Source organism: Geomonas anaerohicana, from assembly GCF_016458305.1.
Classification (GTDB): domain Bacteria; phylum Desulfobacterota; class Desulfuromonadia; order Geobacterales; family Geobacteraceae; genus Geomonas; species Geomonas anaerohicana.
The window spans coordinates 1-53,190 of the sequence record NZ_JAEMHL010000018.1 but is presented as its reverse complement, the minus strand read 5'-3'; the positions used below and the strand labels follow the sequence as shown (position 1 = coordinate 53,190).

Below are 53,190 nucleotides of genomic sequence, written 5' to 3'. Positions count from 1 at the left end.
TGGCAGGCCGCGGTGGAGCAGGTGCCCATCGGGTTCGGCGGAACCGAGGTCTGGTTCACGAAGCCGGCCGCGATCTTTCTGGAGTAGCCGACGCCGTCGGCAAGCTCGATGGTCTTGTTGCGGTGACCCATCGCGTAGCTGCTGACCTGGCTGCCATGGCAGGCAACGCAGGAGTTGACCGCCGAGGTGGCGTGCCCTGCGTGGTTACCCGGCACAGCGCCGGTGTTGGGGTCTTTCTTCACAGTACCGGAATCCAGCGGCGGCATCGTATGACAGAAAGAACAGTCATAGTTGTACTGCGGGGCGGCCTGTGCCTGCCCCGCGGACAACTGCATCAGTGTCAGCACAAGAAGTGCCAGCACCAGAAAACAGTGTCCTCCATACTTTGATAACATTTTCTCCTCCTCTTGGTGTCCTGTTAGCGTCATTGTATTAAAAGCTGAATCTTCCACGGATTCAGAAACGGTACGGCCTTGCTGCTACAGCGCTTGGCCACCCCTACCTTTCCGTACTCCACCGCGCCGACGGGCTCATGTGGCAGGCAATGTTGAAGCAGCTGCCGGTCTTGTTGGCGCCCGGCACGCTGGTCAGACTCGCGCCGGTGTAGATGGTGAAGGAGTTCGCGAAGCGCAGGCTGTTGTCCACCAGCACGGTCACGTTCTCGATGTGCTCCTTAACCGGTGTCACCATCTTGTGGTACGGCGTGAGCCCGGTCACCCCGCCGTTGTGGCAGGCGGTGCAGTTGGTCCACCCTTCCTCGGGCTTGGCGAAGGGCGAGATGTGCGCCGCCACCAGGTGCGCGCCGCCGCCGCCGGAGTAGTCCTCGAAGCGGGCGTTGGCCCAGTTGGCGTAGCTGCCGAACCCCGTAGCCGTGTTCTTCGGTGCCGGCGGGTAGCCGTGGCAGGAGTCGCAACCGCCGCCGATCGGCTTGAAGGCGCCGCCGCTGCTGGTGTGGGTGTGGCAGTCCAGGCAGCCCGAGGTGAAGTGGCTCCCCTCCGGGACGCCGGCGCGGTAGTGGTTGGTCTTGGTGTGGCAGACCTGGCACAGGCCGCGGTTGGTGGTGGTCTCCACCAGGGTGTTGACGCGGTCGGTGTAGTAGATGTTGAAGCCCCTGATCTCGCTTCTGATCATGGAGAGGTTGCCGGTGCCGTGGGTGTCGTGGCACTCGCGGCAGGCAACGGCGCTGCCGTCTTTCGCGCGGTGCGTGCTGATGTTCAGGAAGCGCGCCGAGACGATGGTCGGGTTGCTGTGGCAGGAGGCGCACAGCAGGTTGTCGTTGTTCATGAGCAGGCGCTTGCTGTCACCCAGCGTGCCGGTGATGTGGGTCGCGTTGCGATCGTGGCACACCGTACACTGGTTGCTCACCGTGAAGCGGCCGTGCCCCTGGGTGCCGAAGTACGCCTTGTACGGCGCCTGGGTCCCGTTGGGGAGCGTCGCCGGGCTCTGCGCGTGGCACACCGTGCACTCGATGCGGCTGGTGGTCTTCCAGTCGACCAGCTGGCCGGCGTGGCAACCCATGCACAGCGAGCCGTCACCGCTCTTCAGGTCCGGCGAGCCGTTGTTGTGGGTGGCGGTGGTCCCGACGTGGCAGGCCTGGCAGGCGTTGTACTCGCTCCCCAGGTAGGCGCCCGGACCGTAGACCGAGGTGATGTGGGTCGCGTGCTGGTTGGTCGCCATCGGGCTCGAGGTGGAGGCGGAGCCGCCGTGGCAGGTGATGCACAGGTTGCGCGCCTTGTAGGCGATGACTGAATCGGCCACCGCCTGGCTGATCAGCCCCGCGTCCCGCAGCATCGGCACCGCCAGCGTGGTCACCGAGTCGTCGATCACGCCGTTGTCCAGGATGTCGATGGAGTCCATGGCCAGCTGTTTTGAGTAGCGCGGGTTGTGGCCGAAGGAGCCCAGCTCGCGCACCAGGAAGGCGTAGTTGAAGGCGGCGCCCATGACGTTGGCGCCCTGCTGCCCGGAGCCCCAGTTGCGCTGGTTGAAGTGCGGCGGCTGCGCGGTGTAGATGAAGCCCTTGGCGGCCAGCTGGGCACGGAGCACTTCCAGCAGGCTCATGAAAGAATCGCGCGCCAGCTGGCGCTGCTCTTCCGGCATGTTGGCGCCGTGGCAGGTGGTGCACAGGGTGCTCACGCCGCTTCTGAAGGAGTGGCCGTAGGTGCCGTTTCTGTGGCAGGAGACGCAGGGGCCCTTGGCGTTGGTATTGCCAAGGTTGCTGTGGGTGGCGCCCAGGTCATAGCTGCGGCCCGGGAACTCATACCCCCCCTTGGCGTACATGGCGGCCGCGGCAGTCGCATAGTGCGGCGGGATGAAGGCCATGTTGGTGAAGTCGGCGTTGGCCTGCAGTTGCGCCGTGATCACCTGGCCGGTGTTGTTGCCGCTGTGGCAGGTCATGCACAGGTTGGACTCGCCCACCGCCGGGTTCACGTAGGTCGGCTCGTTGGCGAACGGCTTGGACGGCTGCACCGTGCGCAGCGCGCCGGTGACGATGTCGATGTGGCAGGCGCGGCAGGTGACCATCTCCTTGGTCTTGTCCGAGGCGACACCCCAGGCCGTGGTGACCTTGCCGGTGGAGTAGTTCACGAAGCCGGTGGTGGTGTGGCACTGCACGCAGCCGCTCATGGTCTTGAAGTCGTAGGTCGAGTATGCCGGTGCGCTCCCCTTGGCGTGCCCGGAGGTGTACCACGCCTGGCGGATGGCCTGGTTGGTGACCGTCGAGAAGTGGCAGTCGGTGCAGGCCGAACGCGAGGTGACGTAGGTCGCCGGGTAGGCGCCGGTGGTCATGTTGCCGTAGTGCAGCGTCTCCAGGTCGCCCTGCACCGCCGCGAAGCTGGAGTGCGGGTTGTGGCAGGAGATACAGATGACGTTGGGGCCGATGTCGACGGTGTGGTTGGGGACGATGCCCAGGCCGTTGTCGTGGCAGCTCTGGCAGACGCCCGGGTCGGCCTCCGGCAGGTGCGGGCCACCCTTATGACAGGAGGTACAGGTGACGCCCTTGGTCTTGTGCATGGAACGGTCATAGCCGGCGAAGATGGAATCGGTGTGGCAGGCGGCGCAGAAGTAGCCGCCGACCGGGCCGGCGCTGGCATTGAGGTTCACGAAGGTGTTGGAATCCACCGTGGTCGGGTTTACCGGGGTCGGCATGGCGCCGGTGGTGTGACAGGACACGCAGGAGACGCCGAGGTACTTGTGGTTCGAGGAGGACCAGGAGATGAAGGCCTGCGGGGTCGGATAGATGCCGGTGGGGCCGTGGCAGCCGTTGCAGTCGGTCCTCATCGACGAGATCAGCGAGTCGACGACCTTGACCTGGGTGGTCGAGCTGGCGACGGACACGCCGTTCAGGTACTGGGTAAGCCGGAACACGTAGGTGCCCAGCGCCATCGGCACGAACTCGGGGTTCAGGGTGCCGGCGCCGGTCAGGGTGACCGCCGGGCCGCTGTCCTGGGTCCAGGTGAAGGTGCCGCCCCCCTGCAGGGTGCCCCTCAGGGTCACCTTGGTGACGATCATGGCGGTCTGGTTCTCGCCTGCGTTGGCCCCGATCGCCGAGAAGACGGCCTGAACGGTCCTGGGGGAGGTCACGTTGGTCACCGTGATGGTGGCCGGGGTGGAGCAGGGGTAAGTGACCGGGCTGCCCGAAACGGTGACCGTACCGCCGGTGACGCCGGTCAATACTGCGCCGGCGTTGGGGCTGGCGGTGAGGGTGGCGTTGCCGCCGTAGGCGATCGCGGTGCTGGCCGGGGAGACGGTGCCGGGGCCGTAAGCCGCACCGGTGACCGTGTACTTCTGGATGGTGAAGCCGGCCACCAGGGACTGTATCGAACCGTCCGACTTCTGGACCGTGGTGTAGTAGTGGGAGGTGTAGTTACCGATCACCTGGGCTACGCCGCTCTTGGTCACGCTGGAGATCTTGTAGCCGGGGTTGGCGGTGACCCTCACCGGGACCGGGGCGGCCGTGGTGAAGTTGCTGTAAACGACGGTACCGGCCACAGTCTGGACTGCATTGTTGCGGACCTGGAGCGTGCCGCCGGCACTGTTCAGCTTGGTCTGCAGCTGGAACGATGTTGCCGCCCATGAGAGCGCCCCCGATATGACGGCCGTAGCAGCCAGAACAGCCAGTGTTTTTCTCAGCATAGCCTTCCCCTGTCCCTGGTCCTCACGTGCGGTAATAGACGATTTAGAGGTACGAAATAGTCCTACGGGCGGGGCAATTCGCAAGAAATGTGCCTTTCCTAACGAGGGGTGTCCCCGGGATGCGGTACTCCTCGTGGTGGAAATGGTGACAAAACAGACACCTTTTGGATATTTTTCAGTTAAAAAAAATTTTTCAAACAGCTCTACTGGTAGGCAAACAAATGCGCGCACCGGAAAGATCTCCGTCATGCCGCGGAGTCCAAACGTTAGAACCCAGCGAAAACACCGGTCATGCCACTACTAGGGTTTAGGTCAATGTTTAACGTTTTGGCAACGACACCATTAATCATTCAGGCACCCCTCACTTGCCCTGGCCAGCCCGTTTTTCTTACAACTTGCTAATGAGCACCGACAGCAACAATGGTCAAAGTGCAACGTCGGCAGCAAGCAAAATGTTACCTGCGGAAGCATGCTCAGTGGGGGCTTGACGGGAAAGGCGCAACGTTGGAGTTTTAGAATGAGATTGACTGAGGTGGGGATTTACGGTAAAAGATTAGCCTCGGTAACAGATCAGCCGGAGTAACTCAGTTGGTAGAGTAGCTGATTCGTAATCAGCAAGTCGGCGGTTCGAGTCCGCTCTTCGGCTCCAACAATAAAGGGTCGCAGACCATGTCTGCGACCCTTTTGTCATTTCGGCACTGGTTATCCCGAAGGAGAGGACTGGCTCCGCCAGGTGCCTGTCCCCTTAGGGGCTTGCGTCAGGGGGCTGTGGGGAATGGAGCGTTCCGCTAGAGGGACAGGCACCGAACGGAGCCAGTCCCTTCTGCTACCGCCCCTCTGATCCAATTGAAAAGGCCCGCCATGATGGCGGGCCTTCTTTGTTGCGTCTACTTTGATACCCTTTTCAAGGGTGGTTGCCAGTGCCCGTAAGCACCGGGAGGTTCCAGCTTCAACTTGTGAGATTCCGAATCGGTGGAGTTTCTTTGATGCTGATTACCTCCTTTTTTCCGAGATCCCTCTTTGCTAGCTAGCTGAGTCAAACATAGCACCGGTGAGCGCAAAGAAACAGTCTGTCCAAAAATTTTTTTTCCGGATATACTGCTTGAGTTGCCTCCCTCCTGAGTTTGAATTCGCTAACGGTCATCCCTCTGACAATCCGCTGAACATCTCCCGCCTACTGATACAGTGCCGCTGTCTGCCGCCCCGCGTCCAAAGCACCAGGGACGGAGCTCGTTACCTGTACGCCGCCGTTGACACGCATCGCCTGGAACCGGGTCACGTTGCTCCCGTCCCGCATGGCTGCCACAGAATTGCCGGTCTTCACGTTCCAGTCGATGGTGAGGGTGTCGAGGTAGGTATCACCATGGTAGCGGTTGAAGGTGTAGCGCAGCATGTCGCCGCTCTTTTGCGCGTGTACCTTGAAGGTGTCGCCGTTTTCGCTGTACTGGAAATCCTTCTCTCCCTGGGCGACAGGGTTACGCCCACTCCAGAACTCGATGGTATTGAAGACTACGAAGTCGACCAGCGCCGATACCTGGTAGACCGGAACGATGATGAACGCCCAGGTCACCAGGCTGCGCAGGAACTTGTCACTTACCTGGCCGTTCACCTGGTAGACCTTCTTGGTGAGCGCCATCTTGCCGTAGCAACCTTGTAGAGAAACCATGGCCATCACCATGGCAAGCAGTGCCGCTGTCATCCTTTTCATAATTGAGTCCTCCTTGAATCTCAAACGTCATCGGAATTTGGCATCCCGCTCTCTCAATATATCAAAAAGCTCATAGTTCTTGTTGATTAACTTCTCACTGTCCTTAGTGCAGGCGCCTGTGACAGAATCAAAAAAGAAGAGGCCCGCTGCTGATACGCAGGGCCTCTTCTTCTTACTCGATCCCCTCGTTACAGGGGTCATCCCGACGCTTTCGACGTCGGAGCTGGTACAGCTGTTTGGTAATTAGAATCCTCTTCAGTGGAAGTTACCTCGATGCTGCTACCTCCTTTTCCGAGACATTCTGTTACAGCTAGCTAGCTGAGAGTAATATATCACCTGATCAAGATTTTTACAGAGAGCTGCAACATTTTTTTATGGCTCATGCAGGTCACGATAACTGTGCCGGTGCTGGACTTCGAGGGGACGGGTGCTAAAATCCGTGGGTGCTTTAACCTGGCCTAATCATTGCCGACAGCGACGGCGCCCAGATGGCGCAAACGTCCTACCGGCGCTGGGGGGAGAACCATGAAAACGACTGCTGTGACTGTCATCCTGGTCCTTTTGCTTCTGCTCGGCTTCGGTGTGTACTACTTCCTCGACACTTCCGGGCCCGCCCTCGCCCTTTCCCGGCAAAGCGGCCCCATCTCCTCCAAGCTGGACGTGGCGCTGAGGCTGCGGGACCGTTCGGGGCTGAAATCGCTGAGCGTCAACCTGGTGCAGGGGCAGAAGAGCTTTCCCATCCTCGCCAGGGAATACCCCCCGGGCACGAAAGAGGCCGCGGAGACCTTCCGCCTCCCCGCCCAACCCGGGCTCAAAGAGGGACCGGTCCGGCTCGACGTGAAGACGGCGGACCGCTCCATCTACGGTTTCGGCTCGGGCAACCGCACCGAGCAATCCTTCAACTTCGAGTACCAGAACAAGCCCCCGGCGGTCGCCATCCTCAGCACCGCCCACAACGTCTCCCGCGGCGGCGCAGGCTTGGTGGTCTACACGGTGAACCGGGAGGTCGCTAAAACCGGCGTCGTCTTCGCCGACCGCTTCTATCCCGCCTACCGCCAGCCGGGCGGCTTCTACGCCTGCCTGTTCGCCTTCCCCAGCGATCTGCCTGAGCAGCGCTTCATCCCCAAGGTGCTGGCCGTGGACCGGGCGGGCAACGAGCGGCTCACCGGCATCTACTACCACGTGCTGGAAAAATCCTTTCCCAGGGACCGGATCGAATTGACGGACTCGTTCCTGGAGAAGGTCGCCGGTGAATTCAAGGACCGCTATCCGAAAGCCGCCACCCCGCTGGAGCTCTATCTCAAGGTGAACGGCGAAGGGCGCCAGGCCGACCGAAAGACCTTGTACGAGGTGGGGCTCAAGACCTCCCCTACCCCGCTATGGCAGGGGGAGTTCATGCGTCTCCCCAACTCCGCGCCGCGCGGCACCTTCAGCCAACTGCGCAGCTACTTCTACAAGGGGAAACAGGTGGATGAGCAGTACCACCTGGGCATCGACCTGGCCTCGCTGGCGCACTCCAAGGTTCCCGCCGCCAATGCCGGGCGCGTGGTCTGGGCCGAAGACCTCGGCATCTACGGCCAATGTGTCATCATCGACCACGGCATGGGGCTGCAGACGCTATACGGCCATCTAAGCCGGATCGCGGTTAAGGAGGGGGACCAGGTTAAAAAGGGTGACATCATCGGCGACACCGGCGATACCGGCCTTGCCGGCGGCGACCATCTCCATTTCGGCGTCGTGGTCTCGGGGCAGGAGGTGAACCCGATCGAGTGGTGGGATCCGTCCTGGATCAGGAACAACGTGACGAGCAAACTGGAAGAGGCAAGGCAGGCGGCAGGCACGAAGTAGCAGCGAGGAGGCATCCCGGGAGGAGACCGAGGATGCGTTTGCCCACGAAGCGCTGCATCTGAACTCACGTCCCCCCCTTTGCGAAGGGGGACTTTACCAACCCAGATCACTCGTAGGCAAGGGAACGATGTTGCGGAGGTGAGGTGATGCAGCAACTGGTACTGATTCGACATGGCGAGAGCGTCTGGAACCAGGAAAACCTCTTCACCGGCTGGACCGACGTGGAGCTTTCCCCGCGGGGCGAGGAGGAGAGCCGGAACGCGGGGCGGCTCTTGAAGGAGAAGGGATACGTGTTCGACGTCGCCTTCACCTCGATGCTGCGCCGGGCCATCGGGACGCTCTGGATCATCCTGCGCGAGATGGACCTGATGTGGATTGCGGAACACAAGGACTGGCGCCTGAACGAGAGACACTACGGGGCCTTGCAGGGGCTGAACAAGGCGCAGACGGCGGAGCAGTACGGGGAGGAGCAGGTGAAGCTGTGGCGCCGCAGCTATCATGTGCGCCCGCCTGCGCTCGGCGACGGCGACCAGCGCTACCCCGGTCGCGACCCGCGCTACGCCACGCTCCCGCCGCACCTCATCCCCCGGACCGAGTGCCTGCAGGACACGGTGGAGCGGGTGCTCCCCTGCTGGCAACAGGTGATCGCCCCGGCCCTGCGGGAGTGCCGCCGCCCGCTCATCGTGGCCCACGGCAACAGCCTGCGGGCCCTGATCAAGTACCTGGACCGGGTCTCAGACTCGGACATCATCAACCTGGAGATCCCCACCGGCACGCCGCTGGTGTACGAACTGGACGACGACCTGAAGCCGATTCGACACTACTACGCCACTGAAGCCGGCAGCCCCGCCTAGCGCAACACGTCCCCTTCAAGACCGTTAGTGCCCTCTGTTCCGTCCCCATCCTCCCCACCCCCCTCGGGGGGCTGCTTGGCAGGCGGCTGGTCCCCGGGAGCGGTGACGCCCGGTGACACCGGCTGCGCCGGCACGACCGGCGGGATCGCATCGCCGCCGTGCTTGGAGCAGTAGGTGGTCGGTTCCGTTCCCGCGATGAAATCCTCTTCCTTGGTGGTCGGGCACTGCGGTGTGGCGAGTTGGCCGGTGCTGGGATCGATGTTGACGGTGACCACACCTTCGGGCCTGGTGAAGTCTACGGCGGGCTTCCCTTGGCTGGCGACGCGCATGAAGCGCTCCCAGATCGGCGCCGACACGGCACCACCGGTGAAGCCTCTCCCCCCCGGCTTGGGCTTGTCGTAGCCGACCCACACCCCGGTGATCAGTTGCGGAGTGTAGCCGACGAACCAGGCGTCGCGGTAGTCATCGGTGGTGCCGGTCTTGCCGGCAGCGGGACGCTGGCGGGCGAAGTTCTTCAGCCCCTTCGCGGTCCCATAGGTCAGCACGTCCTTCATCATGGAGGTGGTGACGAACGCGGTGGCCGGAGAGAGCACCGGGGCCACCTGCGCCGGATTCTCGTTCCAGTTCTTGCGGTTGCGGTCGTAGACCCGGATGATGGTGCGCCCCTCGCTGCGCATGCCGCCGTTGGCCAGCGGCGAGTAGGCGGAGACCAGGTCGTTCAGGGTCACCTCGTCGGTGCCGAGGGCGAGCGAGAGGTCGTTGGGCGTGCGCAGGGTAAGGCCCAGGCGCCCGGCAAAGGTGACGAAGTTGTTCACCCCGAGCGATTCGAGCAGTTTGACCGTGATCACGTTGTTGGAGTGGGCCAGCGCCTGCCTGAGCGACAGTTCCCCGAAACTCTTCTTCTCGTAGTTGTGCGGCCGCCAGGTCTGGCCGTTCCCCTTGTTGTAAGCCACCGGGGTGTCGTCCAGCAGACTCGCCGGGGTGTAGCCCTGCTCCAGCGCGGCCGCGAAAATGAGCGGCTTGATGGAGGAACCGGGCTGACGCTTGGCCGAGAAGGCGCGGTTGAAGCCCCCCTTGCCGTTGTCCACGCCACCCACCGCGGCCAGGACGTCGCCGGTCTTCAGGTCCATGCAGATGAGCGCCCCCTGCAGGTTCGGGTTCACCTTCTTCACGCCGTCGCGCAGCACCTGCTCCGCCTGCTTCTGCAGGTTCACGTCCATGGCGGAGATAACGTCCAGCCCGCCCTGCTCCACGATGTGCGCCCCGTAACGATCCACGAGCTGTTTGCGCACCAGGTCGAGGTACCCCTGCGCCTGTCCCGGCTTGATCACCGTGGCCGGGTGCGCCTCGATGGCCCTCTTCTGCTGGGGCGTGATCATGTTGACCGCGACCATGCGGGAAAGGACGACGCTGCGGCGCGCGCTTACCTTGGCCAGGTCACCCAGCGGGTTGTAGCGCCCCGGGTTCTTGGGCACACCGGCCAGCAGGGAACACTCCGCCTCGGTCAGCTCCTCCGGGTTCTTGTCGAAGTACTGGCGCGCCGCCTGCGCAATGCCCCAGGCGCCGTTGCCGAAGTAGATCTCGTTGAAGTACATCTCCAGGATCTGGTCCTTGGTGTACTTCTTCTCGAAGTCCATGGCGAGCTGCACTTCCTTCACCTTGCGGTCGAGCGACTTCTCGCCGGTGAGGAACTTGTTCTTGATCAGCTGCTGGGTGATGGTCGAGCCCCCCTCGGCGAGCCTCCCCTTGACCACGTCCTTCACCAGGGCCCGCGCGATGCCGCGCACGTCGATGCCGCCGTGCTCGTAAAAGCGGGCGTCCTCGGTGGCGACCAGGGCCTTGCGCAGAAAGAGCGGGATCCGGTCGATGGAGACCCAGTAGCGCTGGTTGGGGAGGATGCGCCCGACGTAACGCTGCTGTCCGTCGAAGACCCGGATCGAGGTGTAGCCGGTCGGGAGTTCGGGGTAGGTGGCGATGGAGGCGTGGGCGGAAACGGCGCAGGTGAGCGCCAGCAGGATGACGAGGAGAACCGGGGAGACCAGCTTCTTGAGTGATGCGTACCGACGGGAAAGCAAGGTTGCTACTCCTTTTGTTGACGGCGGCGATGCGAAAAAACCTCTCTCGCCCTCCGGGAGAGGGGCGGGGTGAGGACGCTGCAATGGGCAAGTACTCTCTTCGTGGCGTCGCCCTCACCCGGCCTTCGGCCACCCTCTCCCGGGGGGAGAGGGGACACACCGGCTGGCTTCAGCCGCGGCGGCCTACCTGATTCCTTCCAGATACCGCGTCACCTGCGCCGCCAGCGGCGGTGCATCCAACAGCACCGAGAGCTCCCGGTTCCGCGTCAGCGCGGCATGGGAAAGGTTGTGGCTCCCGATCATCACGTACCGGTCGTCGATGACCACGGCCTTGGCGTGGGTGGTGCGCCTGCCGCGCGGGAAGATGACCCGCACCCCCTTGCGCGTCAGGAACCCGGCCGCGGCGCGGTTGTCGCGCCCTACCGAATCGTCGCCTTCGAGGATGACCGTTACCTCCACCCCGCGCCCCCTGGCCTGCGCCAGGTCCAGGGCGAGGCCGGCGGGGACGTTGCCCCGGCGCTCGGTGACCTTGAAAAGGTAAAAGGCGCAGATGATGCGCCTTTTCGCCCCGCGGATGCGCTCCTTGAGCTCCCCGCTATAGGCCGCGTCGGCAAGAAGCGTCGCCTGGGCCGGGGCACTAAGGGCAGGCAGGGGACGGGCCGCCAGCAAAACGACCGCCAGCGCCAGGACCGCCCCGCGTGCCGGCCCGGTTATCACGTGAAGATGTCCATCACCTTGGAGAAGAAGTTCTTGCGCATCGGGTTCACGTCCTCGCCGCTGATGCGCGCCAGTTCCTCAAGGAGATCACGCTGCTGCTTGTTCAGGTTGATCGGCGTCTCGACCTTGGCGATGACCAGGTGGTCGCCGCGCCCGTAGCCCTGCAGCGCAGGAACCCCCTTGCCGCGCATCCTGAAGATGGCGCCGGACTGGGTCCCCTCCGGGATCTTCATGTTGACCCTGCCGTCCAGGGTCGGCACCTCGATCTCGCACCCCAGGGCCGCCTGGGTGAAGCTGATCGGGATCTCGCACAGTACGTCGTTGTCCTCGCGCCGGAAGAGGGAGTGCTCGCGCACGGTGAGCGCCACGTACAGGTCGCCGTTGCCGCCCCCCTTGATCCCCTGTCCCCCTTCGCCGGAGAGCTTCAACCGGATGCCGGTCTCGACGCCGGCGGGAACCTTGACCGAGATGGTCTTCTTGTCCCGCACCGTGCCGGTGCCGCGGCAGCTCGGGCAGGGATGCTCCACCACGCGCCCCTCGCCGTTGCAGTGCGAACAGGTCTTGGAAACGCTGAAGAACCCCTGCTGGAAACGCATCTGTCCGGCGCCCTGGCAGGTGGGGCAGGTCTTGGGCTGGGTGCCGGTCTTGGCGCCGGAACCGCCGCACGCCTCGCAGCGCTTGGCATAGGGGATGTCGATCTTCTTCTCGACCCCGAAGGCAGCCTCCTCGAAGCTGATCTCCAGGTTGTACTGCAGGTCGTCGCCCCGCTTGCCGCGCGAGGTCTTCTGGCGCCCGCCGAACACTTCGCCGAAGATGTCGCCGAAGATGTCGCCGAAGGGGGAGCCGCCGAAACCGCCGAAGGGGGAACCGTTGAAGCCGCCGCCCCCCACACCGGCGTGGCCGAACTGGTCGTAGCGGGCACGCTTCTCGGGGTCGGAAAGCACCTCGTAGGCTTCGGACACCTCCTTGAACTTGTCCTCGGCGCTCTTGTCGCCGGGGTTCTTGTCCGGGTGGTACTTGATGGCCAGACGCCGGTACGCCTTCTTGATCTCGGTCTCGGAGGCGTTCTTGTTCACCTCGAGCAGTTCGTAGTAATCCTGTTTGTCACCGTTTGCCAATGTAAGCCCTCGTAACACAAAGAGCAGCGTCCCATCTAATGAGACGCTGCCCGTTGCGGTTGTCATTTTCTACATGCAGCGCCATCTTCCACTAAAGCGGCACCGCTTTGCAACCTTTTACTTACTTCTTGTCGTCCTTCACTTCCTCGAAGTCGGCGTCGACCACCTTCTCGCCCTTGGCCGCCCCGCCGGCTTCCGGCTCGGCGTGCTGCTCGGCACCCTCGGCGCCGGCGGCCTGTGCCTTGGCGTAGACCGCCTCGGCCAGCTTGTGCGACGCCTGCATCAGGGTCTCGCTCGCCTTCTTGATCTCGTCGGCATCGGTCCCTTCCAGGGCCTTCTTCAAACCGGCGATCCCTTCCTCGATCTTCTGCTTCTCGGCAGCGTCGATCTTGTCGCCGAACTCGCCCAGGGACTTCTCGGTGGAGTAGATCAGGTTGTCGCCCTGGTTCTTCGCCTCGATCAGCTCGCGCTTTTTCTTGTCCTCGGCGGCATGCGCCTCGGCGTCGCGCACCATCTTCTCGACTTCCTCCTTGGAGAGGCCGGAGGAGGCGGTGATGCGGATGGACTGCTCCTTGCCTGTGCCCAGGTCCTTCGCGGAGACGTGGACGATGCCGTTGGCGTCGATGTCGAAGGTGACCTCGATCTGCGGCACCCCGCGCGGTGCGGCCGGGATCCCGGAGAGCTCGAAGTTGCCCAGGGTCTTGTTGTCGGAGGCCATCTCGCGCTCGCCCTGCAGGACGTGGATGGAAACCGCCGGCTGGTTGTCGGCCGCGGTGGAGAATACCTGCGATTTACGGCACGGGATGGTGGAGTTCTTGTCGATCAGCTTGGTCATCACGCCGCCCAGGGTCTCGATGCCCAGGGAGAGCGGGGTGACGTCGAGGAGCAGCACGTCTTTGACGTCGCCGCGCAGAACGCCGCCCTGGATGGCTGCGCCGATGGCGACCACCTCGTCCGGGTTGACGCCGCGGTTGGGGACCTTGCCGAAGATGTCCTGCACCTTCTTCTGCACGATCGGCATGCGGGTCATGCCGCCCACCAGGATGACCTCGTCGATGTCGGAAGCGGAGAGGCCTGCGTCACGGAGTGCGGTACGGCAGGGGCCTTCCAGCTTGGCGATCAGGTCGGCGCAGATGGACTCGAGCTTGGCGCGGGACAGCTTCATGGTCAGGTGCTTCGGACCGGACGCGTCGGCGGTGATGAACGGCAGGTTGATGTCGGTCTCAAGCGAGGTGGAGAGCTCGCATTTCGCCTTCTCGCCCGCCTCTTTCAGCCTCTGCAGCGCCATCTTGTCGCCCCTGAGGTCGATGCCCTGGTCCTTTTTGAACTCGTCGGCGATGTAGTCGATGATCTTCTGGTCGAAGTCCTCGCCGCCCAGGAAGGTGTCGCCGTTGGTGGACTTCACCTCGAAGACCCCTTCGCCCAGTTCCAGGATGGAGACGTCGAAGGTGCCGCCGCCCAGGTCGAACACGGCAATCTTCTCGTCCTTCTTCTTGTCCAGGCCGTAGGCAAGCGCCGCCGCGGTCGGCTCGTTGATGATGCGCAGGACGTTGAGGCCCGCGATCTTGCCGGCGTCCTTGGTGGCCTGGCGCTGGGAGTCGTCGAAATACGCCGGAACGGTGATGACCGCGTCGGTGACGGTCTCACCGAGGTAGTCCTCGGCGGTCTTCTTCATCTTCATCAGCACCATCGCCGAAATCTCCGGCGGGGAATATTTCTGACCGCGCACCTCGACCCACGCGTCGGCGTTATCGGCCTTCACGATCTTGAACGGGGAGATGGCGATGTCCTTCTTGACCGCCTCGGTATCGTACTTGCGCCCGATCAGGCGCTTGATGGCGTACAGGGTGTTCTCGGGGTTGGTGACCGCCTGGCGCTTGGCCTGCTGGCCCACCAGCCGCTCGCCGTTCTCGGCGAATGCGATCATGGAAGGGGTGGTGCGGCTTCCCTCTGCGTTCGCTATGACAACCGGCTCCCCACCTTCCATCACTGCCACGCAGGAGTTGGTGGTCCCGAGGTCTATTCCTATTACTCTACTCATGTGATTGCCTCCTCATATGGTAACTGTCACTCTGCAACCTAGTCATGCCCCCGGTAAAAAACAAGGGGCGGGGGGAAAAAAACTTCAGGGGCTAGGGACTGGGGGCTAGGGGCTGGCAAAACCAACGTCTTTACTAGCCCCTAGCCCCTCATCCCTAGTCCCTGCTTTTACGGCTTAACGGCCACCGTGACCATGGCGGGGCGGAGCAGCCGGTCGTTCAGCATGTATCCCTTCTGGAACACGTTCACGATGGTGTTGGGCTCCTGCTCCTCGCTGGGCACCTGGGTCATCGCCTGGTGAAACGCGGGATCGAACGGGGTTCCGGCCGGGGTCTCCACCGGGGTGACGCCGAACTTCTTCAGGGTGGAAAGGAGCATGGTCAGGGTGAGTTTCACCCCCTCGATGATGGGATCGTCCGCGCTGGCGTGATCGATGGCGCGCTCCAGGTTGTCAACCGAGGGGAGCAGTTCCATGATGATCTGCTCGTTACCGTACTTCAGGATCTCTTCCTTCTCCTTCTGCACCCGCTTGCGGTAGTTCTCCAGGTCGGCGCGCTCGCGCAGGTACTTGTCCCAGTTGCCCGCGGACTCCAGCCCTTTGGCGGCCAGCGCCTCTTCCAGTTCCTTGATCCGATCCGCATCCGACAGCGGCTGCGCCAGTTCTACATGGTCCTGCGCCGCCTCCGCCTTGTCGTGCTGGTGCGCATCGTGTTTTTTCTTGTCCATCCCTTTATCGTCTCCTTTTCTCGCGCTACTCGGTGTCGAGCAGGCGGCTGATCAATTTCGCTGTGTAATCTACAATCGGTATCACCCGGCCGTAGCCCATCCGGGTGGGGCCGATTACCCCGAGCACCCCGACCGTGTCCTTCCCGGTGAGGTAGGTGGAGGTGACCAGGCTCATCCCCTCCATCTTGAGCAGGGGCGACTCGGACCCGATGAAGATCTGCACCCCTTCGGCCTGCATGGAGCGGTCCAGCAGGTCCAGAAGGAGGCTCTTCTTCTCGAAGGCCCGGAATATCTCACGCATCTTGGCGGCGTCGGCGAACTCCGGCTGTTCCAGGATGTTCGCCTGCCCTTCCAAAAAGATCTCGGTGCTGTCGGTCCTGATGGTCTGCTCCGAAAGCGCGATCGCCTTCGCCATCAGCGAATCGTAGCGCACCTTCTCGCTCTGCATCTCGGCCAGGAGCCGCTCGCGCACCTGGGCCAGGGTGAGTCCCTGCAGCATCCCGTTCAGGTAATTGGCCATGCGAACCAGGTCTTCCTGCGGGATCTCCTCCTCGGTTTCCAGGAGCCGGTTCTGCACTGTGCCATTCTGCGACACCAGGATGGCCAGGATGCGGTGGCTGGACAGCTTGACGAATTCCATCTGGTGGAAGACGTTGGCCGCCATGCGCGGCGCCATGACCACCCCCATGTAGCTCGAGGTGGTGGAGAGGAGTCGGCTCGCCTCCTTGAGCATCTCGGCCGGGTCCTTGCCCGCCATGCGGCAGCGCCTGCGGATTTCGTCCCGTTTGCCCGCAGTGAGGTTCTGCTTCGCCTCCAGGATCGAGTTGACGTAGAGGCGGTAGGCCTTGTCGGTGGGGATGCGGCCGGCGGAGGTGTGCGGCGAGGCAAGCAGCCCCATCTCCTCCAGGTCGGACATGACGTTGCGCACCGTGGCCGGCGAAAGCGCCAGCTCGTGGCTGCGCGTGATGGTCCGGCTCCCGACCGGCTCGGCGGTCGCTATGTAATCCTCTATGACCGCTTCGAGGATGCGTTTTCCACGTTCAGAAAGTTGCTCTTCCATAACCTTGGCCCTCAAAAGCTTTTAGCACTCAAAAAGTTCGAGTGCTAAACGAGCTTCAAGTTAGCAACGCACCTGTGCTTTGTCAAGGGGTTCTCTGGCGGGATAATGGCGGATTTACAGAAAGCGGGAAAAGATGCTGTTGGCGATGATTACCGAGCTGTCGGCGAGACGGATGCGCCCCCCGTTGGCGACCAGCAGACCGGCCTGCAGCAGCCGCTCAACCTCCGTCAACTGGCCTGCCAGCGCATCCGCGCCGAAGCGTTCCTCGAGGGGTGCGAGTTCCAGGCCGGTCAGCACCCGAAGCCCGAGGAAAAAGCTCTCGGCCACGGCATCATCGAGGGACAACACCACCTCGTCCCGCTCGGGAAGCAGGCCGGCATTGATGGCGGCGCGATAGCCGTCCAGGTCGGCGGCGTTGTTCCAGCGGCGGCCGAGGCCGTCGGGGTTCCAGAAGGAATGGGCGCCGGAGCCGAAACCGAGGTAGCTTAGCCGGCTCCAGTAGGATTGGTTGTGGCGGGAAAAGCGGCCGGGGAGGCCGAAGTTGGAAATCTCGTAGTGTACGTAACCGGCGCCGGTGAGCACCTCCGTCGTCGCCTCGAACATGCGCGCCGCTTCCTCCTCCCCCGGCAGGACCAGCTCACCGTCCTGGTACAGCCGCTCGAAGGGGGTTCCCTCCTCGATGGAGAGCGCGTAGGCGGAGACGTGCTCCGGAGCGAGCGCGATCCCCTGCCCCAGCGCGGCGCGCCAGCCGTCCAGGCTCTGCCCGGGCAGGGAGTGCATCAGGTCGATGCTGATGTTGTCGAAGCCGGCTCGGCGCGCCTGCTCGAAGGCAGTAAGCGCCTGGGGCACGGTATGCACCCGCCCCAGCGTTTTGAGCAGGCGCTCCTCGAAAGACTGGATCCCCAATGACAGGCGGTTCACCCCCGCCGCCCGGTAACCCGCAAGCCGCTCCGGAGTCAGCGTCCCCGGGTTCGCCTCCAGGGTCACCTCCGCCCCCTCTTCCAGACCGAAACGGAGTGCCGCCTGGTCGACCAGGCGCCCCACCAGCTCCGGCGCCATGAGCGAAGGCGTCCCGCCCCCCAGGTACAGCGTCGGCGCCTGCACCGGCTCGGCGAGGGCCTGCCCGCGCAGCTCCATCTCGCGCAGCAACAGCTCCACGTAGCCGTCCAGCTCGTCGCCGGACCAGGCGGTGGAGTTGAAGTCGCAGTACAGGCATTTCTTGAGGCAGAAGGGAAAATGTATATATAGACCGGCTTGCATGCTCTCGCGCTCCTTTACGCGCCAGATACCGTTCTAGCAGAACCGTTCTCCTCTTGTCACGCAAAAGCGCTGCAACTGCATGAAGACGCTTGAAATCCAGGATTAGGAATATTACACTCCGGGCGCACTCAAACCGAAAACCTCAAATCCCTCACGCAAAGCCGCCAAGGCGCAAAGGGAAAAACCAGGAGGGGACATGCAGAAGAGCATCAAGGCCGCCGCGGTGCAATTCAATATAGCGCTCGGCGACATCGACAAGAACCTGGCATACGTAACGGACAAGCTGCGCCAGCTCGCCAAGGATGGCGTAGAGCTCGCGGTCCTGCCGGAGATGTGGAGCTGCGCGTTCGACTACCGTCAGCTGAACCAGCTGGCCCTGCGCACCCCGGCCCTGGTGCAGCAGATAGTGGCGCTTTCCGGCGAACTCGGCATGGTTATCATCGGCAGCCTCCCGGAGCCGCACGGCGACAAGGTGTACAACACCTCGTACGTAGCCGACCGCGGCAAACTGGCCGGAAGCTACCGCAAAATGCACCTCTTCGGCCTGATGAACGAGGACCGACACCTGGACCGTGGCGATTCGGTCTGCCTGCTCGACACCAGCGTCGGCAAGATCGGCGTCATCATCTGCTACGACCTGCGCTTCCCGGAGCTGACCCGTAGGCTCGCGGTGGACGGAGCCGAGATCATCGTCATCACCGGCGAGTGGCCCAAGCCGCGCGAGGAACACTGGCGCACCCTGATCCGCGCCCGCGCCATCGAGAACCAGCTCTTCGTGGTCGCCACCAACACCTGCGGCATGATCGGCAAGCTCGACTTCTTCGGCTCGTCGCTGATCGTCAATCCGAAGGGAGAACTGCTGGCCGAGGGTGGCTACGAGAACTGCGAGCCCACCGCCATCCTCGACCCCGCCGAGATCACCTCCTGGCGCGCAAGCATCAACTGCTTCCAGGACCGGCGGCCGGAGTGCTATTAAACCACAAGACTCAACGCAAAGGCGCCAAGGCGCGAAGCCGCAAAGAAAAGCGGGACAAGGGCATAAGGCCGTTACAATTTTTACCCTTGGCGTCTTTGCGGCTCTGCGCCTTTGCGTTAATGGTTTAGGGTCCCTGCCTCATGGGCCGCGGCACGTGTTTCCTGTTGACTTCCCCAAGGGTTCAGCATATTTTTCCAGTTTGATTTCCATCTAACCGCGGAGGGTTGCTACGTGGGCATGCTTGCATCGACCGGCCTGGTCGTAAAACTGGTACTTTTGCTGTTGCTCTATTTCTCGGTGGTATCCTGGGGCATCATCTTCTACAAGCTGCTGCAGGTGTACCGCGCCAACAGCGCCTCCGAGCGCTTCCTCGAATTCTTCTGGAAAGCGAAGCGCTTCGACGCCATCAACTCGCAACTGGACCGCTTCGAGCACTCCCCCCTTACCGTCCTGTTCCAGGAGGGATACGGGGAACTGAGGAAACTGCAGGAAAAGGTCGAGGAAAAGGCTGATCCCAACATCGTCAGCACCGACCTGGGCGGCGTCGAGAACATCGCCCGCGCCCTGCGCCGTGCCACCACCATCGAGATCACCCGGTTGGAAAAGTACCTCACCTTCCTGGCCACCACCGGCGCCACCGCTCCGTTCGTCGGCCTCTTCGGCACCGTCTGGGGCATCATGACCGCGTTCGAGAAGATCGGCCAGAGCGGCTCCGCATCCCTGGCCGTAGTCGCCCCGGGCATCGCCGAGGCGCTCATCGCCACCGCGATCGGCCTGGTCGCCGCCATCCCGGCCGTCATGGGCTACAACCACTTCCAGCACAAGATCAAGGTGCTCATCTCGGAGATGGACAGCTTCTCCACCGAATTCCTCAACATCGTACAGCGCAACTTCGCGGGGAGATAAGCCATGGAGTTCGGCAACAGGGATAACGGCGATCGCGGCACCATGTCGCAGATAAACGTCACGCCTCTGGTCGACGTCATGCTGGTGCTCTTGATCATCTTCATGGTCACCGCGCCGATGATGCAGCAGGGGGTCCAGGTCAACCTCCCCAAGGCGGACACCAAGGCACTGGCGCCCAAGGAGGACACCCTTGTGGTCTCCGTGGAGCAGTCCGGCAAGACCTTCATCAACTCGACCGAGATACCGGCCGACCAACTCAAAGACAAACTGACCACCATGCTGGCCGGCCGCGAAAAGCGCGAGGTGTTCCTCAAGGCTGACCAGGCGGTGCCCTACGGCGACGTGGTCCGGGTCATGGCCCAGATCAAGGGAGCCGGCGTGGAGCGCCTGGGCATGGTGACGGAGTCCCCGCAACGCCGATGAAAACCGCGTTCACGCGCAACTACCCGGGGCCGGGGGGGATGCTGGCGCTCTCCCTCGTCTGCCACCTGATCGTGTTCCTGATCATCGCGAACTGGCACTTCCTCCCTGAGTTCCATCGGGACGAAAACCCGGTCACCTACGTTGACATGGTGACGCTACCGGTCGCTGCGCCGCAAAGCGGCATGCCGCAAGCGCCGGCGCCGGCCGAGGCCAAGGCTCCTGCCGCTCCGGCACCCGCCCCCCCGGCGCCTGCCAAGCCGGCCATGGCCCTGCCGACCAAGCCCGCAGCCAAGACGCCGCCTCCGAAATCCCAGGCCAAAACCGAACAGCAGCAAAAGGAGGCCGAAGACAAGGCCTTCAACGAACGGATGGCCAAGCTGCAGCAAAAGGCGGAAGACCGGCGCCAGGCCGCCGTGCTGGATGCCCTCAAGAAGAAGGGAAGCACCCGCACCGGCATGCCCGGCGCCACCGGAAACCAGGCCGGGAGCGACTACTCCTCGTACCTGCAGTCCCGGCTCAGGGACGCCCTCAAACAGGTGATCGCCACCCAGACCAAGGCGCCGCAGGTGATCGCTACCATCACCGTGTCTCCGGACGGCAGCATCGACTACCGCGTGGAAAAGGGGTCGGGGGATCCTTTCTTCGACGAGGCCGTGCAAAGGGCGGTTGCCCTGGCGGGGAAGACTCTGGTGCCGCCGCCCAACCACACACAGTACAAACGCGTGTTCCGCTTCATGCCTGAAGGGGTGAAATAGATGATGAGAATCCTTCTGATACTGCTGTTACTGGTTCTGGGGCCGCAGGGCTTCGCCGCCGAGAGCTACCTCGACGTCACCGCCCCGACCTCCGGCAAGATGAAGCTGGCCGTCGGCCCGACCACGGCCCTCTCCGGCGCCGTTCCCGGCGACGTGGCGCGTGAACTCCCCGAGCTGTTCGGCTTCGACCTCGGCATCGCCGGCCCCTTCGAGATCGCTCCCAGCGAGGGAGCGGGCGCCCTGCTGTTAAAGAGCGCCTACGGCGTGCAGGGGGACACCGCCATCCTCGAGTGCCGCCTGGTGGACCAGGTGCTGAACAAGGAGATCATCGCCAAGCGCTACAGCGGCCGCATCAAAGACCTGCGCCGCATGGGGCACGCCTTCTCCGACGAGGTGCTGCGCGTACTGACCGGCGAGAAGGGCCCCTTCACCGGCAAGATTGCCTACGTATCCAAGGCCTCCGGCAACAAGGAGATCTACATCATGGATTACGACGGGCACAACCCGCAGCGGCTCACCAACAACGGCTCGATCAACCTCTACCCCGACTTCGCCCCCTCCGGCAAGGAGCTCATCTACACCTCCTACAAGAAGGGGAACCCGGACCTGTACCGCCGCGAGCTGTTCACCGGCCAGGAAGCGCGCCTCTCCTCCAGGAGCGGCCTGAACGCCATGGGCGTCTTCTCCCAGGACGGCAACAAGATCGCCCTGGTGCTCTCCAAGGACGGCAACTCGGAGATCTACCAGATGAGCCGTGACGGAAAGGACCTGGTGCGGCTCACCAACAACCACGCCATCGACGTCTCCCCCGCCTGGTCCCCGGACGGCTCAAGGATCGCCTTCGTCTCCGACCGGCTGGGCAAGCCGCAGCTCTTCGTGATGGATGCCAACGGCGGCAACGTCAGACGCCTCACCACCAACGGCGCCTACAACGTCACCCCGCGCTGGTCTCCCAAGGGGGATCGCATCGTCTACTCTCGCAAAGAGGGGGCGTTCCAGATCCACGCCATCAGCCCGGACGGCTCCGGCGACACCCAACTCACCAGCGTGGGGAGCAACGAGCATCCCCGCTACTCCCCCGACGGCCGTTTCATCGTCTTCAGCTCGACCCGCGACGGCGGCGAGGGGCTGTACCTGATGCGCGCTGACGGCAGCGGGCAGACCAGGATCTCGCCGGATCGGGCGCAGAACACCCATCCGACCTGGTCGGTGAACTGGTAAACCGCAAAGCATTACCGTTGCCTAACCCTAAAAAGGTGGGTATACTTTCAGTCGTTTTTTTGCTGGGGGCGCCGGCAGCAGTGGTGCCCATATTCCAAAGATGAAAAGGAGTGGGGAATGCGCAAGAATATCGCCGGATGCCTCGTTGTTCTTTGCATGGGAGCTTTGGTAGCGGGAGGCTGCGCCAAAAAGGATCTGGTCAAACCCGAGGAGAAAGCTCCGTCGGTAACGGCCCCCGCCCCCGAAACAGCTAAACCGGCCCAGGAAACGACCACGCCCAAGGCGCCGGTCACAGAACAGACCCCGGTACGCGAGCCGGTGGTGGCGCAGGAGCCGGTGCGAGAGGCACCCAAGACCGGGACGGGCGACCTGCAGGGGCAGTTGCAGAAGATCTACTTCAACTTCGATTCGTCCGACCTCTCCGAGGACTCACGCAACGTCCTCACCAGGAACGCCGAGTACCTGAGCAAGCAGCCGTCGCTAAAGATCCGCATCGAGGGGAACTGCGACGAGCGCGGTTCGGACGATTACAACATGGCGCTGGGTGAGAGAAGGGCCAAGGCCGCCAAGGATTACCTGGTGAACCTGGGCATCTCCTCCGAGCGCATCAGCATCTTAAGCTACGGCGAAGAGAAACCGGTCGATCCGGGCCACGACGAGGCGGCCTGGGCCAAGAACAGAAGGGACGAATTCGTCGTCGTGAAGTGACGCTTGCTACGCAGCCCAAAGGAGCCTACGGGCTCCTTTTTTTATCGACCGGCCTTAAAGGGGGTTTTGTCATGAGGTTTACGAGGGGGGCGCTGGGAGCGCTGGTTTTGCTCACTTTTTTCGGCTGTGCCAGCCAGAGCGACCTGGAGTCGGTGCGCCGCGACAACGATGAGATCAAGAACCGTCTCTTCACGCTGGACCGGGGCCTGAACGAGGTCCGCGGCGAGGTGAAGGAAGGGGTAGAGAAATCGCTGGCCGGTTACCGGCAGAGCCTGGAGTCGCTGCAGGCGGACATGGCCGGCTACCAGAAGGAGATGGCGTCCATCCGCAAGGGTGGCGCGGACCTGCAGGCGACCCTGGAGAGCGCCAGGGTGGACATGCAGCTTCTGACCGGCAAGGTGGACGACGTCCGCATCCTGGCACAGAAACCGGCCGACGACATTGCCCTTTTGAAGGAAGACCTGAACAAGCGGCTGGCCGCGCTCGAGGCGCGCATGACCAAGCTGGAGAAGGGGATCGAGGAGCAGCAGGCCAAGGCGCAAGCGGCGCTCAAGTCCCCCGAGCAGCTCTACCAGCAGGGCCAGGACGCCCTGAAGGCAGGACAGGGGGCGAAGGCCCGCGAGTTCTTCGCCAGTTTCCTGGTGCAGTACCCCAAGCACAACCTGGCTGCCAACGCCCAGTACTGGATCGGCGAGAGCTACTACCAGGAGAAGAACTACGAGCAGGCGGTGCTGGAGTTCCAGGAAGTCATCAAGAACTACCCGGACAAGGAGAAGGCGCCGGCAGCCATGCTGAAGCAGGGCATGGCCTTCAGGGAACTGGGAGACAACAAGAGCGCCGCCTACATCCTGAAGAAGCTGGTGGATGAGCACCCTAAAACGGAAGAGGCGAAGATCGCCAGAGACAAGTTCAAGATCAAGTAGCGAAAGCTAAGCACTGATATTACCGAAAGGCCCTCCTGCCAGAGCGGGAGGGCCTTCCCGTTTGCGGCTGCGGCGGCAACGGAAAAAGGAGAGCACCATGTTCCTCGCCAGAGACAAGAACAACGACCTGTACCTTTTCGACAAGCTCCCGGTTAAGGGTAACGAATGCTGGTGGGCTGAGACGGGGGTGGACGGGACCTACCTCAAGCTGGACAAGTCACTCTACCCCGAGATTACCTGGGAGAGCGATCCCGTCCCGGCCGATTTGATCTTGAAATAGGTGTGCATGCGGCGGGATGCCGCTGGGGACGTAGGGGCGAATGATCATTCGCCCGCCTTACCTACATGGGACGGAAATCAGGCTTGATGTTCTCCGGGGTGTACGTCTGGGCCACGGCCCACCCCTTGCCCGGCACCAGTCTCGGTTCCAGGCGGCAGGCGATGTAGCCGATCAGGTTGACCGGTTCGGGGAGGTCCGAGGCGATGGTGACCACCCGAAAGCCGACGAACTCGCCCTCCTCCGGGTAGCCCGGCGCCCCCTTCAGGGTGCAGCTCCAAAGTTGCAGTGCCCGTTCCGGGGTGGCAAGGCTGATCAGGAAGGTGCGCTCGCCGTCGCGGTTCAGCCCCCCCGACTCCTGGACCAGTGCCGGCACCAGCCCGCCGATGAGCGGCGTGTAGCCGATGGAGCAGGCGTGGGCAAAGGCGGCGGCGCTGTCGGGGAACTGCAGTTCCTCTTTGTTTTTCCTGAACCAGTTGAACATGGCGTCACCTGTACCCGCCCAAGGCGGCCCCATAAGGGGACAGGCACCTTGCGGAGCCAGTCCCCCTCTCGATAGCAGCGTAGAGGTAAGAAAAAAGGCGGGATGACCCCGCCTTTTTTGCGTCCGGATGTTTGGCGAAACCTAGGCCTTCTTCTCCGCTTCCACGGTGGCGGCAGTGGCCGCGGCGGCCGGCACCGGCTCGGCGGCAGCGGTCGTCCCCTCGACCTTGGCCTTGAGCTCTTCCGCTTCGCGCACCTTCTCCTCCTCGGCCTTCTTCTTGGCCTCGGCCAGCTTCGCCAGGTGCTCCTTCTCTTCTTCGGTCCTGCTGTCGGCCTCGATGGTCTGCTTGAAGTCATCGGTGGCTTTCTTGAACTCTGCCAACCCCTTCCCCAGCGACTTCGCCAGGTCCGGCAGCTTCTGCGGGCCGATGACGATGAGCGCTATGACCAATATGATGACCAGTTCAGGCATCCCGATTCCGAACATACTATCTACCTCGCTTGGTGTGCGTTCAAACACGCGTTTGTCATACAAAAATTGTAAAAAATAATAGAGGTTTTACCGTCGGGTGTCAAGCTTGCAAAGGTAGGACCTTAATTGGTTTGACATGATCCCGAACATTGTCTACTATCGGTCCTGTTTACCATATATTTCAAATGAGAAAGACAGATTTTGGTGGTGACAAACATGACGCAGGATTCTTTAAAAGCCGATATTAAAGCGCTGCTCAAGGAGCGCAAAGCAGTGCTCCTGGCGCACAACTACATGCGCGACGAAGTTCAGGAGATCGCTGACATAACCGGGGACTCGCTGGCTCTTTCCATTGAAGCAGCCAAGACTGACGCCGAAGTGATCGTCTTCTGCGGCGTCCATTTCATGGCCGAATCGGCCTCTATCCTGGCGCCGGAAAAGACCGTGCTGCTTCCCCGTCTCGACGCCGGTTGTCCCATGGCCGACATGGTCTCGGCCGAGGAGTTGAAGCAGCTGAAGGCGAAGCTTCCCGGCGTGCCTGTGGTGACCTACGTGAACTCCTCCGCCGCGGTCAAGGCCGAGAGCGACATCTGCTGCACCTCGGCCAACGCCCTCAAGGTGGTCCAGTCCATGAGCGAGCAGGAGATCATCTTCGCCCCGGACAAGAACCTGGGGAGCTACGTGGCCCGCTTCACCGACAAGAAGTTCCATCTCTGGGAAGGGTACTGCCCGACCCACGAGCGGTTGCGTCCCGAAGTGGTCAAGGAACTGAAAGAGCAGAACCCGGGAGCTCCCTTCGTCTGCCACCCGGAGTGCAACCCGGCCGTGGTGGCGCTGGCCGACCACGTCTGCTCCACCACCGGCATGTACGACTACTGCAGGAAAAGCGACGCCAAGCGCTTCATCATCGGCACCGAGGCGGGCATCCTCTGGAGGCTCAAGCGCGAGAACCCGGACAAGGAGTTCATCCTCGCCTCCCCGGCCCTCATCTGTCCCAACATGAAGCTCACTTCCCTGGAAGACGTGCACGAGGCGCTCTCCAGCATGACCCCGGTGGTCAAGGTCCCGGAAGAGGTCCGCATCCCGGCCAAGCGCGCCCTGGACCGGATGCTCGCCATTCCGCGGGATTAAAAGCAGGGGCTGGGGACTGGGGACTAGGGGCTGGTAGAACCTTTCTTTCCCAAGGAGCACCGTAATGATCCGATCGTTCAAAGGCATGAAACCCAAGATCGCCCCGTCCGCCTTCGTAGCGGAAGGGGCCGTCGTCATCGGCGACGTGACCATCGGCAAGGAAGCGAGCATCTGGTACAACTGCGTGGTGCGCGGCGACGTGAACTCGATCAGCATCGGGGATAGGACCAACATCCAGGACCTCTCCATGCTGCACGTGACCCACAAAAAGCACGCCGAAGATCCCGGTGCTCCGCTCGTCATCGGCAATGACGTCACCGTGGGACACAGCGTCACCCTGCACGGCTGCACCATCGAGGACGGCGCCTTCATCGGCATGCAGGCCATGATCATGGACAAGGCGGTGGTCGGCAAGGGGGCCCTGGTCGGCGCCCGCGCCCTGGTCACCGAAGGGACCGTGATCCCCCCCGGCACCCTCTGGGTCGGGGCACCCGCCAAGTACAAGCGGGACCTGACCGAAAACGAGATCGCCTGGCTGGGACGCTCGGCCGGGAACTACGTCCGCTACTCCAGGGAGTTCCTGGAAGACGAGGCCACCTTGGCGCAGGACCTCAGCAACGTCCCGTAGCATCGCCCCTGGCGGCCGCAACACCTGTCGGGCCGGCTCATCGAGCCGGCCTTTTTCATTTGCCGCCAACGGCGCCAAGGCGCTATATGGCGGAACAAACCTCGGTCATTTGACCGGCTTCAGCAAAATACTCTCATCCTCTCCACGCCACGCCCCCGCCAAAACGCCCACTGTAGGCGTCTACAGAAAATTTCCCCATTTTTCCCCTGGTCGCACAGTATTTGCACAATCTAATCGGCCATTTATCCGGCACCAGGGGGACAGGCACCTAGCGGAGCCAGTCCCCTACACGGTCGGCACATAGCCGCGCCCGCGCCCACGCGCGGAGAACTTCTGCGTTCATTCCACTGCGAGGTCTGAAATGACGAAAATGAACCGATGTCTGCTGTACCTGCTCTCCTTGCTCATGCTGCTATCCCTCACCCCTCCGGTGCAGGCGGCGCCCGGCGCCCCCGGCGCCCCCGACACCAGCCCGCCGGGGGGACAACACCATCCCAAACAGCGCGATGACGCCGTCATCGTCAAGTTCAAGCCGGGCGTGACAGCCAAAGGGAAGGAGAAGCTGCACCAACGCCACGGCACCTCGGCCGCCAAGGACTTCCCCCGCCTGAACATGCAGGTGGTCAAGCTGAAAAAGGGGATGACCGTGGAGGAAACCCTGGCAACGCTCAAGGGCGATCCGGACCTCGAGTACGCCGAGCCAGACTACGTCATCCAGCCGAGCGCGCTGCCCAACGACGCTTACTGGCGCAGCGGCATGCTGTGGGGGCTGCAGAGAATCAACGCCCCGGCCGCCTGGGACATCACTACCGGCTCCAGCGACACCGTGGTTGCCGTCCTCGACACCGGCATCGACTACAACCATCCTGACCTGGCCGCCAACGTCTGGACCAACCCCGGCATCGACGCGGGCTACGTCGGGGACCTGCACGGCATCGACACCTACAACCACGACTCGGACCCCAACGACGACGAATACCACGGCACCCACGTCTCCGGCATCATCGGCGCAGTGTCCGACAGCAGCGGGGTGGTGGGCGTCAACTGGAACGTCAAGATCCTCGCCTGCAAGTTCATGGGCTTTCCCAAACCCCCTCTCGACCCTTTGCTTGACCCCTTAGGCAGCGGCTATATCGCCGGGGGGTACAATTCCGGCGCCATCGAGTGCCTCAACTACGTCAAGACACTGAAAGACCGCGGCGTGAACATCGTCGCCACCAACAACAGTTGGGGGAGCTGGTACTACTCCCAGGCGATCGCCGACGCCATCGCCGCCCAGCCCGATATTCTCTTCGTCGCGGCAGCCGGCAACAACAGCAGCGACAACGACAAATCGCCCTACTACCCTGCCAGCTACACCCACTCCAACATCATCTCGGTGGCGGCTTCCGCACAGTCCGCAACCGCCCCCTATGACGACATCCAGACTTACTGGACCAACTACAGCCGCAATTCGATCCATATCGCCGCCCCTGGCGAAGGGATCGTGAGCACCGTACCATACACGTCCAATTACAACGGCGGTTACGAGCGCGGTTACGGAATCGACACCGGCACCTCGATGGCGGCCCCGCACGTTACCGGCTTGGCGGCCCTGCTGGCCTCGACCGGCAAGGACTGGAAACAGACCAGGAACCTCATCCTTTCCGGCGGCGATGCCGTTCCCGCACTGGCGGACATCACCATCACCGGCAGGCGTATCAACGCCTACAACTCGCTGACCTGCACCGACCGGCCGCTCTTCGCGCTGATGAACCAGCCGCGCTCCGTGACACCCGGCGTACCGGTCACTCTCACCGCCATCAGCATCAACTGCGGTTCCGCCGTGGGCCCGGTCATCGCCACCGTCCCCGGAGGCGGCACCATCGAATTGCTGGACAACGGCGTCGCACCCGATGAGGCCGCCGGCGACGGCATCTTCAGCGCCACCTGGACCCCGGCCTCGGACAGCGGCCTGGTCAGCGTCGCCTACCCCGGCGGCAGCACGTCAGTGCAGTATCCGGCGATAGCGCTTGGCACTGCTTCGGCAGACCTCCCGCTCAGCAGTGTCGGCCACACCGTGTCCGGCAAGGTCCCGCTCCGGTTCGCTATGCACCTGGCGGCGTCGGGGGGCCTCGCCCCCTATACCTGGTCCATCACCTCCGGCACCCTCCCCGCCGGCCTTACCCTCAACCCCGCCACCGGCGACATCACCGGGGTTCCGACGCAGGCCGACGACACCAGCATCACGGTGCGTGTCACCGACAGCGCCGGCTATTACGACACCGGCAACTGGCATATCATACTCACCAAAGACGAGGCCGCAGGCTGGCCTTACATCCTCCCCGATCCCCCCGCGGGGCGCGCCGACGGGGCCTCGTCACCGGTATTTGCCGATCTCGACGGCGACGGCAAGCAGGAGATGATCGTCAGCATGTGGAACTCGCTGCTCGTTTTCAATAACAGCGCCGGTTCCACCAATCGCTACTACTTCCCGGCGGGCACCACGGTCTCCACCGCGGCAGTGAGCGACCTGTACAGAGACGGCAGCAACAAGATCATCGTCAGCGTAGGCTCCCCCGCCCAGACCGGCGCCATCTACGCCTTCGACAAGAACCTGCAGTTGCTGAGCGGCTTCCCCGCCGGCAAGTTCAACACCACGTCCGGCACGCCCGGATCCTGCAGTGCCCCGGTCATCGCCGACCTGAACAGTGACGGCAACAAGACCATTACCGTCGACTGCTCCCCCGACGACCCGGCCGACCCCAACTTCGGCAAGTCCATCCTCGTTACCGTTACCCCGCAGGGGACCATGTTGCCGGGGTGGCCGATAGTGAACGGCCCCGCCGTGGGCGCCAGGGCGACTACCGAGCAGATGCCGGTAGTGGGCGACCTGTTGGGCGACGGCAAGAAGGAAGTGGTATCCATCACCAGCGACGGCATGCTGCATGCCTGGTCCAAGGAAGGGACCCAGGTGAAGCAGTGGCAGGCCGCCGCCAACCTGGGCGACTGGGCCAGCGCCAAGACCAGGGTCTGGACCCCGGTCCTTGCCGACGTGAACGGCGACAACGCCCTCGAGGTACTGGTCAAGCAGAACTACTTTGCCGACGCCACCACCCAGGCACACCGCATCTCGGTATTCGACAAAAACGGTACCCTGCTGCCGGGGTGGCCGCTGCTGTTCCCCGTTCCGGTCGCGGAGGGGGGTATCATCGCCGCCGACCTGACCAAGGACGCCGTACCCGAAATCATCACCAACATCAGCTCCACGCCGGCCAGCTACCAGTGGCAGGCCTTCAAGGGTGACGGCACGGTAGTTTCCGGCTGGAGCCAGGTCGCCGAGAACAGCGCCGTCCAGAAGAAGGCGCTCCCCATCACCGGCGGCTACGGCGGCAACCCGTATCCCGACGTCTTCTATGCCACCAGCGACACCGACGCCTTTCTCCAGGGGTACAGCGCCTCCGGCACCACCCTGGCCAGCTATCCTGAAATCGTGGCACTGGACACCTTCGTCGCCAGCTCCCCGGCCATGGGTGACTTCGACGGCGACGGCAAGCTCGAAATCGCCGTCAAGGCTGCGGACGGCAGCGTGCACCTCTGGAAGTCCGGGCAGTATCTCTCTCCGTTCAGCCACCAGTGGACCATGTTCGCCCACGACCTGGAGCACACCGGTTCGCTGCCGGTCCTCGATCCCTCGCAGCTCCCGAGCAGCGACCTCGTGGTGACCGCAGTCAGCGGCAGCATCACCGGTGGGAAACTGAACTATTCGGTAACGGTCACCAATAACGGGACCATCACCGCCGGTACCTCCTACACCGGCATCTACCTCTCCACCGACAACGTCGCCTCCAAGAGCGACACCCTGATAGCGCGCGTCTCCACCATCTCCATCCCTGCGGGGGTGAGCGTCACCATCACCAGCAGCGCCGCCATCCCCACCTCGCTGGCGGGGGGCAGCTACTACATCGCCGCCCTCGCCGACGACACGGGCATCGTCACCGAGCGGGAGGAGGCCAACAACGGGGCCACCGGCGAGCAGCTGCTCCTGAACAACGACCTCACCATCAGCGCGCTCTCCGGCACCCTTTCCGCCGGGGTCCTCTCCTACTCGGTCACCGTCAACAACAACGGCAACGGCAACGCCAGCGCCCCGGTCGCCCTTTACTTCTCCGATGATGCCAACGCGGAGACCACCGACCACCTGATCACGACCTTGAGCGCCACCACCATCCCGGGCGGGACCGGCAAGACCTTCACCGGCAGCGTCGCCGTACCGGGCAATACCCCCGCCGGCACCTTCTACCTGGTCGCACTGGCCGACCCGGCCAACATCGTGGCGGAGGACAACGAGGCCAACAACGGGGCCGCGGCCGAGCAATTCGTCATCGGCAACGACCTGCAGGTCACCGACGCCTCCGCGAGCATCTCCGGCGGCAAACTCACCTACTCGGTCACGGTGATGAACGCGGGCAACATCAACGCGTCCGCCACCAGCACCGGCCTGTACCTGAGACGCTTCACCTTCATGGATCCGGGCGACCTCCTGGTCACAAAGCTCAGCACGGCGCAGATCGCCCCCGGTGCGCAGGCGGTGCTTAGCGGCACCATCACCATCCCCGCCTCGGCGCCCACCGGGGCCGTCTACTTCGCCGCCACGGCCGACCTGGCCGGGCAGCTCAGCGAGAGCGACGAAGGGAACAACTCGCTCTTAGGCAACCAGCTCCTCTTGAACAACGACCTTGCCGTCACCGCGGTCTCCGGGACCCTCACCGGCGGCGTACTCACCTATACCGTCACCGTGGAAAACAGGGGCAACGCCAACCCCAACGTCCCGGTCAGCATCTACTTCTCCGCCGACGGCAACGCGACCACCTCCGATTACCTGGTGACCCAGCCCCCGGTGACCCAGATCCCCGGCGGGACCAGCAAGGTCATCACCGGTAGCGCCACCGTGCCGGGGAGCGTCCCCGCCGGCACCTTCTACCTCGCGGCGCTGGCGGACCCGGCCAACCTCGTTGCCGAGGACGACGAGAGCAACAACGGCGGCGTCGGTCCGCAGTTCATCATCGGCAGCGACCTCAGGGTCACCGCCGTCACCGGCAGCATCTCCGGCGGCAGGCTGAGCTACTCGGTCACCGTCAGAAACGACGGCGTCACCACCGCCGCGGCCTCCAACACCGGCCTCTACCTCTCCAGCGACGACGTCGCCGCCACCACCGATTACCTGGTGACCAGGCTTGCCACGGGGCAGCTCGCGGCAGGCGCCGAGGTGGTGCTCTCCGGCAGCGTTGCGCTGGCGGCATCGACCCCGACGGGCGCCTTCTACCTGGCCGCCTTCGCCGACATGGCCGGCGTCGTCACCGAGGCCAACGAGGACAACAACGGGGCCACGGGGAACCAGCTCTCCGTCAACAGCGACATCACCGTGAGCAACGTGTCGGGAACCCTCTCCGGGGGCGTGCTCACCTACTCGGTCACCGTCAACAACAGCGGCAACGCCAACCCCAGCGTCCCCGTCAGCCTCTACTTCTCCACCGACGGCAGCGTGACCACCTCCGACTATCTGGTCACCCAGTTGACCGCGACCTCCCTGCCCGGTGGCACCAGCAAAACCATCACCGGCAGCGTCACCATCCCGACCACCGTCCCGGCAGGGACCTTCTACCTCGGGGCGCTGGCCGACCCGGCCAACGTGGTCGCCGAGACCAATGAAGACAACAACGGCAGCGTCGGGCCGCAGTTCACCATCGGCAGCGATCTCCTGGTGACCGCCGTCTCCGGGAGCATCTCCGGCGGCCGTCTCAACTACTCGGTCACGGTCAGGAACAGCGGGGACATTGCTTCCGCCTCCTCCAATACCGGCATCTACCTCTCCGCTGACGCCACTGCCACCACCTCCGACTTCCTGGTGCTGAAGTTGAGCACCGCATCGCTTGCGGCCGGCGCCGAGGTGGTGCTCTCCGGCAGCTTCGCGCTCCCCTCCGCCACCCCCACCGGAAGCTACTACCTGGCAGCCGTCGCCGACATGGCGGGTGTGGTCACCGAAAGCAACGAAGCCAACAACGGCGCGGTAGGCACCCAGGTCACGGTCAACAACGACATCACCGTCAGCGCCGTCTCCGGCACCCTCACCGCCGGCGTATTGAGCTACACCGTAACCGTCAGCAACAGCGGCAACGCCAACCCGACCGTGCCGGTCAGCCTCTACTTCTCCACCGACGGCAGCGTGACCACCTCCGATTACCCGATCACCCAACTGAACGGGATCTCGCTCCCCGGCGGCAGCAGCAAGACCATAACCGGCAGCGTCACCATCCCTTCCACCGTCCCGGCGGGCACCTTCTATCTCGGGGCCCTGGCCGACCCGGCCAACACGGTCACCGAGGACAACGAGACCAACAACGGCGCCGTCGGGCCGCAGTTCACCATCGGCAGCGACCTCCAGGTTACCGCTGTCTCCGGCAGCGTTTCCGGCGGCAGGCTCACCTACTCGGTCACCGTCAAGAACACCGGCGAGATCTCGGCCGCCTCCTCCAGTACCGGCATCTACCTCTCCGCGGACACCAGCGCCACCACCGCTGACTACCTGGTGCTGAAGGTGAGCACCCTGTCCCTGCCCTCCGGTGCCGAGACCGTGCTTACCGGGAGTTTCTCGCTTGCCTCCAGCACCCCGACCGGCAACTTCTACGTCGCGGCGGTCGCCGACATGGCGGCCGTGGTCGCCGAAAGCAACGAAGCGAACAACGGCGCCGTGGGCAACCAGGTCGTGGTAAACAACGACCTCACCGTCACCGCCGTCTCCGGGACCATGAGTAACGGCGTCCTCACCTACTCCGTCACGGTCAACAACGGCGGCAACGCCAATCCCAACGTCCCCGTCAACCTCTACTTCTCAGCCGACGGTAGCGTGACCACCTCCGATTACCTGGTCACCCAGCTGACCCAGGCCCAGATCGCCGGCGGGACCAGCAAGACCTTCACCGGCAGCGTCACCGTGCCGGGGAGCATCCCCGCAGGGACCTTCTACCTCGGCGCACTGGCCGACCCGGCCAACATCGTCTCCGAGGACAACGAAAGCAACAACGGCGCGGTCGGCCCGCAGTTCACCATCGGCAGCGATCTCCAGGTGATGGCGGTAACCGGCAGCATCTCGGGCGGCAGGCTGAGCTACTCGGTGACCGTCAAGAATGCCGGCAGCATCACCGCCGCCTCTTCCAACACCGGCCTGTACCTCTCCACCGACGCCACCGCCTCCACCTCCGATTACCTGGTGGTGAAGCTCAGCACCCCGTCGCTGGGGGCAGGCGCCCAGACCGTCCTGACCGGCAGCGTCTCCCTGGCCTCCTCCACTCCGGCAGGGAGCTTCTACCTGGCGGCGGTTGCCGACATGGCAGGAGTGGTGACCGAGAGCGACGAAAGCAACAACGGCGCCACCGGCAGCGAGGTACAGGTAAGAAACGACCTCACCGTCACCGCAGTCTCCGGAAGCCTTACCAACGGCGTGCTCAGCTACTCCGTCACGGTGAACAACAGCGGCAACGGCAACCCCAACGTCCCGGTCACCATCTACTTCTCCGCCGACGGGACAGCAGCCACCTCCGACTATGCGGTCACCGTCGTGACCCCGGCCGCCGTGCCGGGCGGCACCAGCAAGACCTTCACCGGCACGGCCACCGTGCCGTCCTCCATCCCGGCCGGGACCTACTACCTGGCCGCCATCGCCGACCCGGCCAACGTGGTCGCCGAAGACAACGACGCCAACAACGGCGCCGTCGGGGCTCAATTCACCATCGGCAGCGACCTCCAGGTGACCGCGGTCACCGGGAGCATCTCGGCCGGGAGACTCACCTACTCGGTGACCGTCAAGAACGCCGGCAACACCTACTCCGGTTCTTCCTACACCGGCATCTACCTTAGCCGGTTGGTCTTCGTCGGTTCCGGCGACTACCTGGTGACCAAGGTCAGCACCACCCAGATCGCCCCGGGCGGCCAGGTCGTCCTGACCGGGTCCGCCACCATCCCGTCCACGGTGCCGACCGGGGACTTCATGGTGTCCGGCATTGCCGACGTCAACTTCCAGTTAGTGGAGAGCGACGAAGGGAACAACCAGCTCTTCGGCAACCAAGTAACCCGCTAACGCCGCAAGGTTCCTCCACGGTCCCCCCTCCCCTTGCGGGAGGGGGTTAGGGGTGGGGGAGCTGACTATCATTGCCACTGGCTTGCGGCTTAACCCGCCCCCCTGCCCCCTCCCGTCCAGGGAGGGGGCAACTTTTTGCGAACGTACCCCCCGGTTCCCCTCCGAATCTAACCACGATCCTCTGGACACGGAGGGTCCTATGCTGCTACCGTAGCCAAATCGGCCACCGGCTGGGGGCTCCCCGCCGGCGGCACTACCCGGCCCGGAGAAGAGAGATTGGCAGCAAACGACACCTCGACCCGCCTCCTCGAAATCTACGACGCGCTCTACCGTCGCTACGGCGCCCTTAACTGGTGGCCCGCTGACACCCCCTTCGAGGTCTGCGTCGGCGCTATCCTTACCCAGAACACCAACTGGCTCAACGTGGAGAAAGCAATCGCCAACCTGAAACGGGAGGGGCTCCTCTCGGCGGAGGCAATCCGGGAGGTACACCAGGAGCGGCTCGCCCACGCGATCCGCCCCTCCGGCTTTTTCAACGTGAAGAGCGTGCGGCTGAAAGGGTTCGTGCAGTGGCTCTTCGAGCGGCACGGCAGCCTGGATGCGATGTTCATCGGCGACTGGCAGGAACTGCGCGCAGAGCTGATTGCGGTCCCCGGCATCGGCCCGGAGACCTGCGACTCCATTCTCCTCTATGCCGGCGAGAAACCGTCCTTCGTGGTGGACGCCTACACCCGGCGCCTGTTTTCCCGGCTGGGGCTCGTCGGCGAGAAGGATGACTACCACCGGGTGCGCTCGCTGTTCATGGAGCACCTCCCGGGCGAGGTCCCGCTGTTCAACGAGTACCACGCACTGATCGTCGAGCAGTGCAAGCGCCACTGCCGCAAGAAACCTTCCTGCGAGGGCTGCCCGCTGGGCCGGGCCTGCTGCCTCGCCACCCCCTGACTACGGACCATCATGAAAAAATTCGCCAACGTCTTCCTGATCCTTTTCTTCGCCGACGGCTTCCTCTCCGTCTTGGACGAACTCTCCTCGCTGGTGGCCCCGGTAGCGCCGCTCACCCTGTTCAGGATTCAGGTGGCCAACTCGGTGCTGCTCCTCGCCATCCCCCTCTACCTCTGCCTGGGGATCGATCGGCGCCTCCCCAAGAAGCTCTTCATCCCGTTGATCGCCTTCCTGTTCGCCTGTCCGCTGGCGGCCTGGATGTTCCCGGTGTTGGCTGGGTCCAAGCTTTACGCAGTCGCCATGTCGCTCATACAACTGTGCGTCCCGCCGCTCATGATCGCGCGCTACCGCGACGCCAAGGACCCGGGGCTGACGCTGCCGGACTGGCGCTTTGAGGGACCCTTCTTCGAGGCCAGGAACACGCTGGTCTTCACCGGTGTGAACCTGGTACTTCTTCCCGTAATGCTGGCGACGCTGACCCTGTTCCTGGCCGACGCCTGGGCGTTGGGCAACACGGCCGGCTTCATCAGGGTGACGCCGCGCGGGCTCTACCTGACCGAGCGGGTGTACCGACGCGGCAACCAGACGCTGCGGCTGACGGGGATGGTGCATGTCGGGGAGAAGGGATATTACCAGGACGTAGCGGGGGCCCCGGCCCAGGGGCGGACCGTGGTGCTGGCGGAAGGGGTGACCGACAAGAAAGGGGCGCTGCAGCACCACTTCGATTACCGCGGCATAGCGAGCTTTCTCGGGCTTGCCTCGCAGGAAAAGATGCTCTTTAACGGGAAGGTGATCGACGAGAAGGGGCTTCAGGCGCCGCCCAAGCCGGTGGCCGGGAACCAGCCGGACATCCTGGTGGCGGATACCGATCTGAGCACCTTCCGTCCCGAGACGCTGCGTTTCCTGGACCAAGTAGGCAAGGAGCTGCAGAAGAGTCCGTCCTTCATGGAGGCGGCACTCAACCTGAACCGCTGGGCGGAGCGGAACGTCACCCCGGAAATGCAGGAGGTGATAATGGATGACATCCTGACCCGCCGCAACGAGGTGCTGCTGGGCTACCTGGACCAGGCGCTCAAGCGCTACGACACCGCGGTGGTCCCGTGGGGGGCGCTGCACATGAAAGGAATAGAGGCAGGGGTACTCAAGCGGGGTTTCGTGCTGCAGAAGGAGCAGAGGCGCCTCGCCATCGACCTGAAGCGGATCCTACTGACCAAAGCCCGTTAAAACCGAAAGGGGACTGGCTCCGCAAGGTGCCTGTCCCCTTTGTATCTGTCCCCTTTGCATCCTGCTGAAGAGCCCCGCTAGAACTGCTCCGACTCCTCCCCCGCCTGCTCCACCCCCCACAACACGTCCAGGAAGTTCTTCAGGATGCGGGCGGTCAGCCCCCAGATCTCGTCGTCGCCGTAGAGGTAGAAGTACATAGGGTAATTCTTGATCCCCTTGTGGTCCCAGTACTCGACCCGGTACACGCCGGGCTCGGAGAAGTGCGACAGCGGCACCTCGATGAGCCGTTCGATCTCGGCGTCGTTGACGGTGAGGACGTAGTTTTCCGGAAAGATGCCGACTACGGGGGTGACCAGGTAGTTGTGGATGGAGTGGCAGTCGTCCAGCTCACCGAGGATCTCGACGTCGGCGGGGTCGATGCCGACCTCCTCCCAGGCCTCACGGGTGGCGGTGTCGGCGCTGTCGCGGTCGCTTGGCTCGCAGCGCCCGCCGGGGAAGGAGATCTCGCCGCTGTGGTGGGTGAGGTGGGTGGTGCGCTTGGTGAAGAGGATGTGGTACTCCCCGTTCTTCATGAACAGGGGGAGCAGGACGGCGGCGGGGACCGGCCCCGCCTCCATGGCAACGCGCCGGCGCGCCGCGAGAGAGGTCTTCAACCTCTCCCTGATCGCGGCCGGCGACCCCGGCCGTTCCTGCCCGTTTTCGGCTATCAGAGCACCGGCTCCTTGGCCCGCCGCTTCAGCTCGGCGATGGTGGCCGCGTAGTCGGGCGAGTTGAAGACGGCGCTGCCGGCCACGAAGACGTCGGCGCCGGCGTGGGCGATGCGGGCGATGTTGTCCGTCTTGACGCCGCCGTCCACCTCGAGCTCCGCCTCCACGCCCCTGCGGTCCATGGTGGCGCGGAGCGCCTGGATCTTCGGGATGCAGGCCTCGATGAAGGACTGGCCGCCAAACCCGGGGTTCACGGTCATCAAGAGAATCAGGTCCAGTTCCTCCATGACGTAGTCGAGCACGTTCAAGGGGGTGGCCGGGTTGAGCGAGACGCCAGCCTTCTTGCCGAAGGACTTGATCAACTGGATGGTGCGATGCAGGTGGTTGGTCGCCTCGGCATGAACCACGATGATGTCGCTCCCCGCCTTGGCGAAATCCGGGATGTAGCGGTCCGGGTCCACGATCATCAGGTGCACGTCAAGCGGCAGCGTGGTCACCCGGCGCGCGGCCTCGACGATGAGCGGGCCGATGGTGATGTTGGGGACGAACTGGCCGTCCATTACGTCGATGTGGACGTAGTCGGCGCCCGCGGTCTCAATGGCCTTGATCTCCTCGCCCAGGCGGGCGAAATCGGCGGAAAGTATGGAAGGTGCAATCTTTTTCATAGGTTCTCCTACTTGATTTTCTTGAGACGGGCGGCAAAGAAGCCGTCCATGCCGTCGCGGTGCGGCCAGGTCCTGAAGAAGCCGCGCTCGGTAAAGAGCGGCGCAAACTCGGGGAAGAGCGTGCGCAGGTCCTCGGCGACGAATTCGGGATGCTCGCGCAGGAAGGTGTCGATGACGTACTCATTCTCCTGGACGCTGGTGGAACAGGTGGCGTAAAGGAGGGTCCCGTTTTTCTCCAGGTAGCGGCAGAGGTTCTCCAGGATGGTTACCTGGGTGCGCGCCTGCTGCAGCAGGTCGTCGGGGGACTTGCTCCACTTCCCTTCCGGGTTGCGCCGGATCACGCCCAGCCCCGAGCAGGGGGCGTCCACCAGGATCCTCTGGAAGGTGACCTCCTTGATGGCCGGCGACGGCGTGGTGGCGTCCATGGTGAAGGTGCGCACCGAGGTGATGCCGAGCCGGTCGCAGGTCTCCTTGATCAGCCTGAGCTTCTTATGGTTGACGTCGCAGGCGTAGATCTCGCCGGAGTCCCCCATGAGCTGGGCGATCTGGGTTGTCTTCCCGCCCGGGGCCGCGCAGGCGTCCAGCACCCGGTCACCCTTTTCCGGCGCCAGGAACAGGGGTGCCAGTTGCGAGGACTCGTCCTGCACGGTGAAGAGCCCGTCCCGGAAGGAAGGGAGCCGCGAGATGAGCCCGGACTGGTTCAGCCGGATGCCGTCCGGAGACCAGCGGGTCTCGCCGCAGTTGATCCCCTCCTCGGCCAGGCGCGCCATGAGCGCCTCGCGCGAGGTGCGCAGGGTGTTGACCCGGATGGTGAACGGCGGCGGCTCGGACATGGCGGCAGCGAGTTCCTCGGCCCCGTCCACACCCAACTGGTCGCACCACTGCCTGGTGAGCCAGGCGGGGTGAGAGTAGCGCACCGCCAGGTAGCCCACCGGGTTCTCGGCCCGGTCCGGGTAACTGATGTTGTCGCGGTTGCGGTCGGCGTTTCTCAGGATGGCGTTGATGAAGCCGGAAGCACGCGGCGCGAGCTCCTTGGCGAGCTTCACCGTCTCGTTCACCGCGGCGGAAACCGGCACGCGGTCCAGGAAGAAGCACTGGTACAGCCCCAGGCGCAACAGGAGCAGCACGTACAGCTCGAGCTTGTCGGTGCGCTGCTTGGAAAACTGCCCGATGATGTGGTCCAGGGTCCCCTGGCGGCGCAGCACGCCGTACACCAGTTCGGTGAGCAGGCCGCGATCGGCCCCCTTGATCATGTCCTTGGACAGTTCGTGGTCTATCAGGATGTCTGCGAAGGACTTCTCTTTTTCGATGCGAAGCAGGATATCGAAGGCGGCGCGGCGCGGGTTTTTGCTGGACAAAATACTTCCTTTCAGGCGTGAGTGTCTGGGCTGGGCCGGATTCATTATATGCATTTCGCCCAAAACTGCAAGCGGTTAGGGGACTTGACACATGAAATCCAAAGGCTACCCTTTAGCGTGGGTTTAATGATAACCGGGAGGAGGGTTTAACCATGATACCTTGGGAAGCGGACATGGGAAAAGCGCTGGCTCGGGCGAAGGCTGAACAGAAGACCGTTCTGCTCGAATTCTTCAGCCCGCAATGTATCGGATGCAAGCAGATGGAAGAGGTCACCTTCGCCGATGAGGCTGTGGTCAACTTCCTTTCGGACCGGGTGATTCCAGTCAGGGTTCCCGTTTCCTCCACCACCCAGACCGGCGACTTCCGCATCTCCTGGACCCCGACCCTGATCACCCTCGACCTGTACGGGCGCGAGCACCAGCGCACGGTCGGCTACCTCCCTCCCGACGAGATCGTCGGATCGGTGCTCTTGGGGATGGCCAAGGCGAGCCTGGACAACGGCCAGTTCAACGAGGCGGTGATCCAGTTAACCACCCTGTTGAACGGCTGCCCGAAATGCGCGGCGGCGCCCGAGGCGGTGTACCTGCGCGGCGTGGCCCGCTTCAGCTCGAGCCACGACCCCGCGGCCCTGAAGGACATCTACCAGCAGCTCTCCAAGGAGTACCCGGACAGCGACTGGACCAAGCGAGCCCAGCCCTTCACGCTGCTTTGATCTCCGCACCACCGGGTTGCCAATTTCCACCGGGGGGCGGCAGCCATGCCGCCCTCTTTTTAATTGATATGACGGCCTTGTGCCGGATGCGTTGTTGACGACAGGCTCAATCCTTATGGCACACGTGCTGGACCACATCTTCACCACACTTCTTTTGGTCTCCCTGACCTCGCTGGCCATCCTTTCCGCAGGTCACGCGCTGATCAACAAGCGCGATCCCCGGTCGGCACTGGGGTGGATCCTCACCTGCCTCGCCATCCCGTTTTTCGGCCCGCTCTTCTACTGGGGCATGGGGGTGAACCGGATCTACAGCCGCGCCAAGCGCTGGCACCGGGAAGCCGGCCCCGCCCCGGTCCTGCCCCAGCCGCCGGCCGACCTTCCCCCCACCAAACTCCCGGGAGAACTTTCCTACCTCAGGGAATTGCGCAACCTTTCCGAACGCGTGGTGAGCACGCAGCTCCTGCCCGGCAACCACCTGGTCCCCCTGGAAAACGGCGAGGAGGCCTATCCCGCCATGCTCGCCGCCATCGACGCGGCACAGTCCTCGGTGCACCTTTCCACCTACATCTTCGATGGCGACGAGACCGGGAAACGCTTCATCAGGGCGCTGACGCGGGCGGCGAACCGGGGGGTGGAGGTGCGGGTCATCGTGGACAGCCTGGGGGAAAAGTACTCGGTGCCCACGGCGTGGGAACTGCTGAAGGGTTCCAAAGTGGAGTTCATGCGGTTTCTCCCCCTGCGGCCGGGGGGATACATGAACCTGCGCAACCACCGCAAGATCATGGTGGTGGACGGGATGACCGGCTTTACCGGGGGGATGAACATCGGCAGCAGGCACATGGTCAACGGCCCGCCGCCGGTGGTGAAAGACCTGCACTTCCAGGTTACCGGCCCGGTGGTCGCCGACCTGCAGCGCACCTTCCTGGAAGACTGGCACTTCGCCAAGGGAAAACAGCTCACCGACGCGCGCTACTTCCCCCCGCTCTCCGAGGCGGGGACGGCCCTGGTGCGGGCGGTCAGCGACGGCCCCGACAAGGACTTCAGGAAGCTGAACTGGATCATCCTGGGGGCGCTCTCCTGCGCCAGGCGCACGGTCACCATCGTAACCCCCTACTTCATCCCGGACCGGCCGCTCATCTCGGCCCTGATCACCGCCGCACTGCGCGGCGTGGAGATCACCCTGGTGCTCCCGGAAGTCAACAACCTCCCATACGTGCAGTGGGCCAGCAACTCCTACCTGTGGGAGCTTTTGCAGCAGGGTGTGTGCATCTACGCCCAGCCAGCCCCCTTCGTGCACAGCAAGTTCATGGTGGTGGACCGTAGCTGGAGCCTGATCGGCAGCGCCAACCTCGACCCCAGAAGCCTCAGGCTCAACTTCGAATTCAACCTCGAGGTCTACGACCTCAACTTTGCCGCCCAACTCGAGGACCGCTGCCAAGCCACGCTGGCGCTATCTCGTGAGATCACCCTCGCCGAGGTGGACGCCCGCTCGCTTCCCGTCAAGCTTCGGGACGCGGCCGCGAAGCTGTTCTCCCCGTACCTGTAGTTGCTCCCGCTCCCCCGCCTGCTCCCGCTCCGATTCCGCCAGTGACACCCGGTTCTTGCCCAGCCGCTTGCTGCGGTACATGGCCAGGTCCGCCTGCTTCACCACGCTCTTCAGGTCGTCGCCGTCCCAAGGGAAAGAGGCGATCCCTGCCGACAGGGTGCAGTCGATCATGTCGCCTTCGTAGCTGAAAGGGCAGGAGTTCATGGCACGGACGATGCGCTCCACCGCGGGGAGGATCTGCTCCTTGTCGTGGTCGGCATAGAGGATGATGAACTCGTCCCCGCCGAAGCGGGCCGCGATGTCGCTCTCCCGGATGTTGGAGCGGATCACCCGTGCGGTCCACTTGATCAGCTCCGTCCCGGCCAGATGGCCGTAGCGGTCGTTGATCTGCTTCAGGTTGTCGGCGTCCAGCATACAGATGGCGAAGGGGGTCCGGTAACGGCGTGAAACCCGTTCCTGCTGCAGGGCAAGCGCCTCAAAACTGCGCATGTTGTTCAGTTCGGTGAGGTCGTCGGTAAGCGACAGGCGCTCGACTTCGGCGTGGGCGGCCTCGGTCTCGCCGGCCAGGATGGCGCCGACATGGGCGATCAGGATGAAGGGGAAAACGCGGATCAGGTAACCCGGCACCTGGCTCCAAAGCGGCGGGGACTCACCGGCAGCCAAGAGGGAATAGGAGGCAACCGCGAGCCCGGCCATGAGGTAGGTGATGCGCCTTCCCAGCGTGAGCGAGGTCGCCATCAGCACCAGGTAAATGGCAGAGATGAAGGGGCTGTCGGTCCTGCCGGTGAACCAGCAGACGGCGAGCAGGTAGACCAGCAGCAGCACCAACTCCAGCGAGGCCTTCAGTTGGCCGTTGGGGAGCAGGCGTCGCGTGAAGAGCAGGGAGATCACAAGGACAAGCGAAGCAATGGCCACCCACGTGGCGCCGGGATGCGGCAGGGGGACCAGGTAGATGTCGAGCAACACCAGCCCGACCAGGAGTGACGCGATCACCCCCAGCACCCGGTTATGGCCGGCGAACCTCTCGCCGACCTGCGCAGTTACCCATCCCTTTGCCTCTATCATCCCGCCGCCTCGTCAGGTAATGGCGGAAAAATCCGCCATTGTCCTTATCGGCGGTGCTCCCGGAAAGTTAATCGGGCAGGTAAAAAAAGTGGCGCAGCTTCAGGGGTGCCGCAGCAAGGTGCGGGCGGCAAAGGCGCAGAGAAAAACGATGAAGTTGATCAGCACGATGGTGGCACCGGTGGGGAGGTTCATGACGAACGAGAGGGAAATACCGCAGATGACGGTGGCCACCCCGATTCCCGCCGCCGATACGATGGCGGTCTTGAAGCCCTTGGCGATCTGCAGGGCCGAGACGGCCGGGAGGATGAGGAGCGCCGAGATCAGCATGATGCCCACCACCTTCATGGCAAGCACCACGGTGAGGGCGGTCAAGAGCACGAGCACCGTGTTGATGCGGTCCGTGTTGAGGCCTGAGCTCTTGGCGAGTTCCTCGTCGAAGGTGCTGGCGAAGAGTTCGTTGTAGAACATGATCACGCCGGCGATGACGATGACAAACAGCGCGGCCGCGATACACAGCTCGCTGGAACTGATGGAGAGGATGTTGCCGAAGAGGTAGCTGAAAAGGTCGACGTTGAAGCCGCCGGCAACGCTGGCGAGCAGCACGCCGGTCGCGATGCCGATGGCGGAGACCATGCCGATGGCGGCGTCACCGTAGATCCGTGCCTTCTGGGCCAGCTTCAGGATGCCCAGGGCTGACGCCAGCACCACCGGGATGATGGAGAGGGTCATGTAGACCGAGTGCAGCCGGAAGAAAAGTGCCAGCGCCACGCTGCCGAAGGTGACGTGGGCCAGGCCGTCGCCGATCAGCGAAAGCCTGCGCAGCACGAGGAACACCCCGAGCACAGAGCAGAGGATCGCGATCAGCGACCCGCCGACAAGCGCCCTCTGCATAAAGCCGTAGCTGAGCATCTCGTTCAGATTCATTTCAAAACCTCTAATGCCTATGGCAAACCAGGTGCTGCCCGTGCTCACCGAAGAACCCGGTCATCTCGCTGGAGTTGCAGAAATCGTCAAAACTGCCGTAGAAGACCACCTTTTTGTCCAGGTACAAAAGGTGCGAGGCGTACTTGCCTATGGTGGCCGTGTCGTGGGTGACCAGGAGCACGGTGCACTGCTTCTCCCGGTTCATCTCGAAGATGAGCTTGTAGAAACTCTCCCTGGTCTCCGGGTCGAGCGCCGTGGTCGGCTCGTCCATGACCAGCAGCGCCGGGTCGTTCACCAGCGCCCGGGCCAGCAGCACCCGCTGCCTCAGCCCACCGGAGAGCTCCCCGATCATCGCACCCCTGATGTGGGAGATCCCCATCCACTCCATGGTCCGGTCCACGGCCCAGGCGTCGTCGCGGTTGAAACGGCGCGGGAATTTCTTGGCGGAGAGCCGCCCCAGGCGGATAACCTCGTCCACGGTGGCCGGGAAGTGCGGGTTGAAGAACTGCAGCCCCTGCGGCAGGTAGCCGATCCGGTGCCAGTCGCGGAAGGAGGCCTGCGGCGTCCCCAAAACCGAGACCTCTCCTGAGGTGGGTGCCAGCAGTTGCAGGATGATCTTGATCATGGTGCTCTTGCCCGACCCGTTGGGGCCGCAGATCCCGACGTAGTCACCGGCGTTAACGCTGAAGCTGATGTCCTGCAGCACCTCGCTGCCGTGGTAGCCGGCGCAGAGGTTGCGCACGCTGAGAGCTTTTTCGTTCATTGCAGTCCCGTCTTCAGGTTGCGGAGATTTTCTTCCATGAGGGAGATGAAGGTGACGCCGCGCTGCAGGTCGTCCTTGGTCACGTTGTGCCCGGCGCGCAGCATGAGCACCTTGGCGCCGGTCTCGCGGGCGATGGTCTCGGCGATCCGGGGGCTCAGCAGCTCCTCGGTATAGACGTAGTTCAGGTGCTCGCGGCGCATCACCTGCACCAGTTCGGCCAGCTTCGCCGGGGTGGGCTCGGCATCGGCGTTCACCGCCGAAGCGGAGATGTATTTCAGTCCATAGCGCCGGGCGAGATAGCCGAAAGCGTAGTGCCCCCCATGCAGCAGCACCTTCTTCGGGCACTGGGCCAGGGTCTCCTTATATTGCTGATCCAGGGCTGCCAACTGGCCGTCCAGCTTGGCGGCGTTCTGCTGATAGAAAGCCTTGTTGGCAGGATCGCGCGCGACGTAGGCGGCCAGTATGTTCCTGGCGATGGTACGGGCGTTGTCGAAGTCGAGCCAGATGTGGGGATCCACACCCTTCCCTTCGTGGGCGTCATGCTCGCAGCGGTGCTGGTCCGACACCGGCCCCTGCATCAGCGGGATTCCCTTTCCCCCCTCGACCACCTCGACCTTGCCGCGGTCCAGGCCGGAGATGATGTTGGCCGCCCACGGCTCCATGGCCGCATTGGTATAGATGAAGAGGTCGGCACGGTTCACCCGGACCACGTCCTCCGGGCGCGGCTCGAAGGAATGCGGCTCGACGCCGGGCGGGAGCAGCAGGGTCACCGTGGCCCGGTTCCCCCCGATGGTCCTTGCGAAGTCGTAGAGCGGGAACAGGGTGGTCACCACCTGGATTTTGCCGTCCGTTTGCTTCTTCTCACTGCTGCATCCCGGCACCACCAGGAGCAGCGCCAGAAGAAAGCTCATCAGCAATTTCATTGTTTTTCCCCGTTGTCGGCGCAGCCGCCGCACAGTCCGTTCAACTGCAGGATGTGCGAGAGCACCTTCCCGCCGTTACGCTTGGACACTTCCTGCTCCAACGCTTCGATGCCGCAAGCCGGGATATCCTCGACCTTGCGGCATGAAAGGCAGACGAAGTGGTGATGGTGCTCGCGGTTGCTGCAGAAATAGTAGTAAAGCTGGCGATTAGGGTGGATCACCTTGGAAAGGACGCCGCTCGCAGAGAGTTCCTCGAGGTTACGGTACACCGTGGGAAGGCCCAGCCGGTCGAAACGATCCTTCAACCTCTTCCACAGTTCCTCCGGGCTTGCGTATCCCGGCTCCGCCTCGAGCATCTCGAGGATCGCCAGCCTCTTCGGCGTCGCCTTCATGCCGGCGGCCTTCAAGGCCGATGCGTGACGCTGGTCCATACCCGCCTCTAAATAGAAATGATTTCGTTTTAGGATAGCCAGCATGGTCTTCTTGTCAAGAAAAATATTGTAATTAAAAGACGCTTTGCGTTAAGATTCCAGCGCTTCCGGTGATATGGCACAACTCATTCCGGTCTTTGACGGAGCAACCGTGTCATGATTAAAAGACCTGAAGGGGGCAACCTCGTCAGATCAGCAAGTTGGACGCCCCACCGTTGTCCGGGGCATCCTTGGCGTCTGTATTGCATCCGTAAACGGCTGTTGCTATGCGGTTATTTCATTTGGTGGGCGGCGTCACATGCAAAACGGAACCTACAACTATAAGGACTACTTCCAGCCTGGCCAAAAAGCCCGGGTCGAAGTGGCATTGTCGGGGGATACGGTTTTCAATGACGGCGCGATAGTCACCGAGATAAACGACGCCGAAGTCCGCCTGAGGCTCTCCCGCGAGAAACTCCCCGAGGGGGTTCTACTGCGGCCCGAAGCGCCGCTGGTGGTCCGGGTCGGCGTTGGCGGCAACAGCTATCGATGTAAAGGGGTAGTGCTGGACGACCAGGGTGAGGAAGATCTGCGGGTCGCCTTCACCGACCGCGTGATGCCCGAGGACCAGAGGGAATATTTCCGCCTCAGCACCGACATCCCCGTCATCCTGTTCAATGTGACCGCGGGGACCGCCGAGGAAAGCGGCACCGCGGGATTGCGGGTAGCGTCGCAGAGCAGCCTGCCCAGGATCGTCAACATCAGCGGCGGCGGGTTACGTACCGAGACCGAGATGGAGATGACGCGGGACGACATCGTCTATGCCACCTTCCATCTGCCGCTGCCCGAGCCGAAAGTTGTGCCGGTGGTTGCCCAGGTGATGCACTGCGACAAGATCGACAGCGGCGATGGCGTGATCCACAGTGCCGGTCTGCGTTTCATGCATATCAACGAGCGGGACCGCGACGCCATAGTCCGTTACGTCTGCAACGAAGAGATCAAGCGTATCAGGCTGTGCCGCAAGGACTTCTACTCACTTTCGAATGCTTCGTAATTGCTCATAGGACAGCGAGAAGCATGTAATGCCGCAACTGACAAGGCCAACCGGGCATCCGGTTGGCCTTTTTTTCTTGCTTCGTCCCGAACGCCCCAGCCCCCAACGTCCTCCCCTTGTGAAAGGGGAGACAGAGGGGATTTGCCTTTCCGTGCCCCAAAACCTACCCCAACTCCGCCGCCACCGCCCGCAGCAGCAAATCATCCTCTTCCTCGAGCCTTACCGCCACCCTGAAGAAGCTGGCATCCAGCCCCTGGAAGTTGCCGCAGTCCCGGATCAGTATCCCCTTGGCAAGCAGCGCCTCGCGCAACTGCCTCGCGCTCATCCCCTGGCGCAGAATCCGAACCAGCACGTAATTGGCCCGCCCGCTGAAAACCTGCAGCCCCGGGATCTCCGTGAGCGCGGCCGCAAGTCTCGCACGCTCCCGGTCGATGTAGCTCCTGGTGCGGCGGCAGTACTCTTGATCCGCCAGCGAAGCGATGCCGGCCACCTGGGCCGCGGTATTGACGTTCCAGGGGTCCTGCTGCGCGACGATCTGCGCAATAGTGTCCGCAGCGGCAATGGCGTAACCCAGGCGCAGCCCAGGAATGCCGAAGAACTTGGTCATGGAGCGGAGCAGAACCGCGCGCGGGTTGCCACGTACCAGGTGCTTCGCCGACTCCTCCTCGCAGAAATCTATGAAGGCCTCGTCGAGCACCAGGAAGGTGCCGCTCTCCCGGCACAGGTCGATGACCCGGGTGACGTCCTGCAACGGCAGGAGGTTGCCGGCCGGGTTGCCGGGATTGCACAGGAACAGCATGTCGTACCCGGCAGAGAGCCTTTCCCCCAGCGCAGCCGTATCGAGTGCAAAATCGACGTCGGGCGACAGGGTGAAGTAGTCGATCTGCCACCCCGCCCGCTCCAGGGCCAGGGCATATTCCGCAAAGGCCGGCGCCACGACCAGCGCCTTGCGCCCGGCGAAGGTGCGCGGCAGCAGGTGTATCAGTTCCGTCGAGCCGTTGGCGACGGCGATCTCGGCAGATTCCACGCCGTGGTAGCCGGCCAGCGCCTGCTTCAGCTCGGTGGCCCCCTTGTCCGGATAATGGAGCAGGCGGTCCAGGCTCTGCGTCAGCGCCTCGCGCACCCCCGGAGCCATCCCCAGCGGATTGATGCTGGCGGAAAAATCGATGATCCGCTCCGGCGCCAGCCCGAGGTTCCTGGCCACAGCAAAGACGTTGCCGCCATGTTCATGTGCGATTGCCATACGTTACCTTTTCCGCCTCCGACAGTGCGGCTGCCCCGCCGTCCCTCGCGTCCCCTCCCCCGGAGGGGGAGGGCCAGGGAGGGGGATACATCCTTTCGCTGACTGCGTCCCCCCCCTCCAACCTCCCCCTCCGGGGGGAGGCATATACAGGCGTACCCCTTTTAAAAACGTCCTGCTACTGCCACTCCTAGCAGCCAACCAGCCACCAGCAGCGCTTCGCTGCCGTACATCAGCCGCACCACCCCGGCGTAGCTCGCCTGGGACAGCGGCAATACCGGGTCGCCGATGGTCGGCTTCTCCACGATCTTTCCGAAGTAGCGGTTCGCCCCGCCCAACCTGACACCGAGCGCACCCGCGGCCGCCGCCTCGGGAAATCCGCTGTTGGGCGAGGAATGGTTCCTGCCGTCCCGGCGCAAAATCCGCCAGGCACCGCCACCGTTCAACCCGCACAGCGGCGCCGCCAGCACCATGAGGAGCCCGGTCAGCCGCGCCGGAAGGTAATTGGCCAGATCGTCAAAGCGTGCCGACGCCCAGCCATACTCCAGGTAGCGCTCGTTCTTGTAGCCGACCATGGAATCGAGCGTGTTCACCGCCTTGTAAGCGATGGCCAGCGCGGGGCCGCCCAGCACCAGGTAGAACAGCGGGGCGATCACGCCGTCGCCGGTGTTTTCCGCCACGGTCTCCACCGCGCCCCGGATGATCTCCGGCTCGTCCAGCTCAGCGGTCTCGCGCCCGACGATGTACGACAGCGCCACCCTGGCGGCGGGAAGATCGCCATCTTGCAGCGCCCGCACCACCTTGGCCGACTCCAGGTGCAGCGAGCGCGCCGCCAGCGAAACCCAGGCAAGGTAGAGGGAGACCACAAAGCCGGCTGCCGGGGCAAGCTGGGCAGCGGCATAGATGAGCGACGCCGCCAGCACATAACTGACGCCGACGGTGATCACCAGCAGTGCCACACCAGCCACGCGTGCGTTCGGGATCATGCGGCGCAGCGGCTTTTCCAGCGAAGATATCAACTCGCCGATACCGACCACCGGATGCGGCAAAGCACGCGGGTCCCCTAGGGCCAGGTCCAGCAGCACGGCGCCAAGCACTACGGCAATGTTGGCGTCAATGGACATCATCATGCGAGGGTGGGTTCAGAGCCCCCCTCCCGACCTCCCCCCTCCGGGGGGAGGAGGATCGGCTCCTGGCGATTCTCTTGAACAGCCAACGCTGCATGGCTCCCTCCCCCGGAGGGGGAGGGTTGGGGAGGGGGAACCCGCCGTGGCGAGATGCCGCAGATCTGGAAGATCCGCTCCAGGTCGAGGTGCTTTTCCATGTGCACCGCGAGCTCATCGAACGGGTCGGGCGCAAGCGCCGCTTCCGCCCGCTCCGGGATCCCCTTCTGCCGCCTGATCCGGTTCAGGAATCCGGTACGGAAAGCATGGTTGTCGAAGATCCCGTGCAGGTAGGTGCCGAACACTCTGCCATCGGCGGAGACGGCACCATCTTCCAGGTCGGTGTCCGCCCCGGAACGGCTGCTGATCCGCGCGAACGGGCTCGCGCCGCTGCCGAGCACGCTTTCGCCCATGTGAATCTCGTACCCGGCGACAGCGGCACTGCATCCCGGCGCCACCCCCAGCCCGGCCGGCAGCAACTCGCCTTCGGCCTGGTGGGTCTGCTTCTCCTTGAGCATGGTGGTCACCACGTCCAGGAGTCCCAAGCCCTCCGTGCTTTCCAGACCGGACTCCACCCGGTCCGGGTCGTTCACGGTAGCGCCGAGCATCTGGTAGCCGCCGCAGATGCCGACCACCGGCCCCTGGTAGCGGCACAGGGCATCGGCGATCCCCTGCTCTTTGATGGCGACGAGATCGGCGATGGTCGACTTGGTCCCCGGGATGATGACGAGGTCCATGGTCTCCACCAGCCAGGGCGAATGGATGTAGTAGAGGTCCACATCCGGCTCCGCCTCGAGAACTGAGAAATCGGTGTAGTTGGAGATGCGCGGCAGGCGCACCACGCCCACGCGTAACTTCTCGGCAGAACGCAGCCCCTTGGGTGCCGCCGGCTTCTTCTGCAGTGCAACGCTGTCCTCTTCCGGGAGGGCAAGCCCCTTGAACCAGGGGAGCACGCCCAGGACCGGGACGCCGGTGCGCCGCTCCACGTACTCGATGCCCGAGTCGAGCAGCGAGACGTCGCCGCGGAACTTGTTGATGATGACACCCTGCACCAGCGCCTTCTCTTCCGGCGTGAGCAGTTCGAGGGTGCCGACGATCTGCGCGAAGACGCCGCCCCGGTCGATGTCCGCCACCAGGATCACCGGTGCACCGGCCATGGCTGCTACCTTGAGGTTAGCAATGTCGTGCTCGCGCAGGTTGATCTCGGCGATGCTCCCGGCCCCTTCCATGACGATGAAGGAAAAGCACTCGCGCAGCCTCTGGAAACTCTCCCGCACTTTCAGGAAGGCCTCCGGCTTGTAGGCGTTGTACTCCTTGACGCCCATGTTGCGCACGACCTTGCCCTGCACGATCACCTGGCTGCCGGTATCGGAGTTGGGCTTCAACAGGATCGGGTTCATGTCGGTGTGGGGCGGGATGCCGCACGCCTCGGCCTGCACGCCCTGGGCGCGCCCGATCTCGCCCCCTTCGGGGGTCACCGCCGAGTTGAGCGCCATGTTCTGGGACTTGAAAGGAGCGACCGAGAGCCCGTGGCGCTTGAGGATACGGCAGAAACCGGCGGTGAGCACCGATTTACCCACGTCGGACCCGGTGCCGCAGAACATCACGGCGTGCGGATCGGTGCTCGGGGCATCGGCATGCGCCCCCGTGCCCCGTTTCCTGCGGTTGGGATTCTGGCTCTCGCCGCGGGTGGCGTAACCGCGCGGGGTGACGATCCTGCCGTCCTTGCAGAGCCGGGTCGAGGCGTTGCCGACGATGACGATGGAGAACATGTCGATCGGGTGGTTCAGCATGTCGCCCAAGGTTGTGACGATGCGCTCCTCGCCGTCCCGGCAGGCGTTGCGGACGATGCCGACCGGTACCTGCGGGCCGCGCGCCGCGATCAGGATGGCAGCCGCCTCCTCGATCTGCGTGGTGCGCCCCTTGCTGCGCGGGTTGTACAGTGCCACCACGAAATCCGCCTCGGCCGCGGCCCTCAGTCGTTGACGGATCTTATCGAGCGGGGTCAGCAAGTCGGAGAGGGAGATGACGGCGAAGTCGTGCATGAGCGGCGCGCCAAGGACCGACGCCGCGGCCTGCACTGCCGAGACACCCGGAATAACGACGACCTCGACGCCCTCGGGCGCGTCCGGTTCGTCGGCCAGTTCCAGCGCCAGGCCGGCCATACCGTAGATCCCGGCGTCGCCGCTGGAAACGAGCGCCACCGTCTTGCCGGACGCGGCGATGGTGAGGGCTTGGGAGCAACGCTCAACCTCGCGCATCATGCCGGAGGAATAAAGGATCTTGCCGGCAAGAAGCGGCTGAATGAAGTCGAGGTAGGCCTGGTAGCCGACGATGACATCTGCGTCCTCGATCGCCTGACGCGCCTCGATGGTCATGTGGTTCAGCCCGCCGGGGCCGATCCCTACAACGTAGAGCTTGGACATTAAACTGGAACCTCTATCTCTTTGATTACCGCTTGCACATCGACCGCCGCGCCTTTTCTCCCACATCCTCCCGCCCCCGGAGGGGGAGGGTCGGGGAGGGGGTGCAACTTCGGCTGTTTACTGCAGCCCCCCTCCCAGCCTCCCCCCTCCGGGGGGAGGAGCGTGGACTGGAGGAGCTATGGTGCTTTTATTTATTCGGCAACTGCGCAATAGCGAGGGTGACGTTGCCGTCCTTCACCTTGTGCAGCTGCAGCTTGCCACCCGCAGCGGCGAGCAGCGCGGCCGGTTCGGCGACCCCGCGCGCCCCGATGGCGGCGAAGGCATGCTCCGACGGCGGTGAGGGGGCGTCGACGCCGTTCAATTCATCGCTGCCGAAAAAGATCAGCGGGAAACCCTTCTTCTCCGCGTAGGTCAGCAGCCCCTCTTCATCGGCCTTTGCCTGGGCGCTGGCCAGACACCTGATGCTCCGCTCCGACAGGGAGAGCTGCGCCAGGTGGCGGGCAACAACGGACTCGATCTCGTCCGCCGTAGTGCCGCGGTTACAGCCGATACCGAGGCAGAGATCGACCGGGCGCAGCACCAGGGTCCGTTGCAGGTCGATTCCGGCCGGCACCAGCCTGTTGGTCACCAGCACCACGCCCTTGGCGCCGCTTTGTAACGCGTGCTCCCAATCTTCCGCAAAGAGGAGGTTCCCCTTCCCGCCGCAGTACGCCGCCACCTTTCCGGTCGGGTCAATAACCGCAATCTCTTTCCCCTCCAGGAGCAGCGCGTTCAGCACCTTGACCCGGGACAGATCCTCGATGCGCCAGCCATTCTCCTTGGCCAGCATGTCGAAGGAAGGGAGATCGTTGGCGTCGGTCGCGGTGGTGATCACCGCCGTGGCGCCGGCAAGATCGGCGCATTGGGAGGCGAGAGCGTTGGCGCCTCCAAGATGGCCGGAGAGGAGGGAGATGGAGAAATGCCCCGCATCGTCCATCGCCACGACTGCCGGGTCCTGCTCTTTGCCCTGCAGCAGGGGCGCAATGGAGCGGACCACGATGCCGGTGGCCATGATGCAGACGAACCCGTCGAAATCGGCCCACAGCCGTGCCAGGAGCGTCGGCACCCGTTCCGAGAACGGCACCGCCTCGTCCGCGGCATGCTTCTCCAGAACGAAGAGCGTGCCCTGCGGCAGTCCGCGCCTGAGCGTCGTACCCAGCCCGGCGCCGTTGGCGGTTATGGCGATGATGGCAACACGCATATGGAATATGGACCTTTCTGCAGAGAAGGTGCGCAGCAGAAGGGACTGGCTCCGTCAGGTTGCCTGTCCCTCTAGCGGAACGCTCCTTTCAGCTCGGCCAGCGCCCCCCCAGCACCAAGGGGGACAGGCACCTGGCGGAGCCAGTCCCCTATAATTGCAGGTATTCCCAGGGGGTTAGCGTAGAACCTAGAACATAGATGTTGAGTGCCACGACATCGTGGACAGATTTTGATGCCAGGACATCGTGGACACTCGTTCCCTCAACGTAATT

Annotated in this window: 41 protein-coding genes, 1 tRNA gene and 1 pseudogene; 19 read left to right on the top strand and 24 right to left on the bottom strand. The window is 63.6% G+C overall.

Features of this window, described 5'->3' with window-relative positions; translation table 11 throughout:
- Together JFN91_RS20440 and JFN91_RS20435 are read right to left on the bottom strand one after the other, a co-directional pair.
- Positions 1-395: pseudogene (locus JFN91_RS20440) on the bottom strand (CxxxxCH/CxxCH domain c-type cytochrome); the annotation flags it as partial.
- Between the two features lie 103 nt (positions 396-498).
- Positions 499-4,131 carry a cytochrome c3 family protein gene (locus tag JFN91_RS20435; protein WP_199390997.1) on the bottom strand — a complete coding sequence of 1,211 codons (3,633 nt, stop codon included), beginning with the start codon at positions 4,129-4,131 and terminating at the stop codon, positions 499-501.
- Between the two features lie 573 nt (positions 4,132-4,704).
- Here JFN91_RS20435 and JFN91_RS20430 point away from each other — a divergent pair.
- A tRNA-Thr gene (locus JFN91_RS20430) sits at positions 4,705-4,780 on the top strand.
- Positions 4,781-5,305: 525 nt separating this feature from the next.
- Here JFN91_RS20430 and JFN91_RS20425 read toward each other — a convergent pair.
- A complete protein-coding gene (locus JFN91_RS20425; protein ID WP_199390996.1) occupies positions 5,306-5,839 on the bottom strand; it encodes a DUF3332 domain-containing protein in 534 nt (177 codons plus the stop codon).
- Between the two features lie 525 nt (positions 5,840-6,364).
- Here JFN91_RS20425 and JFN91_RS20420 point away from each other — a divergent pair.
- Positions 6,365-7,687 carry a M23 family metallopeptidase gene (locus JFN91_RS20420; RefSeq protein ID WP_199390995.1) on the top strand — a complete coding sequence of 441 codons (1,323 nt, stop codon included), beginning with the start codon at positions 6,365-6,367 and terminating at the stop codon, positions 7,685-7,687.
- Positions 7,688-7,833: 146 nt separating this feature from the next.
- Positions 7,834-8,541 (top strand): 2,3-diphosphoglycerate-dependent phosphoglycerate mutase, encoded by a 708-nt coding sequence (gene gpmA / locus JFN91_RS20415; RefSeq protein ID WP_199390994.1) that lies wholly within the window; start codon positions 7,834-7,836, stop codon positions 8,539-8,541.
- Here gpmA and JFN91_RS20410 read toward each other — a convergent pair.
- From JFN91_RS20410 to hemW, 7 genes are all read right to left on the bottom strand, one after another.
- Positions 8,538-10,616 carry a penicillin-binding protein 1A gene (locus JFN91_RS20410; RefSeq protein ID WP_199390993.1) on the bottom strand — a complete coding sequence of 693 codons (2,079 nt, stop codon included), beginning with the start codon at positions 10,614-10,616 and terminating at the stop codon, positions 8,538-8,540. The genes gpmA and JFN91_RS20410 overlap by 4 nt on opposite strands.
- Before the next feature lie 183 nt (positions 10,617-10,799).
- Positions 10,800-11,333, bottom strand: a complete 534-nt coding sequence (locus JFN91_RS20405) for a phospholipase D-like domain-containing protein (protein WP_199390992.1) — start codon at positions 11,331-11,333, stop codon at positions 10,800-10,802.
- Positions 11,330-12,451 carry a molecular chaperone DnaJ gene (gene dnaJ / locus JFN91_RS20400; RefSeq protein ID WP_199390991.1) on the bottom strand — a complete coding sequence of 374 codons (1,122 nt, stop codon included), beginning with the start codon at positions 12,449-12,451 and terminating at the stop codon, positions 11,330-11,332. The genes JFN91_RS20405 and dnaJ overlap by 4 nt, the downstream gene beginning before the upstream one ends.
- A gap of 121 nt (positions 12,452-12,572) precedes the next feature.
- A complete protein-coding gene (dnaK, locus tag JFN91_RS20395; RefSeq protein WP_199390990.1) occupies positions 12,573-14,492 on the bottom strand; it encodes a molecular chaperone DnaK in 1,920 nt (639 codons plus the stop codon).
- Between the two features lie 167 nt (positions 14,493-14,659).
- A complete protein-coding gene (grpE, locus tag JFN91_RS20390; protein WP_199390989.1) occupies positions 14,660-15,217 on the bottom strand; it encodes a nucleotide exchange factor GrpE in 558 nt (185 codons plus the stop codon).
- Positions 15,218-15,242: 25 nt separating this feature from the next.
- Positions 15,243-16,277, bottom strand: coding sequence for a heat-inducible transcriptional repressor HrcA (hrcA, locus tag JFN91_RS20385; RefSeq protein ID WP_199390988.1), 1,035 nt, complete (start codon positions 16,275-16,277; stop codon positions 15,243-15,245).
- 114 nt (positions 16,278-16,391) lie between these two features.
- Positions 16,392-17,537 (bottom strand): radical SAM family heme chaperone HemW, encoded by a 1,146-nt coding sequence (hemW, locus tag JFN91_RS20380; protein WP_199390987.1) that lies wholly within the window; start codon positions 17,535-17,537, stop codon positions 16,392-16,394.
- 196 nt (positions 17,538-17,733) lie between these two features.
- Here hemW and JFN91_RS20375 point away from each other — a divergent pair, with 196 nt between their 5' ends.
- The 8 genes from JFN91_RS20375 to JFN91_RS20340 all read left to right on the top strand — a co-directional run bounded on the left by JFN91_RS20375 (position 17,734) and on the right by JFN91_RS20340 (position 23,729).
- Positions 17,734-18,513 (top strand): carbon-nitrogen family hydrolase, encoded by a 780-nt coding sequence (locus tag JFN91_RS20375; RefSeq protein WP_199390986.1) that lies wholly within the window; start codon positions 17,734-17,736, stop codon positions 18,511-18,513.
- Between the two features lie 231 nt (positions 18,514-18,744).
- Positions 18,745-19,419 (top strand): protein TolQ, encoded by a 675-nt coding sequence (gene tolQ / locus JFN91_RS20370; RefSeq protein ID WP_199390985.1) that lies wholly within the window; start codon positions 18,745-18,747, stop codon positions 19,417-19,419.
- 3 nt (positions 19,420-19,422) lie between these two features.
- Positions 19,423-19,842 (top strand): protein TolR, encoded by a 420-nt coding sequence (gene tolR / locus JFN91_RS20365; RefSeq protein WP_199390984.1) that lies wholly within the window; start codon positions 19,423-19,425, stop codon positions 19,840-19,842.
- A complete protein-coding gene (locus JFN91_RS20360; RefSeq protein WP_199390983.1) occupies positions 19,839-20,597 on the top strand; it encodes an energy transducer TonB in 759 nt (252 codons plus the stop codon). The genes tolR and JFN91_RS20360 overlap by 4 nt, the downstream gene beginning before the upstream one ends.
- Before the next feature lie 3 nt (positions 20,598-20,600).
- On the top strand, positions 20,601-21,818 hold the full coding sequence (gene tolB, locus JFN91_RS20355) for a Tol-Pal system beta propeller repeat protein TolB (protein ID WP_407932202.1): 1,218 nt from the start codon (positions 20,601-20,603) through the stop codon (positions 21,816-21,818).
- 117 nt (positions 21,819-21,935) lie between these two features.
- The gene (gene pal / locus JFN91_RS20350; RefSeq protein WP_199390981.1) at positions 21,936-22,526 is read left to right on the top strand and encodes a peptidoglycan-associated lipoprotein Pal; all 591 of its coding nucleotides are present in this window, start codon (positions 21,936-21,938) and stop codon (positions 22,524-22,526) included.
- A gap of 71 nt (positions 22,527-22,597) precedes the next feature.
- Positions 22,598-23,449 carry a tol-pal system protein YbgF gene (gene ybgF / locus JFN91_RS20345; protein WP_199390980.1) on the top strand — a complete coding sequence of 284 codons (852 nt, stop codon included), beginning with the start codon at positions 22,598-22,600 and terminating at the stop codon, positions 23,447-23,449.
- Positions 23,450-23,546: 97 nt separating this feature from the next.
- Positions 23,547-23,729 (top strand): hypothetical protein, encoded by a 183-nt coding sequence (locus JFN91_RS20340; RefSeq protein WP_183350453.1) that lies wholly within the window; start codon positions 23,547-23,549, stop codon positions 23,727-23,729.
- A 61-nt stretch (positions 23,730-23,790) separates the two neighbouring features.
- On the opposite strand, the gene JFN91_RS20335 is transcribed toward JFN91_RS20340, so the two are convergent.
- A complete protein-coding gene (locus tag JFN91_RS20335) occupies positions 23,791-24,210 on the bottom strand; it encodes a hypothetical protein (protein WP_199390979.1) in 420 nt (139 codons plus the stop codon).
- A gap of 141 nt (positions 24,211-24,351) precedes the next feature.
- Positions 24,352-24,696 (bottom strand): Sec-independent protein translocase protein TatB, encoded by a 345-nt coding sequence (gene tatB, locus JFN91_RS20330; protein ID WP_199390978.1) that lies wholly within the window; start codon positions 24,694-24,696, stop codon positions 24,352-24,354.
- A gap of 201 nt (positions 24,697-24,897) precedes the next feature.
- Between tatB and nadA the strand changes: the two genes are divergently transcribed.
- From nadA to JFN91_RS20305, 5 genes are all read left to right on the top strand, one after another.
- Positions 24,898-25,812, top strand: coding sequence for a quinolinate synthase NadA (nadA, locus tag JFN91_RS20325; RefSeq protein ID WP_199390977.1), 915 nt, complete (start codon positions 24,898-24,900; stop codon positions 25,810-25,812).
- Positions 25,813-25,876: 64 nt separating this feature from the next.
- Positions 25,877-26,440 carry a gamma carbonic anhydrase family protein gene (locus tag JFN91_RS20320; RefSeq protein WP_199390976.1) on the top strand — a complete coding sequence of 188 codons (564 nt, stop codon included), beginning with the start codon at positions 25,877-25,879 and terminating at the stop codon, positions 26,438-26,440.
- 361 nt (positions 26,441-26,801) lie between these two features.
- Positions 26,802-34,556 carry a CARDB domain-containing protein gene (locus JFN91_RS22345; RefSeq protein ID WP_199390975.1) on the top strand — a complete coding sequence of 2,585 codons (7,755 nt, stop codon included), beginning with the start codon at positions 26,802-26,804 and terminating at the stop codon, positions 34,554-34,556.
- 276 nt (positions 34,557-34,832) lie between these two features.
- A complete protein-coding gene (locus tag JFN91_RS20310) occupies positions 34,833-35,498 on the top strand; it encodes an endonuclease III domain-containing protein (protein ID WP_199390974.1) in 666 nt (221 codons plus the stop codon).
- Positions 35,499-35,510: 12 nt separating this feature from the next.
- Positions 35,511-36,722 carry a hypothetical protein gene (locus JFN91_RS20305; RefSeq protein ID WP_199390973.1) on the top strand — a complete coding sequence of 404 codons (1,212 nt, stop codon included), beginning with the start codon at positions 35,511-35,513 and terminating at the stop codon, positions 36,720-36,722.
- A gap of 77 nt (positions 36,723-36,799) precedes the next feature.
- Here the strand turns inward: JFN91_RS20305 and JFN91_RS20300 are convergent, their stop codons facing one another.
- Genes JFN91_RS20300 through rsmB form a run of 3 tightly spaced genes read right to left on the bottom strand, consistent with a single transcriptional unit; the run spans position 36,800 to position 39,452 of the window.
- Positions 36,800-37,375: an NUDIX hydrolase gene (locus tag JFN91_RS20300; RefSeq protein WP_236015285.1), complete on the bottom strand. Its 576-nt coding sequence runs from the start codon at positions 37,373-37,375 to the stop codon at positions 36,800-36,802.
- 53 nt (positions 37,376-37,428) lie between these two features.
- Entirely contained in the window at positions 37,429-38,094 is a 666-nt protein-coding gene (rpe, locus tag JFN91_RS20295) for a ribulose-phosphate 3-epimerase (RefSeq protein ID WP_199390972.1), read from the bottom strand.
- Between the two features lie 8 nt (positions 38,095-38,102).
- On the bottom strand, positions 38,103-39,452 hold the full coding sequence (gene rsmB, locus JFN91_RS20290; RefSeq protein WP_199390971.1) for a 16S rRNA (cytosine(967)-C(5))-methyltransferase RsmB: 1,350 nt from the start codon (positions 39,450-39,452) through the stop codon (positions 38,103-38,105).
- A 152-nt stretch (positions 39,453-39,604) separates the two neighbouring features.
- On the opposite strand from rsmB, the gene JFN91_RS20285 reads away from it, so the two are divergent.
- Together JFN91_RS20285 and cls are read left to right on the top strand one after the other, a co-directional pair.
- The gene (locus JFN91_RS20285; RefSeq protein ID WP_199390970.1) at positions 39,605-40,165 is read left to right on the top strand and encodes a thioredoxin fold domain-containing protein; all 561 of its coding nucleotides are present in this window, start codon (positions 39,605-39,607) and stop codon (positions 40,163-40,165) included.
- Positions 40,166-40,280: 115 nt separating this feature from the next.
- Complete coding sequence (gene cls, locus JFN91_RS20280) at positions 40,281-41,711, top strand: cardiolipin synthase (protein WP_199390969.1); 1,431 nt, start codon at positions 40,281-40,283, stop codon at positions 41,709-41,711.
- Here the strand turns inward: cls and JFN91_RS20275 are convergent.
- The 5 genes from JFN91_RS20275 to JFN91_RS20255 all read right to left on the bottom strand — a co-directional run bounded on the left by JFN91_RS20275 (position 41,616) and on the right by JFN91_RS20255 (position 45,817).
- A complete protein-coding gene (locus JFN91_RS20275; RefSeq protein ID WP_199390968.1) occupies positions 41,616-42,776 on the bottom strand; it encodes a GGDEF domain-containing protein in 1,161 nt (386 codons plus the stop codon). The genes cls and JFN91_RS20275 overlap by 96 nt on opposite strands.
- A gap of 99 nt (positions 42,777-42,875) precedes the next feature.
- Entirely contained in the window at positions 42,876-43,700 is an 825-nt protein-coding gene (locus JFN91_RS20270) for a metal ABC transporter permease (protein WP_199390967.1), read from the bottom strand.
- 10 nt (positions 43,701-43,710) lie between these two features.
- Positions 43,711-44,463, bottom strand: a complete 753-nt coding sequence (locus JFN91_RS20265) for a metal ABC transporter ATP-binding protein (protein WP_199390966.1) — start codon at positions 44,461-44,463, stop codon at positions 43,711-43,713.
- Complete coding sequence (locus JFN91_RS20260; protein WP_199390965.1) at positions 44,460-45,386, bottom strand: metal ABC transporter substrate-binding protein; 927 nt, start codon at positions 45,384-45,386, stop codon at positions 44,460-44,462. The genes JFN91_RS20265 and JFN91_RS20260 overlap by 4 nt, the downstream gene beginning before the upstream one ends.
- The gene (locus JFN91_RS20255) at positions 45,383-45,817 is read right to left on the bottom strand and encodes a Fur family transcriptional regulator (protein WP_199390964.1); all 435 of its coding nucleotides are present in this window, start codon (positions 45,815-45,817) and stop codon (positions 45,383-45,385) included. Before JFN91_RS20255 ends, JFN91_RS20260 begins: the two co-directional genes overlap by 4 nt.
- A gap of 298 nt (positions 45,818-46,115) precedes the next feature.
- Here JFN91_RS20255 and JFN91_RS20250 point away from each other — a divergent pair, with 298 nt between their 5' ends.
- Entirely contained in the window at positions 46,116-46,850 is a 735-nt protein-coding gene (locus JFN91_RS20250) for a PilZ-like domain-containing protein (RefSeq protein ID WP_199390963.1), read from the top strand.
- 163 nt (positions 46,851-47,013) lie between these two features.
- Here JFN91_RS20250 and cobD read toward each other — a convergent pair whose 3' ends face one another.
- The 4 genes from cobD to JFN91_RS20230 all read right to left on the bottom strand — a co-directional run bounded on the left by cobD (position 47,014) and on the right by JFN91_RS20230 (position 52,919).
- Positions 47,014-48,093 carry a threonine-phosphate decarboxylase CobD gene (gene cobD, locus JFN91_RS20245; RefSeq protein ID WP_199390962.1) on the bottom strand — a complete coding sequence of 360 codons (1,080 nt, stop codon included), beginning with the start codon at positions 48,091-48,093 and terminating at the stop codon, positions 47,014-47,016.
- A gap of 161 nt (positions 48,094-48,254) precedes the next feature.
- The gene (gene cbiB, locus JFN91_RS20240; protein WP_199390998.1) at positions 48,255-49,217 is read right to left on the bottom strand and encodes an adenosylcobinamide-phosphate synthase CbiB; all 963 of its coding nucleotides are present in this window, start codon (positions 49,215-49,217) and stop codon (positions 48,255-48,257) included.
- Positions 49,217-51,679 (bottom strand): cobyric acid synthase, encoded by a 2,463-nt coding sequence (locus tag JFN91_RS20235; protein ID WP_199390961.1) that lies wholly within the window; start codon positions 51,677-51,679, stop codon positions 49,217-49,219. The genes cbiB and JFN91_RS20235 overlap by 1 nt, the downstream gene beginning before the upstream one ends.
- Positions 51,680-51,866: 187 nt before the next feature.
- Positions 51,867-52,919, bottom strand: coding sequence for a cobalt-precorrin 5A hydrolase (locus JFN91_RS20230; protein ID WP_199390960.1), 1,053 nt, complete (start codon positions 52,917-52,919; stop codon positions 51,867-51,869).
- Positions 52,920-53,190: the final 271 nt, after the last annotated feature.

Coding starts and splice junctions, on each gene's coding strand:
- JFN91_RS20235 (WP_199390961.1), bottom strand. CDS start 51,679: ATGTCCAAGCTCTACGTTGTAGGGATCGGCCCCGGCGGGCTGAACCAC.
- ybgF (WP_199390980.1), top strand. CDS start 22,598: ATGAGGTTTACGAGGGGGGCGCTGGGAGCGCTGGTTTTGCTCACTTTT.
- JFN91_RS20250 (WP_199390963.1), top strand. CDS start 46,116: ATGCAAAACGGAACCTACAACTATAAGGACTACTTCCAGCCTGGCCAA.
- JFN91_RS20275 (WP_199390968.1), bottom strand. CDS start 42,776: ATGATAGAGGCAAAGGGATGGGTAACTGCGCAGGTCGGCGAGAGGTTC.
- JFN91_RS20270 (WP_199390967.1), bottom strand. CDS start 43,700: ATGAATCTGAACGAGATGCTCAGCTACGGCTTTATGCAGAGGGCGCTT.
- nadA (WP_199390977.1), top strand. CDS start 24,898: ATGACGCAGGATTCTTTAAAAGCCGATATTAAAGCGCTGCTCAAGGAG.
- grpE (WP_199390989.1), bottom strand. CDS start 15,217: ATGGACAAGAAAAAACACGATGCGCACCAGCACGACAAGGCGGAGGCG.
- JFN91_RS22345 (WP_199390975.1), top strand. CDS start 26,802: ATGACGAAAATGAACCGATGTCTGCTGTACCTGCTCTCCTTGCTCATG.
- JFN91_RS20285 (WP_199390970.1), top strand. CDS start 39,605: ATGATACCTTGGGAAGCGGACATGGGAAAAGCGCTGGCTCGGGCGAAG.
- JFN91_RS20305 (WP_199390973.1), top strand. CDS start 35,511: ATGAAAAAATTCGCCAACGTCTTCCTGATCCTTTTCTTCGCCGACGGC.
- tatB (WP_199390978.1), bottom strand. CDS start 24,696: ATGTTCGGAATCGGGATGCCTGAACTGGTCATCATATTGGTCATAGCG.
- JFN91_RS20340 (WP_183350453.1), top strand. CDS start 23,547: ATGTTCCTCGCCAGAGACAAGAACAACGACCTGTACCTTTTCGACAAG.
- JFN91_RS20255 (WP_199390964.1), bottom strand. CDS start 45,817: ATGGACCAGCGTCACGCATCGGCCTTGAAGGCCGCCGGCATGAAGGCG.
- hemW (WP_199390987.1), bottom strand. CDS start 17,537: ATGCAAGCCGGTCTATATATACATTTTCCCTTCTGCCTCAAGAAATGC.
- cobD (WP_199390962.1), bottom strand. CDS start 48,093: ATGGCAATCGCACATGAACATGGCGGCAACGTCTTTGCTGTGGCCAGG.
- JFN91_RS20335 (WP_199390979.1), bottom strand. CDS start 24,210: ATGTTCAACTGGTTCAGGAAAAACAAAGAGGAACTGCAGTTCCCCGAC.
- JFN91_RS20425 (WP_199390996.1), bottom strand. CDS start 5,839: ATGAAAAGGATGACAGCGGCACTGCTTGCCATGGTGATGGCCATGGTT.
- tolR (WP_199390984.1), top strand. CDS start 19,423: ATGGAGTTCGGCAACAGGGATAACGGCGATCGCGGCACCATGTCGCAG.
- cls (WP_199390969.1), top strand. CDS start 40,281: ATGGCACACGTGCTGGACCACATCTTCACCACACTTCTTTTGGTCTCC.
- dnaK (WP_199390990.1), bottom strand. CDS start 14,492: ATGAGTAGAGTAATAGGAATAGACCTCGGGACCACCAACTCCTGCGTG.
- cbiB (WP_199390998.1), bottom strand. CDS start 49,217: ATGATGTCCATTGACGCCAACATTGCCGTAGTGCTTGGCGCCGTGCTG.
- JFN91_RS20260 (WP_199390965.1), bottom strand. CDS start 45,386: ATGAAATTGCTGATGAGCTTTCTTCTGGCGCTGCTCCTGGTGGTGCCG.
- JFN91_RS20230 (WP_199390960.1), bottom strand. CDS start 52,919: ATGCGTGTTGCCATCATCGCCATAACCGCCAACGGCGCCGGGCTGGGT.
- JFN91_RS20360 (WP_199390983.1), top strand. CDS start 19,839: ATGAAAACCGCGTTCACGCGCAACTACCCGGGGCCGGGGGGGATGCTG.
- tolB (WP_407932202.1), top strand. CDS start 20,601: ATGAGAATCCTTCTGATACTGCTGTTACTGGTTCTGGGGCCGCAGGGC.
- rpe (WP_199390972.1), bottom strand. CDS start 38,094: ATGAAAAAGATTGCACCTTCCATACTTTCCGCCGATTTCGCCCGCCTG.
- JFN91_RS20320 (WP_199390976.1), top strand. CDS start 25,877: ATGATCCGATCGTTCAAAGGCATGAAACCCAAGATCGCCCCGTCCGCC.
- JFN91_RS20265 (WP_199390966.1), bottom strand. CDS start 44,463: ATGAACGAAAAAGCTCTCAGCGTGCGCAACCTCTGCGCCGGCTACCAC.
- JFN91_RS20435 (WP_199390997.1), bottom strand. CDS start 4,131: ATGCTGAGAAAAACACTGGCTGTTCTGGCTGCTACGGCCGTCATATCG.
- hrcA (WP_199390988.1), bottom strand. CDS start 16,277: ATGGAAGAGCAACTTTCTGAACGTGGAAAACGCATCCTCGAAGCGGTC.
- pal (WP_199390981.1), top strand. CDS start 21,936: ATGCGCAAGAATATCGCCGGATGCCTCGTTGTTCTTTGCATGGGAGCT.
- gpmA (WP_199390994.1), top strand. CDS start 7,834: ATGCAGCAACTGGTACTGATTCGACATGGCGAGAGCGTCTGGAACCAG.
- JFN91_RS20420 (WP_199390995.1), top strand. CDS start 6,365: ATGAAAACGACTGCTGTGACTGTCATCCTGGTCCTTTTGCTTCTGCTC.
- JFN91_RS20375 (WP_199390986.1), top strand. CDS start 17,734: ATGCAGAAGAGCATCAAGGCCGCCGCGGTGCAATTCAATATAGCGCTC.